Annotated in this window: 52 protein-coding genes and 3 tRNA genes (1 of these 55 running past the window's edge); 29 read left to right on the top strand and 26 right to left on the bottom strand. The window is 66.6% G+C overall.

The genetic code is table 11. The features are described from left to right. The first annotated feature begins 678 nt into the window (after positions 1–678). Entirely contained in the window at positions 679–2646 is a 1968-nt protein-coding gene (locus LE190_RS00005; RefSeq protein ID WP_225236799.1) for an AAA family ATPase, read from the top strand. Between the two features lie 69 nt (positions 2647–2715). Here the strand turns inward: LE190_RS00005 and LE190_RS00010 are convergent, their stop codons facing one another. Continuing rightward, positions 2716–4413 carry a cation:proton antiporter domain-containing protein gene (locus tag LE190_RS00010; protein WP_225236800.1) on the bottom strand — a complete coding sequence of 566 codons (1698 nt, stop codon included), beginning with the start codon at positions 4411–4413 and terminating at the stop codon, positions 2716–2718. A gap of 81 nt (positions 4414–4494) precedes the next feature. Next, positions 4495–5130 (bottom strand): TetR/AcrR family transcriptional regulator, encoded by a 636-nt coding sequence (locus LE190_RS00015; RefSeq protein WP_225236801.1) that lies wholly within the window; start codon positions 5128–5130, stop codon positions 4495–4497. Positions 5131–5241: 111 nt separating this feature from the next. Between LE190_RS00015 and LE190_RS00020 the strand changes: the two genes are divergently transcribed. The 6 genes from LE190_RS00020 (at position 5242) to LE190_RS00045 (ending at position 10676) form a co-directional block, all read left to right on the top strand. Then, a complete protein-coding gene (locus tag LE190_RS00020) occupies positions 5242–6426 on the top strand; it encodes a lipid-transfer protein (RefSeq protein ID WP_225236802.1) in 1185 nt (394 codons plus the stop codon). A 9-nt stretch (positions 6427–6435) separates the two neighbouring features. Beyond that, positions 6436–7590: an acyl-CoA dehydrogenase family protein gene (locus tag LE190_RS00025; RefSeq protein WP_225236803.1), complete on the top strand. Its 1155-nt coding sequence runs from the start codon at positions 6436–6438 to the stop codon at positions 7588–7590. Between the two features lie 16 nt (positions 7591–7606). After that, positions 7607–8770, top strand: a complete 1164-nt coding sequence (locus LE190_RS00030; RefSeq protein WP_225236804.1) for a CaiB/BaiF CoA transferase family protein — start codon at positions 7607–7609, stop codon at positions 8768–8770. Between the two features lie 45 nt (positions 8771–8815). Next, a complete protein-coding gene (locus LE190_RS00035) occupies positions 8816–10081 on the top strand; it encodes a DUF445 domain-containing protein (protein ID WP_225236805.1) in 1266 nt (421 codons plus the stop codon). Positions 10082–10113: 32 nt separating this feature from the next. Further along, on the top strand, positions 10114–10428 hold the full coding sequence (locus LE190_RS21800) for a putative signal transducing protein (protein WP_267875289.1): 315 nt from the start codon (positions 10114–10116) through the stop codon (positions 10426–10428). An 89-nt stretch (positions 10429–10517) separates the two neighbouring features. Then, positions 10518–10676, top strand: coding sequence for a hypothetical protein (locus LE190_RS00045; RefSeq protein WP_225236806.1), 159 nt, complete (start codon positions 10518–10520; stop codon positions 10674–10676). Between the two features lie 61 nt (positions 10677–10737). On the opposite strand, the gene LE190_RS00050 is transcribed toward LE190_RS00045, so the two are convergent. The 5 genes from LE190_RS00050 to LE190_RS00070 all read right to left on the bottom strand — a co-directional run bounded on the left by LE190_RS00050 (position 10738) and on the right by LE190_RS00070 (position 14940). Further along, positions 10738–10814, bottom strand: a tRNA-Met gene (locus LE190_RS00050). Positions 10815–10887: 73 nt separating this feature from the next. Then, positions 10888–10964, bottom strand: a tRNA-Met gene (locus LE190_RS00055). A gap of 82 nt (positions 10965–11046) precedes the next feature. Continuing rightward, positions 11047–12003 carry a tRNA (adenosine(37)-N6)-dimethylallyltransferase MiaA gene (miaA, locus tag LE190_RS00060; protein WP_225236807.1) on the bottom strand — a complete coding sequence of 319 codons (957 nt, stop codon included), beginning with the start codon at positions 12001–12003 and terminating at the stop codon, positions 11047–11049. Beyond that, positions 12003–13931 (bottom strand): DNA mismatch repair endonuclease MutL, encoded by a 1929-nt coding sequence (gene mutL / locus LE190_RS00065; RefSeq protein ID WP_225236808.1) that lies wholly within the window; start codon positions 13929–13931, stop codon positions 12003–12005. The genes miaA and mutL overlap by 1 nt, the downstream gene beginning before the upstream one ends. Before the next feature lie 88 nt (positions 13932–14019). Then, positions 14020–14940: a peptidylprolyl isomerase gene (locus tag LE190_RS00070; RefSeq protein WP_225236809.1), complete on the bottom strand. Its 921-nt coding sequence runs from the start codon at positions 14938–14940 to the stop codon at positions 14020–14022. Between the two features lie 149 nt (positions 14941–15089). On the opposite strand from LE190_RS00070, the gene LE190_RS00075 reads away from it, so the two are divergent. Together LE190_RS00075 and LE190_RS00080 are read left to right on the top strand one after the other, a co-directional pair. Further along, a complete protein-coding gene (locus tag LE190_RS00075) occupies positions 15090–15734 on the top strand; it encodes a VTT domain-containing protein (protein ID WP_225236810.1) in 645 nt (214 codons plus the stop codon). 159 nt (positions 15735–15893) lie between these two features. Next, complete coding sequence (locus tag LE190_RS00080) at positions 15894–16982, top strand: carbonic anhydrase (RefSeq protein ID WP_225236811.1); 1089 nt, start codon at positions 15894–15896, stop codon at positions 16980–16982. Between the two features lie 21 nt (positions 16983–17003). On the opposite strand, the gene LE190_RS00085 is transcribed toward LE190_RS00080, so the two are convergent. Genes LE190_RS00085 through tsaE form a run of 3 tightly spaced genes read right to left on the bottom strand, consistent with a single transcriptional unit; the run spans position 17004 to position 19676 of the window. Beyond that, positions 17004–17798 (bottom strand): D-hexose-6-phosphate mutarotase, encoded by a 795-nt coding sequence (locus tag LE190_RS00085; RefSeq protein WP_225236812.1) that lies wholly within the window; start codon positions 17796–17798, stop codon positions 17004–17006. Between the two features lie 13 nt (positions 17799–17811). Then, positions 17812–19227: an N-acetylmuramoyl-L-alanine amidase gene (locus LE190_RS00090; RefSeq protein WP_225236813.1), complete on the bottom strand. Its 1416-nt coding sequence runs from the start codon at positions 19225–19227 to the stop codon at positions 17812–17814. Beyond that, complete coding sequence (gene tsaE, locus LE190_RS00095; RefSeq protein ID WP_225236814.1) at positions 19191–19676, bottom strand: tRNA (adenosine(37)-N6)-threonylcarbamoyltransferase complex ATPase subunit type 1 TsaE; 486 nt, start codon at positions 19674–19676, stop codon at positions 19191–19193. The genes LE190_RS00090 and tsaE overlap by 37 nt, the downstream gene beginning before the upstream one ends. 52 nt (positions 19677–19728) lie before the next feature. Here tsaE and queG point away from each other — a divergent pair, with 52 nt between their 5' ends. Continuing rightward, positions 19729–20862, top strand: coding sequence for a tRNA epoxyqueuosine(34) reductase QueG (gene queG / locus LE190_RS00100; protein ID WP_225236815.1), 1134 nt, complete (start codon positions 19729–19731; stop codon positions 20860–20862). On the opposite strand, the gene LE190_RS00105 is transcribed toward queG, so the two are convergent. The 3 genes from LE190_RS00105 to LE190_RS00115 all read right to left on the bottom strand — a co-directional run bounded on the left by LE190_RS00105 (position 20833) and on the right by LE190_RS00115 (position 23969). Beyond that, positions 20833–21210 carry a DUF3052 family protein gene (locus tag LE190_RS00105; protein ID WP_225236816.1) on the bottom strand — a complete coding sequence of 126 codons (378 nt, stop codon included), beginning with the start codon at positions 21208–21210 and terminating at the stop codon, positions 20833–20835. The two genes, queG and LE190_RS00105, sit on opposite strands and share 30 nt — an antisense overlap. 132 nt (positions 21211–21342) lie before the next feature. Then, positions 21343–21933, bottom strand: coding sequence for a response regulator transcription factor (locus LE190_RS00110; protein ID WP_224947927.1), 591 nt, complete (start codon positions 21931–21933; stop codon positions 21343–21345). 47 nt (positions 21934–21980) lie between these two features. Beyond that, a complete protein-coding gene (locus LE190_RS00115) occupies positions 21981–23969 on the bottom strand; it encodes a two-component system sensor histidine kinase NtrB (protein ID WP_225236817.1) in 1989 nt (662 codons plus the stop codon). Positions 23970–24047: 78 nt separating this feature from the next. Between LE190_RS00115 and LE190_RS00120 the strand changes: the two genes are divergently transcribed. The 5 genes from LE190_RS00120 to LE190_RS00140 all read left to right on the top strand — a co-directional run bounded on the left by LE190_RS00120 (position 24048) and on the right by LE190_RS00140 (position 27387). Beyond that, positions 24048–25058, top strand: coding sequence for a TRAP transporter substrate-binding protein (locus LE190_RS00120; RefSeq protein ID WP_225236818.1), 1011 nt, complete (start codon positions 24048–24050; stop codon positions 25056–25058). A gap of 334 nt (positions 25059–25392) precedes the next feature. Next, positions 25393–25917 (top strand): methylated-DNA--[protein]-cysteine S-methyltransferase, encoded by a 525-nt coding sequence (locus LE190_RS00125; RefSeq protein ID WP_225236819.1) that lies wholly within the window; start codon positions 25393–25395, stop codon positions 25915–25917. After that, on the top strand, positions 25890–26795 hold the full coding sequence (gene xerD / locus LE190_RS00130; RefSeq protein ID WP_225236820.1) for a site-specific tyrosine recombinase XerD: 906 nt from the start codon (positions 25890–25892) through the stop codon (positions 26793–26795). The genes LE190_RS00125 and xerD overlap by 28 nt, the downstream gene beginning before the upstream one ends. 79 nt (positions 26796–26874) lie before the next feature. Beyond that, positions 26875–27048: a hypothetical protein gene (locus LE190_RS00135; protein ID WP_225236821.1), complete on the top strand. Its 174-nt coding sequence runs from the start codon at positions 26875–26877 to the stop codon at positions 27046–27048. A gap of 168 nt (positions 27049–27216) precedes the next feature. Continuing rightward, complete coding sequence (locus LE190_RS00140) at positions 27217–27387, top strand: hypothetical protein (protein WP_225236822.1); 171 nt, start codon at positions 27217–27219, stop codon at positions 27385–27387. On the opposite strand, the gene LE190_RS00145 is transcribed toward LE190_RS00140, so the two are convergent. Together LE190_RS00145 and LE190_RS00150 are read right to left on the bottom strand one after the other, a co-directional pair. Beyond that, complete coding sequence (locus tag LE190_RS00145; RefSeq protein ID WP_225236823.1) at positions 27384–27788, bottom strand: hypothetical protein; 405 nt, start codon at positions 27786–27788, stop codon at positions 27384–27386. The two genes, LE190_RS00140 and LE190_RS00145, sit on opposite strands and share 4 nt — an antisense overlap. Positions 27789–27881: 93 nt before the next feature. Further along, the gene (locus tag LE190_RS00150; protein WP_225236824.1) at positions 27882–28856 is read right to left on the bottom strand and encodes an endonuclease/exonuclease/phosphatase family protein; all 975 of its coding nucleotides are present in this window, start codon (positions 28854–28856) and stop codon (positions 27882–27884) included. Between the two features lie 38 nt (positions 28857–28894). Here LE190_RS00150 and LE190_RS00155 point away from each other — a divergent pair, with 38 nt between their 5' ends. The 3 genes from LE190_RS00155 (at position 28895) to LE190_RS00165 (ending at position 30892) form a co-directional block, all read left to right on the top strand. Continuing rightward, entirely contained in the window at positions 28895–29386 is a 492-nt protein-coding gene (locus tag LE190_RS00155; protein ID WP_225238017.1) for an aminoacyl-tRNA deacylase, read from the top strand. A gap of 94 nt (positions 29387–29480) precedes the next feature. Continuing rightward, positions 29481–30101 (top strand): glycerol-3-phosphate 1-O-acyltransferase PlsY, encoded by a 621-nt coding sequence (gene plsY / locus LE190_RS00160; protein WP_225236825.1) that lies wholly within the window; start codon positions 29481–29483, stop codon positions 30099–30101. 125 nt (positions 30102–30226) lie between these two features. Beyond that, the gene (locus LE190_RS00165; RefSeq protein ID WP_225236826.1) at positions 30227–30892 is read left to right on the top strand and encodes a DsbA family oxidoreductase; all 666 of its coding nucleotides are present in this window, start codon (positions 30227–30229) and stop codon (positions 30890–30892) included. Between the two features lie 15 nt (positions 30893–30907). Here the strand turns inward: LE190_RS00165 and LE190_RS00170 are convergent, their stop codons facing one another. The 3 genes from LE190_RS00170 to LE190_RS00180 all read right to left on the bottom strand — a co-directional run bounded on the left by LE190_RS00170 (position 30908) and on the right by LE190_RS00180 (position 34159). Further along, on the bottom strand, positions 30908–31753 hold the full coding sequence (locus LE190_RS00170; protein WP_225236827.1) for an endonuclease/exonuclease/phosphatase family protein: 846 nt from the start codon (positions 31751–31753) through the stop codon (positions 30908–30910). A 122-nt stretch (positions 31754–31875) separates the two neighbouring features. Next, the gene (gene tsaD / locus LE190_RS00175) at positions 31876–32916 is read right to left on the bottom strand and encodes a tRNA (adenosine(37)-N6)-threonylcarbamoyltransferase complex transferase subunit TsaD (RefSeq protein ID WP_225236828.1); all 1041 of its coding nucleotides are present in this window, start codon (positions 32914–32916) and stop codon (positions 31876–31878) included. A 184-nt stretch (positions 32917–33100) separates the two neighbouring features. Continuing rightward, a complete protein-coding gene (locus LE190_RS00180; RefSeq protein ID WP_225238018.1) occupies positions 33101–34159 on the bottom strand; it encodes a 3-deoxy-7-phosphoheptulonate synthase in 1059 nt (352 codons plus the stop codon). Between the two features lie 111 nt (positions 34160–34270). Between LE190_RS00180 and ybiB the strand changes: the two genes are divergently transcribed. From ybiB to LE190_RS00215, 7 genes are all read left to right on the top strand, one after another. Beyond that, positions 34271–35230 carry a DNA-binding protein YbiB gene (ybiB, locus tag LE190_RS00185; RefSeq protein WP_225236829.1) on the top strand — a complete coding sequence of 320 codons (960 nt, stop codon included), beginning with the start codon at positions 34271–34273 and terminating at the stop codon, positions 35228–35230. Positions 35231–35326: 96 nt separating this feature from the next. Beyond that, a complete protein-coding gene (locus LE190_RS00190; protein ID WP_225236830.1) occupies positions 35327–36544 on the top strand; it encodes a BaiN/RdsA family NAD(P)/FAD-dependent oxidoreductase in 1218 nt (405 codons plus the stop codon). 97 nt (positions 36545–36641) lie between these two features. Next, positions 36642–36854 (top strand): 30S ribosomal protein S21, encoded by a 213-nt coding sequence (rpsU, locus tag LE190_RS00195; RefSeq protein WP_005665410.1) that lies wholly within the window; start codon positions 36642–36644, stop codon positions 36852–36854. Between the two features lie 138 nt (positions 36855–36992). Beyond that, positions 36993–37442: a GatB/YqeY domain-containing protein gene (locus LE190_RS00200; RefSeq protein WP_225236831.1), complete on the top strand. Its 450-nt coding sequence runs from the start codon at positions 36993–36995 to the stop codon at positions 37440–37442. Positions 37443–37694: 252 nt separating this feature from the next. Further along, a complete protein-coding gene (gene dnaG / locus LE190_RS00205) occupies positions 37695–39491 on the top strand; it encodes a DNA primase (RefSeq protein ID WP_225236832.1) in 1797 nt (598 codons plus the stop codon). A gap of 301 nt (positions 39492–39792) precedes the next feature. Continuing rightward, complete coding sequence (rpoD, locus tag LE190_RS00210; RefSeq protein ID WP_439847451.1) at positions 39793–41985, top strand: RNA polymerase sigma factor RpoD; 2193 nt, start codon at positions 39793–39795, stop codon at positions 41983–41985. Between the two features lie 131 nt (positions 41986–42116). Beyond that, positions 42117–42195 (top strand) — tRNA-Ile (locus LE190_RS00215). A gap of 66 nt (positions 42196–42261) precedes the next feature. On the opposite strand, the gene LE190_RS00220 is transcribed toward LE190_RS00215, so the two are convergent. The 7 genes from LE190_RS00220 to LE190_RS00250 form a co-directional block, all read right to left on the bottom strand. Beyond that, a complete protein-coding gene (locus LE190_RS00220; protein ID WP_225236834.1) occupies positions 42262–46899 on the bottom strand; it encodes an Ig-like domain-containing protein in 4638 nt (1545 codons plus the stop codon). A gap of 311 nt (positions 46900–47210) precedes the next feature. Continuing rightward, positions 47211–47633 carry a response regulator gene (locus LE190_RS00225; protein WP_225236835.1) on the bottom strand — a complete coding sequence of 141 codons (423 nt, stop codon included), beginning with the start codon at positions 47631–47633 and terminating at the stop codon, positions 47211–47213. Then, a complete protein-coding gene (locus LE190_RS00230) occupies positions 47626–48129 on the bottom strand; it encodes a GAF domain-containing protein (RefSeq protein ID WP_225238019.1) in 504 nt (167 codons plus the stop codon). The genes LE190_RS00225 and LE190_RS00230 overlap by 8 nt, the downstream gene beginning before the upstream one ends. A gap of 71 nt (positions 48130–48200) precedes the next feature. Further along, on the bottom strand, positions 48201–48512 hold the full coding sequence (locus LE190_RS00235) for a prenyltransferase/squalene oxidase repeat-containing protein (RefSeq protein ID WP_225236836.1): 312 nt from the start codon (positions 48510–48512) through the stop codon (positions 48201–48203). A gap of 20 nt (positions 48513–48532) precedes the next feature. Next, on the bottom strand, positions 48533–49513 hold the full coding sequence (locus tag LE190_RS00240; protein WP_501039610.1) for an MBL fold metallo-hydrolase: 981 nt from the start codon (positions 49511–49513) through the stop codon (positions 48533–48535). A 13-nt stretch (positions 49514–49526) separates the two neighbouring features. After that, on the bottom strand, positions 49527–49895 hold the full coding sequence (locus LE190_RS00245) for a YbaN family protein (RefSeq protein WP_225236838.1): 369 nt from the start codon (positions 49893–49895) through the stop codon (positions 49527–49529). Between the two features lie 158 nt (positions 49896–50053). Continuing rightward, positions 50054–52303, bottom strand: coding sequence for a CHASE domain-containing protein (locus LE190_RS00250; RefSeq protein WP_225236839.1), 2250 nt, complete (start codon positions 52301–52303; stop codon positions 50054–50056). A gap of 240 nt (positions 52304–52543) precedes the next feature. On the opposite strand from LE190_RS00250, the gene LE190_RS00255 reads away from it, so the two are divergent. The 4 genes from LE190_RS00255 to LE190_RS00270 all read left to right on the top strand — a co-directional run bounded on the left by LE190_RS00255 (position 52544) and on the right by LE190_RS00270 (position 56234). After that, entirely contained in the window at positions 52544–52966 is a 423-nt protein-coding gene (locus LE190_RS00255; RefSeq protein WP_225236840.1) for a hypothetical protein, read from the top strand. Positions 52967–53025: 59 nt separating this feature from the next. Further along, positions 53026–53646 (top strand): LON peptidase substrate-binding domain-containing protein, encoded by a 621-nt coding sequence (locus LE190_RS00260; protein ID WP_225236841.1) that lies wholly within the window; start codon positions 53026–53028, stop codon positions 53644–53646. A gap of 16 nt (positions 53647–53662) precedes the next feature. Next, positions 53663–54415 (top strand): anti-sigma factor, encoded by a 753-nt coding sequence (locus tag LE190_RS00265; RefSeq protein ID WP_225236842.1) that lies wholly within the window; start codon positions 53663–53665, stop codon positions 54413–54415. Between the two features lie 265 nt (positions 54416–54680). Beyond that, positions 54681–56234 (top strand): DEAD/DEAH box helicase, encoded by a 1554-nt coding sequence (locus LE190_RS00270; protein ID WP_225236843.1) that lies wholly within the window; start codon positions 54681–54683, stop codon positions 56232–56234. A 56-nt stretch (positions 56235–56290) separates the two neighbouring features. Here LE190_RS00270 and LE190_RS00275 read toward each other — a convergent pair whose 3' ends face one another. Then, positions 56291–56495, bottom strand: partial view of a histidine kinase famiy protein gene (locus LE190_RS00275; RefSeq protein ID WP_307734635.1) — the end only. It continues 1487 nt past the right edge of the window; only the last 205 of its 1692 coding nucleotides appear in the window; the start codon falls outside the window, past its right edge; its stop codon occupies positions 56291–56293.

A 56495-nucleotide genomic window follows, 5' to 3' on the forward strand; every position in this document is an offset into this window, starting at 1 on the left:
GTGCATCCGCATTCGGCGCTCGGCTACAAATCGCCACGGATGTTTAGGAAAGAGCGACGCCGTCAGGCTCTGGAAACTGACGCTAAATAGGCATCAGGCTGTGTCCGGGAAAAGCGGGGCAAGATCAACACCATATGGGCCGAATGTCCAGCTCGGAACATGTCGCTTCGCATTCCTCTCATGTATTCAGTTTGATAAAAAACATGGTCGTGTGTATGTTTCTTTGAATTGTTGAGTTGCGTAATGAAGTCATCACAATGGGATCAGATGGATGCACGTTGCGGGCAGGCGGCGAACGCGAAGGTGTCGCAATTTTGCCTCAAATCAAGCTTCCCTTAATGTAATTCCATAGTCATTTTGAAATGCAGGATTAATAAGAGATTCGCGGATTTTTATCTATCTGATCACTTTTGCTGATAATCTGCCAATCCATTTCATTATCTGTTTTTCTACTATCGCCATAATCGGCATTTTTTTCTCCGTCCGGTATACACCGCGGTTTTTTTTAAGGGTATAGTCTCCTTATCCCATTGCCTTCGGGCATCAAAACAATATCAAACGCACACGTTTGAACCCCTGAGCGGCCGCCTGCGCCGCCGCCGATCCCGCGAGAGACACCGCCGGCACGGCAACCACGAAGCACTGCTGTCCGTCTCAAACTTAGCTAGAGATCAAACGATGCCCAATTTCGCCCAACTTCAAGTTGCCTTCAAGAATGCTTTCAAGAGCCTGTCCGTGCGGATCGCCCTGGCGGCGCTGCTGGGTGTGCTGGCGACGGTGGCAATCTGGAAGTCGACCGTGCCCCAGGACCCGAATCCGGTCGTGCAGTCGCAAAATATTGCCGAGATCACCGAACTGGCGGACAAGAAGGCCCGCCTCGAGTACCTCCTGATCGCCAAGCCGCTGTCGGAGTCACCGCGCTACGTCTACAAGTTCAAGGACGCGGACGCGATCCACGTGGTGAAAGTGCCGAGCACCTCGCACCTGTCGCTCGAACGCGAGGTGCTGTTGAAGAATGCGATCCCCTATTCGATCGCCAAGGACGACTACCTGGCCAGCCACAAGGCCGTGATGGACGAAGGCGAGACTTTCCTCGAGAAGACCGGCACTTTCCTCAAGAACTATGGTCTGCAGATCGGTCTCGTGCTGCTGGTACTCTACCTGCTGAAATTCGGCCTGCCAGGCATGAATGCCAGCGCCTCGATCATCACCCCGGACAAGCTCAAGGGCAGCATGGACGACCTGATCGGCATGGAAGACATCAAGCAGGAAGTGCTGCACCTGGAAGACATGATCCGCAACCGCGACGAATACCACTCGCACAACATCGACAAGCCCTTCAACGTGATGCTGACCGGCCCGGCCGGCACCGGCAAGACCAAGCTGGTCGGCTACCTGGCCAAGCGCCTCGACATGCCGCTGATCTCGGCCTCGGGTTCGGCGCTGGAATCGGGCTACGTGGGCGGCGGCTCGAAGGCGCTCAATGCGCTGTACAAGAAGGCCTGCGCCAAGGGCAAGTGCATCATCTTCCTCGATGAAGCGCAGAGCCTGTTCATGCCGCGCGGCCGCAGCGAGAAGAAATGGGAAGACGATACCGCCAACACCCTGCTGGGCCTGCTCGACGGCGTCAAGAGCGACAAGGGCCAGGGCGTGATCTGGGTGGTGGCGTCGAACTTCGATGACTCGAACACCGAGATGGACGAGGCGATGTTGCGCCGCTTCTCGGTGAAGATCAACTTCCGCCTGCCGAACAAGGCCGAGCGCAAGGAACTCCTGCGCAGCTTCCTGGCACGCAAAAAAGAAGGCCTGGTCGACTGGAGCGATACCAACCTGGACCAGGTCGCGGAAATCACCCAGAACCTGAGTCCGGCGCTGCTGGAGACCGTGGTCGAGCGCGCGTCGATGCTGTCGATCCAGGAAAAGGCGATCATCAACACCAATCTGCTGTTCCGTGCCTACGAGCGCGCCACCATCGGCCTGACCGACCGCGCCACCACGGCTGAAAAGACCAAGCAGCGCGAGCGCATCGCCCTGCACGAACTGGGCCACTTCTTCATGCAGATCGACCCGCACCTGCGCGCCGGCCTGAGCCTGGCCGAGGTCAAGGAAAAGTCGCACCTGCTGAAGATCTCGACCGAGGCCGTGTCGAAGATCGGCGCCCTCGGTTACGTGCTGCAGTCGGGCGAAGACATGTCGCTGCGCACGCTGGAAGAACTGGAGCGCGACGTGATCGGCCTGTACGGCGGCGTGGCGGCGGAAGAGCTGTTCTACGGCGCGCGCGGCATCTCGGTGGGTAGCCAAAACGACATCGAGAAGATCACCAAGATGCTGAACCTGATGGTGGGCCGCCTGTCGATGTATTCGCGCTCGAAGCTCGACTACTCGCAGCTGTCGAAGGAAACCGGTGGCGAGCACACCTTGCGCCTGGTAGAAGAAAAAGCGGACGAGCTGTACAGCTACACCCTGAACGCGATCCACGACTACAAGCTGGTGATCGAATCGCTGAAGGACACCCTGATGGAAGAATACGTGCTGTCGAAGGATGCCGTGTTCGCGCTGCTCGAAGAGCGTAGTGAACTGATCTACTCGCAACTGCATGGCCGCCACGCCAACCTGAAGCTGTGCGTGGAAGGGGCGGCCGCCTAGGCCGGATGCTTCCTGCTTGTTCTCCGACCCGCCGTGCGCAAGCCCGGCGGGTTTTTTTTCAGGCGCCGCTCAATGCGCGGCGACGCGTTGCTGGAGCGTGTCCATCACGTGCCGCGTCATGCTGGCCGCCAGTTCCTGTTCGCCGACGAAGACCTTGCCGCCCGTCTCCTGGCGCAGCAGGCTGGCCTCGCTCTCGTTATGGCTGCGCACCACCACCTGCACCGATGGGTTGAGCATGCGTGCGATTTCCACCATCCGGCGCACGTGGAAGGTGTCGGGGGTGGCGATCACGAGCAGGGCGGCGTGCGTGATGTGGGCCTGGATCAGCACCGCCGGCTCGGCCGCGTTGCCGGCCACCGCCGGGATGCCGCGTGTGCGCAGGCCTTCGACGATCTCGCGGTTCTGCTCCGCCACGACGAAGTGCACGCCGCGCGCGACCAGGTCGTCGGCGATGCGGCGGCCCACGCGGCCGAAGCCGACCAGCACCACCTGGCCGCTGAGCTTTTCGTGCGCCGTTTCCATCGGCAGCTCGGCCAGTGGGTCGACCGGGTGTTCCAGCCTGCGCGCCAGGTCCGGCTTGGAACGCAGCCATTTTTCCAGCGGCGTGGCGAGGGTGAACATCAGCGGGTTGACCGCGATCGAGATGATGGCGCCGGCCAGGATCAGGTTCTGTCCCAGCACCGGGAGCAGTTCCAGCTGCATGCCCAGCGCCGCCAGGATGAAGGAGAACTCGCCGATCTGCGCCAGCGATGCCGACACCGTGATCGCGGTATTGAGCGGGTAGCGCAGCGCCAGCACCAGCACGAAGGCGGCGATCGACTTGCCGAACAGGATGATCGCGACCACGCCCAGCACCTGCAGCGGATACTCGAGCAGCACCATCGGGTCGAACAGCATGCCGACCGAGACGAAGAACAGCACCGAGAATGCGTCGCGCAGCGGCAGCGATTCCTCGGCCGCGCGGTGGCTCAGTTCCGATTCGCGCAGCACCATGCCGGCGAAGAAGGCGCCCAGCGCGAAGGACACGCCGAAGAAGTGCGAGGACGCATAGGCGATGCCGACCGCCGCCGCGATCACGGATAGCGTGAACAGCTCGCGCGAGTTGGTCTTCGCGACCCGCCACAGGAACCACGGGAAGATCTTGCGGCCGACCACCAGCATGAAGGCGACGAAGGCGCCCACCTGCAGCAGGGTCTTGCCCAGCGCCGGCCACAATTCGGCGCCGGCGTCGCCCCGGCCGCCGAGCGGCCCGCTGAGTGCCGGCAGCATCACCAGCACCAGCACCATCACCAGGTCTTCGACCACCAGCCAGCCGACCGCGATGCGGCCGTTCAGGGAATCGAGCACGCCGCGCGCTTCCAGCGCCCGCAGCAGCACCACGGTACTGGCCACCGACAACGCCAGGCCGAACACCAGGCCGGCGCCCAGTCCCCAGCCCCACCAATGCGCCAGCCCCATGCCCATCAGCGTCGCCACCGCGATCTGCAGCAGCGCGCCGGGCAGGGCGATCTTCTTCACGTCGAGCAGGTCGCCCAGTGAAAAGTGCAGGCCGACGCCGAACATCAGCAGCATCACACCGATTTCCGCCAATTGGGAAGCCAGCTGCACGTCGGCGACGAAACCCGGTGTGGCCGGGCCGATCAGGACGCCGGCGGCGAGGTAGCCGACCAGCGCGGGCAGTTTCAAGCGTATGGCGAGCATGCCGAACAGGAGGCCGAAGCCCAGTGCGGCGGCAATGGTGGTGATCAGGCTGAGTTCATGGTGCATCCGTGCGGCCTCCGTGGCAGGTTGTTAACCCCACGAGTATACGCGACAGGCCGCCCCTGCCCGGAATTATTTACCGGCGGATCAAGGCACGGTCGCGAGCGTTAGCAGCACTTTGTGCACCGATGCACGCACGGACGCGAACTGCTCGGGACGCGCGCGGCGGTCCAGCCGGAACAGCATCAGGCCTTCGACCTGGGCCACGATCAGCACCGAGCGCCGCATGTACTCCTCGTCGTCGATGGCCGGGTTCAGGCCGCGCACCAGGCCGTAGATGGCCTTGCGTTCGCGCCCCACCATCTTGCCCATCAGGCTGGAGGCGAAGGGATGGCGCGAGGCCAGCGCCCAGATCTCGAAGAAGATCGCATGGGTCACCGGCTCGGTGATCTCGTCGAGGAACATGTCCACCGTGCTCAGGAAGCGCTCGACCTGGGGCCGGCCCGCCATCGCCACCGCGATCTGGTCCATCTTGGCCTGGAACTCGTCCATCGTGTACAGCAGCAGCGCTTCGAGCAGCTGCTCCTTGCTGCCATAGTAGTGCTGCACGTTCGACAGGCTCATGCCGGCGTCCTGGGCCACGCGCCGCATCGACAGCCCGGCATAGCCTTCGCTGGCCAGCAGGCGGCGCGCGGCGAGGAGGATATCGCGCGCCCGTCCCAGGCCCTTTTCGGTGGTGGTCGAAGGCTTGTAGCGCAGCGTGCTGTCGAGAGTGGGCATCATGGGGCGATTATCGCAGACACATGCAAAAATTAGTACAGTTGACCTATAATCGGCTGATTAGGTCGTGCGACCTAATCGTGCGCGGCCAGGGCAGGACGAAGACAGGAGACAGTGGTGAAACGAGTATATGTCAGCGGCGTCGGGATGATCCCGTTCGCCAAGCCGGGGGCCAGCAGCCCTTATCACGAGATGGGCGCCCAGGCCGCCCGCGCCGCGCTGGAAGACGCGGGCCTGGCGTATGACCTGGTCGAGCAGGCCTACGCCGGCTATGTGTATGGCGATTCGACCAGCGGCCAGAAGGCGCTGTACGCGGTGGGCATGAGCGGCATCCCGATCGTCAACGTCAACAACAACTGCTCGACCGGCTCGACCGCGCTGTTCCTGGGCCGCCAGGCGATCGCCAGCGGGGCCGCCGACTGCGTGCTGGTGCTGGGCTTCGAGCAGATGAGTCCCGGCGCGCTCGGCTCGGTGTTCACCGACCGCCCGACCCCGTTCGACGCCTTCGACGAAGTCACCGACCGCCTGGTCGGCAAGCCCGAGATTCCGCTGGCGCTGCGCTACTTCGGCGGGGCCGGCCTGGCCCACATGGAGAAATACGGCACCCCGTTGGAAGCGTTCGCCCGCATCCGCGCCAAGGCCAGCCGCCACGCCGTCAACAATCCGCTGGCGCTGTTTCGCAAGGAAGTCACGGCCCAGGACGTGCTGGATGCGCCGGCGATCTGGCCGGGCGTGATGACGCGCCTGATGGCCTGCCCGCCCACCTGCGGCGCGGCAGCAAGCCTGCTGGTATCGGAAGATTTCGCAAAGCGCCACGGACTGCGCCGCGACGTGCACATCGCCGCCCAGGCCATGACCACCGACACCTCGGCCACCTTCGCCTCCGGCGACATGATGCGCCTGGTCGGCTACGACATGAGCCGCGCCGCCGCGCAGAAGGTCTATGAGCAGTCCGGCCTCGGCCCGCAAGACCTGGACGTGGTCGAACTGCACGACTGCTTCGCGCACAACGAGCTGATTACCTATGAGGCCCTGGGCCTGTGCCCGGAAGGCGGCGCCGACAAGTTCATCCTCGACGGCGATAACACCTATGGCGGCAAGGTGGTCACGAATCCGTCCGGCGGCCTGCTGTCGAAGGGCCATCCGCTGGGCGCCACCGGCCTGGCCCAGTGCTACGAGCTGACCCACCAGCTGCGCGGCACGGCCGATGCGCGCCAGGTGGCGGGCGCGCGGGTCGCGCTGCAGCACAACCTGGGCCTGGGCGGCGCCTGCGTGGTCACCATGTACCGCAACGGATAAGGGCTGCAGATGGATACCTTCGTCGATTCCCCATCCCCCTGGATGAATGAAGAACTGCGGTCCTTCCGCGACGCGGTGCGCCGCTTCGTGGCGGGCGAGATCACGCCGCACCAGGACCGGTGGCGCGCGCAGCAGCACGTCGACCGCGACCTGTGGCGCAAGGCCGGCGCGATGGGCTTGCTGCTGGCCGACATCCCCGAAGAATACGGCGGTGCGGGCGGCAGCTTCGCCCACATGGCGGTGGTGTTCGGGGAGCTGTCCTACGGCGGCGACACCGCCTTCGGCATCCACGTGCACGCCATCGTCGCCCACTACCTGCTGAACCAGGGTACCGAGGAGCAGAAGCGGAAATACCTGCCGCGCCTGGCCAGCGGCGAGATGATCGCGGCGATCGCCATGAGCGAACCGGGCGCCGGTTCCGACCTGAAGGGCATCCGTACCACGGCCGTGCGCACGCCCGATGGCTACCGCGTGAGCGGCTCCAAGACCTTCATCTCGAACGGCTACCTGGCCGACCTGGTCCTGGTGGTGGCCAAGACCGACCCGGCCGCCGGCGCCAGGGGCGTGTCCCTGCTGCTGCTGGAAACCAGGGACAACCCCGGCTTTCGCGTCGGGCGCATCCTGGAGAAGGTGGGCCAGAAGGGCCAGGACACCTGCGAGCTGTTCTTCGACGAGGCCCATGTACCGCTCGACAATGTGCTGGGCGGGGAGGAGGGCCGCGGCTTCGCCCACCTGATGACCGAGCTGCCGTATGAGCGCACGATCCTCGGCGTATGCGGCGTGGCCGCCATCGAGCGTGCGCTGGCGCTCACCGTCGCGCACACGCGCGAGCGCAAGGCCTTCGGCCAGGCGCTCATCGAGATGCAGAACACCCGCTTCGTGCTGGCCGAGATCAAGACCGAGGCGACGGTGGCGCGCATCTTCATGGACCGCTGCGTCGAAGACATGATGGCCGGGCGCATGGACACCGTGCGCGCCTCGATGGCCAAGTACTGGATCTCGGACCTGCAGTGCAAGGTGGTGGACCAGTGCGTGCAGCTGTTCGGCGGCTACGGCTACATGCTGGAATATCCGATCGCCCAGATGTACGTGGACGCGCGCGTGCAGCGCATCTATGGCGGCGCCAACGAGATCATGAAAGAGATCATTGCGCGTTCGCTCTAGCGCAGGAAAGGCAGGCATGGCACAGGCGAAGACGGGACCGCTGGCGGGCGTGCGGGTGGTCGAGATGGTGGGCATTGGGCCGTGTCCGTTCGCGGCGATGATGCTGGCCGACATGGGCGCGGACGTGATCCGCATCGACCGCAAGGGCAAGCCCGGCGAAGACAATCCCTATCCGGTACTGGGTACCCGCCACGACGTGATGGCACGCGGACGCCGTTCGCTGTGCCTGGACCTGAAGAAGGAATCCGGACGCCAGGCCGCGCTGCAGCTGCTGGAAGGCGCCGACGTGCTGCTCGAGGGCTTTCGTCCGGGCGTGATGGAGCGCCTGGGCCTGGGGCCGGATGCCTGCCTGGAACGCAATCCAAAACTGGTCTATGGCCGCATCACCGGCTGGGGCCAGGACGGGCCGCTGGCGCAGGCGGCCGGCCACGACATCAACTATGTGGCCTTGTCCGGCATGCTGCACGCGACCGGACGCGCCGGCAGTCCACCGCCGCCGCCGCTGAACCTGGTGGGCGACTTCGGCGGCGGCGGCATGATGCTGGCCTTCGGCGTCGTCTGCGCGGTGCTGGAGGCGCGCGCGTCCGGCCGGGGCCAGGTGGTGGACGCCGCCATGACCGACGGCGCGGCGCTGCTAGGGGCCATGATGTACGGCCTGCGCGGTTTCGGGGCCTGGAGCGACGCGCGCGAAGCCAACCTGCTCGATGGCGGCGCGCCCTTCTACGACACCTACGCCTGCAGCGACGGCAAGTTCATCTCGATCGGGGCGATCGAGCCGCAGTTCTTCGCCACCCTCCTGCGGCTCACCGGCCAGGACGATCCGCTCTTCACCCGGCGCTGGAACCGGGCCAACTGGCCCGAACTGAAGCGGCGCCTGGCGGCGCTGTTCGCGACGCGCAGCCGCGAGCAGTGGTGCCGCCTGCTCGAGGGCAGCGACGTCTGTTTCGCGCCCGTCCTCGACCTGGAAGAAGCGCCGCGCCACCCGCACAACGCGGCCCGGCGCACGTTTGTAGAGATCGACGGCGTGACCCAGCCGGCGCCGGCGCCGCGCTTCAGCCGTACGGCGCCGGCCACCCCGCGCGCGCCCAGCAGCCCGGGGGCGGACAGCGTGGCGATCCTGCTTGAATGGGGCTTCACGGCCGAGTCAATCGAAGCGCTGAGGGCGCGCGAAGTCATATAGCATTCGGTGGCAGGCGGCATGGCCGCCATCCTGTTCCCGGAGCCCATGACGAAAGCCACCGAACTGCGCCAGTCGAAACTGCTTGCCCTCGCGTTCTTCGCGGGCGCGGCACTGCTGTTCGTGCTGACCCTGTTCCTGCCGCAGAACTGGTGGACCGGCCTGCTGCGCGCGTTTTCCGAAGCCGCCATGGTGGGCGCCCTGGCCGACTGGTTCGCGGTGGTGGCGCTGTTCAGGCGCGTGCCGATCCCGATCGTCTCGCGCCATACCGAGATCATCCCGAAGAACAAGGAGCGCATCGCCGACAACCTGGCGCGCTTCGTGCACGAAAAATTCCTCGACACCGAATCGATCGTGCGGCTGATCCAGCGCCACGACCCCGCGCAGAAGGTGGCCGACTGGCTGGTGCAGCCGGCCAATACCGCGCTGCTGGGCCAGCAGCTGGTGCGGGTGGGCGGCTGGATGCTCGACTTCATCGAGGATAGCGCGGTGCAGGGCCTGATCCGGCGCGCCGTGCACGCCATGGTCAACAGCGTGGACCTGTCGACATCGGCCGGCACCATCCTGGAAAGCCTGACCCGCGACGGGCGCCACCAGGAGCTGCTCGACGAAGGCATCACCCAGCTGGCGCGCCTGCTCGACAACCAGGATACCCAGGCCACGATCTCGCAGGGCATCGTTGACTGGCTGCGCGAAGACTATGCCTTCATCGAGCGCATGCTGCCGTCGGAACTCATCGGCCGCAAGGGTGCCGACCTGGCGGTGCGGCTCGCCTCCGGCATCCTGAACAAGGTGGCGGCCGACCCGCGCCACCCGCTGCGCCAGCGCTTCGACGTGTTCACCGCCGAGTTCATCGAACGCCTGAAGGGCGACCCGGCCTTTGCCGCGAAGGCGGACGAGATCAAGGCCTACCTACTGGGCGACGAGACCCTGAACGGCTACCTGGCCACGCTGTGGGACGAGCTGAAGGACTGGGTCAGGCGCGACCTGCACAGCGAGGACTCGGCCCTGCGCCGGCGCCTGGTGGCCACCGGCGCCTGGATCGGCCAGGTGCTGGCCGAGGACCCGCAGCTGCGCGCCTCGCTCAACGAGAGCCTGGAAGCGGCCGCGCGCGGCGCCGCGCCCGAATTCGCGGGCTTCCTCACGCGCCACATCGCCGATACGGTGAAGCAGTGGGACGACCGCGAGATGTCGGAACAAATCGAACTCAACATCGGCAAGGACTTGCAGTACATTCGCATCAACGGCACGCTGGTCGGTGGCCTGATCGGGGTCACGCTGTATCTGCTGTCGCAGGCGCCGGCGCTGTTTTGACCGAATGGTAAAACTTTCTGGAAGAGGGCGGCATGGAACAACTCGCACTGAACGCCTGGCTGGCGGCGAACCCGGAGGTCGAGCAGATCCCGGGCCGCGACCTGTTCATCATCGCCCGCTACCTGGTGCCGATGGAGGCGAACCTGGCCCAGGGCTGCCTGGTCGCGGCCGGCATCCCCGCGGTGCTGGCCGACGCCCACCTGATGCAGGCCGACCTGCTGCTGGCGCCCGCACTCGGCGGGGTGCGCATCCTGGTGCCGCAGGAATACCTGCAGCAGGCCGCCAGCGTGCTGGCCAGCCTGGCGCGCGGCGACTTCGCGCTGGACGAGTCGTTTACGGATGAGTAGAACGGCGGCTTGCGTGAACTGGCGAACGTTACGGGGAGCCGGCGCGGCGTAGCCTGATGCTGTCACTGACCATTGCAAGGAGACGCATCATGCCGCAAGGGGATAAATCGTCCTATACGGACAAGCAGAAGCGCCAGGTCCAGCACATCGAGCAGGGCTATGAAAAGAAAGGTGTGCCGAAGAAGGAAGCCGAACGGCGCGCCTGGGCGACCGAGAACAAGATCTCGGGTGGCGGCAAGAAGCATTGAGCCAGCCAGCCCCGCAAACGCACAACGGCCCGGTTCGCGAGAACCGGGCCGTTGCCGAATCTGGTGGTGATAGGTGGACTTGAACCACCGACCCCAGCATTATGAGTGCTGTGCTCTAACCAGCTGAGCTATATCACCGAAAAAATCACCGCCAGGCGGTAAAGCAAAATGGCTTGACCCTGGCGAGTCAAGCCATCCGCTTGGAATTCTGTGGTGGTGATAGGTGGACTTGAACCACCGACCCCAGCATTATGAGTGCTGTGCTCTAACCAGCTGAGCTATATCACCGCAACGGCAGGCATTATCGGGGGCGCCGCCCTGCCTGTCAAGGCTGGACGCGCTTCCGGGGCGCAAAAATTTCGTGCCAATGTCATTTTTCCAACCTGCCCAGCCTGTTCATCAGCTCGCCGGTCGGGTCCGTACCAAGGCAGTCTACCACGATCCGCTCCGGCATCGCGCGCAGCCAGGTGAGCTGGCGCTTGGCCAGCTGGCGGGTGGCGATGATGCCCAGCTCGCGCAGTTCGGCGCGGTCGATCTTGCCGTCCAGGTAGTCCCAGGTCTGGCGGTAGCCGACGCAGCGGATCGAGGGCAGGCTGGGCGACAGGTCGCCGCGCGCGCGCAGGCGCGCCACTTCCGCCACCAGGCCTGCGTCGTCGCGCTCGCCCAGCATGACGTCGAAGCGCTGCGCGATGCGCGCGTGCAGCACGGCGCGGTCCGAGGGCTCCAGCGCGAACGACACCAGATCGAAGGGCAGCTCGGGCTTCTCGCGCTTGCCCAGCAGTTCGGACATCGGCTTGCCGGTCAGCGCGATGATCTCCAGCGCGCGGTTGATGCGCTGGGCGTCGTTGGGCTTCAGGCGCTCGGCGGTCACCGGGTCGAACGTCGCTAGTCGCGCATGCATGCCAGGCCACCCGATGCTGGCCGCTTCCGCATCGAGCTGGGCGCGCACGGCCGGGTCGGCGGTCGGCAGGTCGTCCAGGCTGTCGGTGAGGCCCTTGAAATACATCATGGTGCCGCCCACCAGCAGCGGCAGCGCGCCGCGCGCGCCGATCTCGCCCACTAGGCGGATCGCATCCTCGCGGAACTGCATCACCGAATAGCTCTCCAGCGGATCGATGATGTCGATCAGGTGGTGCGGCACGCTCGCCAGTTCCTGCGCGCTCGGCTTGGCCGTGCCGATGTCCATGCCGCGGTAGACCAGGGCCGAGTCGACCGAGATGATCTCGACCGGGCGGGTCTGCGCGATCGCCAGCGCGGCCGCGGTCTTGCCGGACGCGGTCGGGCCCATGATGGCCACGGCCACCGGTTTCTTGCTGTTCATCGTCATTACTGGCCGCGCAGGAAGAGTTTGTCGAGCGCGGCGATCTCGAGCTGCACCCAGGTCGGACGGCCGTGGTTGCACTGGTCGGAGCGCTCCGTGATTTCCATTTGCCGCAGCAGCGCGTTCATCTCCTGGGTCGAGAGGATGCGGTTGGCGCGCACCGCCGTGTGGCAGGCGAGGGTGCCGAGCAGCTCGTTGCGGCGCTCGATCAGCACGCGCGAGCCGCCGTATTCGCGCACGTCGCGCAGCACGTCGCGCGCCAGCGTCTGGGCATCGGCGTTCTTCAGCAGCACCGGCACGGTGCGCACCGCCAGCGTCGTCGGCGACAGGGCGGCAATGTCGAAGCCGAGCGCCTTCAGGGTCTCGGCGTGGTCCTGGGCGGTCGCCACCTCGACCGCGTCGGCGTAGAAGGTCACGGGAATCAGGAGCTGCTGCACCTGCAGTTCCTCGCCTTCGGCGCGCGCGTCGAGCGCGTTCTTGATCTGCTCGTACAGGATGCGTTCGTGGGCCGCGTGCATGTCCACCAGCACCAGGCCGCGGGTGTTCTGGGCCAGGATGTAGATGCCGTGCAGCTGGGCCAGGGCGAAGCCGAGCGGGAAGTCCTCGTTCGACAGCGGGCGCTCGCCGCTGGCAAGCGGCAGGCCGGCCGGCGCCTCGGCCTTCGCCGCTGCGCCGCCGGCGAACAGGGCACCGTAGGACTCCAGGCGCTGGGCCACGCCCCCGCCTTGGCTCGCAGGGGACTGCTGGGGACGCGGGTCGTCCCAGCGGCTGCCCGGTGCGAACGGAGAAGGCGAGAAGCTCGGCGCCAGCTGCGCGCCGAAGGAAGTCTGCTCGTGCGGGCGCGGCGCCCACACCGGCGTGCCGGTCGGCTTGATGTCGGCGGCCGAGACCGGCGCCGGCGCGCTGCCGTGCGCCGTGGCCGAGGTCTGCGCCAGGGTGCGCTGCACCGCGTGGAACACGAACTGGTGCACGGCGCGGCTGTCGCGGAAGCGCACTTCGATCTTCGACGGGTGGACGTTGACGTCGACCAGCGCCGGGTCGAGTTCGAGCGACAGCACGTAGCAGGGGAAGCGGTCGCCGTGCAGCACGTCCTGGTAGGCCGCGCGCACCGCGTGCACCAGCAGCTTGTCGCGCACGAAACGCCCGTTCACGTAGAAGAACTGGCCGTCGGCGCGCGCCTTGGAGGCCGTCGGCAGGCCGACGTAGCCGTGCAGGCGCAAGGGGCCGGCCGCCTCGTCCAGCGCCAGGCGCGCCTCGGCGAACTCGCTGCCCAGGATCTGGCCGCTGCGCCTGGCCGCTTCGCTCACGTTCCAGTGGTCGATGGTGCGGCCATTGTGCGTCAGGCTGAACGCGACGTCCGGGCGCGACAGCGCGATGCGGCGCACGACTTCCGCGCAGTGGCCGTATTCGGTCTGCTCGGACTTCAGGAACTTGCGCCGCGCCGGGGTGTTGAAGTACAGGTCCTGCACGTCGATGGTGGTGCCGAAGGTGCCGGAAGAGGGCGCGACAAGACCCTCGTGCGAGCCGACGATCTCCCAGGCGTGGGGCGCGTCCGGCGTGCGCGAGGTAATGCGCACCGCGGCCACCGACGCGATCGAGGCCAGCGCCTCGCCGCGAAAGCCCAGGGTGCCGACGTGCTCCAGGTCGTGCAGCGAGGCTATTTTTGAGGTGGCATGGCGCGCCAGCGCCAGCGGCAGCTGCTCGGGCGCGATGCCGCGGCCGTTGTCGGTGATGGCGATGCGCTTGACGCCGCCTTCTTCCAGGCGCACGGTGATCTGGGTCGCGCCCGCGTCGAGCGCGTTTTCCAGCAGTTCCTTCACCACGGCCGAGGGCCGCTCGACCACTTCGCCGGCGGCGATCTGGGAGATGAGCTGGTCGGGCAGTTGCTGGATCGGGCGCTGCACGGTAGCTGGGGGTGGGACGGGCGCGTTCATCGCCAGATTATATCCCGGCGCGCCTGTTCAAGGTGTTGGGTAGCGCTGCAGGCACGGTTTGAACACGTGGGCGGACAAGCCGCCCACCCTACCGTTCGCGCACCGGGATCGGGGCATTGCACAGGTCGATCTTGCCCGTGGCGACCTTGTTCCATGGCCCGCCGCGGTTGCGCTGGGCTTCCACCACGGCCTGGTAGGTGGCGCTGTCGGTGCGCATCACTTCGAAGCGGCTGCGCTCGGCTTCGGGTAGGTCGGCCGCCAGGCGCACCTGTTTGATCGGCATGCGCTGCTCGGGTTTCTCGTAGAAGCCGGCGGCGCCAAGGCCACGCGGCTGGGCCGACAGCAGCGGCATGCCGGACACGACGCGGCCGACCACGGTGATGTTGCGGTCGAGCTGGCGCGGCGAGTGGCCGGTGACCACGTACAGCTGCGAACCGTTGCCGGAGTCGGCCTCGTTGCCGCGCGCCACGCCGATCATCGCATAGCAGTGCACCAGCCAGGCCTGGCCGCTCTTCGGATCGCGCGCGGCCGGGAAGCCGCCCGCATGGCCGACCTCGGGCGCGTAGACGTCGCCGTCCTTGAGCGGCGTGAAGGCCCCGGCCGACTTCATCGGCGCGGTGAACTCCGCCTTCACGGTTTTGGCGGCCTTGTAGGCCCTGGGCTGCTCCTCGTTGGCGTCGCCCCACTGCACCACGAAGCCGTCCTGCGAGCGGATGATCGCCAGGCCATCGAAGTACTGTTCCCGCACCAGGGCGCGGATGTTGGCGGCCGTGGCCGGGGCGAAGGCCGGCGCCAGCTCGATGACCACGCGGCCGGTCGGCAAGTCCATGTACAGCGTGTTGTCCGGATCGAGCGGGCGCCAGTCGCCCGGCTTGGAAGCCTTGACCACGTCGGCCACCGAGGGCTTGGGCGGCAGTTCCTTGAGCGCCGGGGCGGCGGCGCCGGCGGCGCCGGTGGCAAGGACCAGCATGGCGCTGGCAAGGCGGTGGACGATCGGCGAAACGGTCATGCGGTCTCCAGGATGAGGTAGCGGTGGGTCGATTGTGCGGGAATGTGGTCGGAAGGTAAAGACATCGGTGGCGCGGCATGCCGTGCTGTCCTGGCGGCCGGGCGGGGCGGCTGGAAATGGTATGATGCGCGGCTACCTCTAGGAAGATTATGGATCTGATGCAGTTGTTCGACATGCTCCTGCATGTCGATAAGACGCTGGGCACGCTCCTGGCCCAGTACGGAACCTATGTATACATCGTGCTGTTCGCGATCGTGTTCTGCGAGACCGGACTGGTCCTGTTCTTCTTCCTTCCTGGCGACACCCTGCTGTTCATTGCCGGCGCCTTCTGCGCCACCGGCGAGATGAACTATGCGCTCTTGATGACGCTGCTGGTCACGGCGGCGGTGACGGGCAATACCGTCAACTATTACGTCGGGCGCGCCATCGGCCACCGGGTCTTCACGCATAATTACCGGTGGCTCAACAAGGACGCCTTGCGCCGCACCCACGACTTCTTTGAAAAGCACGGCGGCAAGACGATCATCGTGGCGCGTTTCGTGCCGGTGGTGCGCAGCTTCGCGCCGCTGGTGGCGGGCGTGTCCGACATGAGTTTTACCCGCTTCCAGCTGTTCAACGTCACCGGCGCGCTGCTGTGGGTGGCCAGCCTGGTCACGGCCGGTTACCTGTTCGGCAATGTCCCCGTGGTGAAGGAACACCTGACCGAAATCGTCCTGGTCGGCATTTCCGCGGCCATGGTGCCGCTGGCGATCGCGGGGCTGGTCAAGTTCGGCCGCAGGATGCTGAGCCGCTGAGCCACCGGTCCGCCGGTCCGTCCGCGGCCCAGGCCCGGCAGGGAAAGACCTTGCCATCCTTGCAGCGCCCTGATTTTTCAGGGCGTTTTTGCTTTAGCGCACTCAAGTTTTGACGGTAAATTGCCGATAAGCATTAGGACAGACACTCCCCGGATTCTCATGCGCCACCTCATCGCCCTGTTCGCTTGCAGCCTCGTCATGGCTTCGGCAAGCGCGAGCGAAGCTGCTCCACAAGCCAGGCCCGACGGCAAGTCGGCCGACGTCAAAGCCATCCTCGAAGGCAAGGTCAAGATCGGCGCGGCCAAGCCCGACGTGAAGGCCCTGGTGGCGGCGGCCGACGCCCGTACCGTTGCTGCCGCCACACCTGCGCCGGCCCCGGCCCGCACTGCGCCGGCCGCCAGCGAGGAGCAGGCGGAAGTCGACCTGTCGGTGCGCATCGCCGAGCGCCTGGCCCAGCTGCGCGAACAGCAGGCCGCGCGTACTGCCGCGGCCGCGCGCGCGCGCAAGGCCGCGGAAGCCAAGCGCCGCAAGGAAGCCGAGGCCGCCATCGCCGTCGCCAGCCAGCCGAAGAACGGCACCCACTGGTCCTACGAGGGCGAGTACGGTCCGGCCAACTGGGCCAACATTAATGCGAACTGGGCCAAGTGCAGCACCGGCAAGCGGCAGTCGCCGATCGACCTGCGCGACGGCATCAAGGTCGAACTCGAGCAGATCGCCTTCGACTACCACCCGAGTTCGTTCAGCGAGATCGACAACGGACACACCATCCAGGTGACGGTCGGCGGCGGCAACTTCCTCACGGTCGGCAACATGACCTACGAGCTGCAGCAGTTCCACTTCCACCGCCCGTCGGAAGAGCGCATCAACGGCAAGGGCAGCGAGATGGTGATCCACTTCGTGCACCGCAGCTACGAAGGCAAGCTCCTGGTGCTGGCCGTGCTGCTCGAGCGCGGCAAGGCCAATCCGATGATCCAGACCGTATGGAACAACCTGCCGCTGGAAAAGCAGCAGGCCGTGTCGCCCTCGATCGTGATCGATCCGAACGAGGCGCTGCCGGAGAAGCGCGACTATTTCACCTACATGGGTTCGCTGACCACGCCGCCCTGTACCGAAGACGTGCTGTGGATCGTCATGAAGCAGCCGATGCAGGCGTCGCCCGCCCAGATGGCGCTGTTCTCGCGCCTGTATCCCTACAATGCGCGGCCGGTCCAGGCGGGCAACGGCAGGATCATCAAGGAATCGAACTGAGGGAGCGGACCGGCTGCGCTGTCAGCTGATCCGGTAAGTACCGGTCCAGGTCTGCCCGGCATCCAGGGTCAGCGGATCGAGCAGCGCCGGCTCGACGCAGACGAAGCGCTGGTACTCGTCGTTTTCCAGGTCGGGCAGGGCAGCCGCATCGACCGCGCCCGGGTTCCACACCACGGCGTCGGTGAAGCCGGCCTGCTCCAGCAACAGGCTGTGCGCGCCGGTGGCCAGCTGGGCGCGTCCGCCCACGTGCGGATAGACGGCGTCGAGCTTGTCGAGAATCGAGATCTCGTCCGAGGAGATGCCCTCGATGCGCACCGCGCACACGTCCGGTACCAGGTGGTAAGTATGCAGCGCGGCCGAGAACGGGAAGTGCGCGGCGCCGAGATTGCGCACGGTGAGCGCCATCTGCAGTGTGTTGGCGCGCAGCGCCACCCGCAGCGACAGTGCGAAGGTATGCGGCCAGGCGTCGGCCACGGTGCTCGGCAGGTCGCCCGCGGCCAGGTCGAACACGGCCCAGGCGGTGTCGCCATCCAGCCCGCTGTCTTCCAGGCGCCAGGTGCTCACGCGCGCAAAACCGTGGCGTATGCCGCGGCCGCGTTCGGCGAACTGGGGGAAGATCACCGGCACGCCGCCGCGGATGGCGCGGCTGCCATCGAGCGCCGAACGGCTGCTGAGGAACAGGCGCTCGGCGCCGTCGGCGCCCTTCCACGAGACCAGGTGGGCGCCATACAGGGTCACGGTGGCCTCGGCGCCGTCCGGCGCCTGGATGCGGATCGCGGGCAGTTGGCCGCAGGTGGTATGGGTGGCGAGGGTCATGGTGTCGTCGCAGTCAGGTCTGGCGGCTCTTGGCCATCGGCGGGTTGTCGGCGAAGTAGCGCTTGATGCCCTTGGTGATGGCCTCGGCCAGCTGGTTCTGGTAGCCGTCGTCGCGCAGCCTGGCTTCTTCCTCCGGGTTCGAGATGAAGGCAGTTTCCACCAGAATCGAGGGAATGTCAGGCGCTTTCAGCACGGCGAAGCCGGCCTGCTCGACGGCGGCCTTGTGCAGGCGGTTGATGCCGCCGATCTCGGTGAGTACCGCCTTGCCGACCTTCAGGCTGTCGTTGATCTGGGCCGTGGTGGACAGGTCGAACAGCACGCTGGCGATTTGCTTGTCCTGCACCGCGAAGTTGGCGCCGCCGATCAGGTCGGCCTTGTTCTGGTCGTTCGCCAGCCAGCGCGCCGCGCTCGAGCTGGCGCCTTTTTCCGACAGCACGAACACCGAGGAGCCGCGCGCCGTCGGCGAGATCCAGGCGTCGGCATGGATCGACACGAACAGGTCGGCCTGCACCTTGCGCGCCTTCTGCACGCGCTGGCCGAGCGGCACGAAATAGTCGCCGTCGCGGGTCAGCATCACGCGCGTGTTGGGCAGCTGTTCCAGCTTGGCCTTGAGGCGCTTGGCCACCGCCAGCACGATGTCCTTCTCGCGGCTGCCGTTGGCGCCGATCGCGCCCGGGTCTTCGCCGCCGTGGCCGGGGTCGAGCGCGATGGTCACCATGCGCACCACCTTCGGCGCCGGCGCCTTGGCCCCGCGCGCGGGCGTCGGCTGCACGGCCTGGGGCGGCGGCGTGCCGTCCAGGGCCGACATCTCGGATTCGAGCTTGGCGATCGCATCGGGGCCGACGCCGGTCTGGGCCGGCGGCGTGGCCGGCAGGGGCGAGGCCGGGTTGGCGCCGCCGGCGGCGGCGGCCGTGTCGCCGGTGCTCCATTCTCCCTTTTCGATCAGGGCCGCGATCGGGTCCACCGGCTGGGTCGGGTAGAGGTCGAAGATCAGGCGGTGCCGGTAGCCAGCCACCGGCGCCAGCGTAAACACCTGGGGCTTGACCGCTTCCTTCAGGTCGAACACGAGGCGCACCACGTTCGGCCGGTTCTGGCCGACCCGCACCTGCTTGATGTAGGGGTCGTTCGGCTCGACCTTCGCGACCAGGCTTTTCAAGGTGTCGTTCAGGGCCAGGCCGTTGATGTCCACCACCAGGCGCGGCGGATCGGGCACGAGGAAATGCTCGGTCGCCAGAATACTGTCGTTTTCCAGCGTGACGCGGGTGTAGTCGGGCGCGGGCCAGACCCGCACGGCCAGGATCTGGGCGGCGCTGGCGGGCAGCGGCGCAACCACGGACAGCAGCAGCGTGCCGCCGGCCTTGAGGAGGGTGCGGCGGCGAGGCGAACGGGCGCTCAGGGAGGCGGAGGATAGGCGAGACGGTCGAGGCATAGCAGGCCTGGTTGAGACAACGCCTGCAATTCTACCTCACGCCCGAGACCGCTGACATTGAGCAAGACCCGTACGTCGGGCGGGGGCAACACCGGCGCGCCCTTTTCCGGCCATTCGACGATGCAGACATTCTGCCCGTCGAAATCCTCGCGAAAGCCGGCGTCGAGAAATTCCTCGGGGCTGGACATGCGGTACAGGTCGTAGTGGATGACCTGCCCCGGCTGGCCGTCGATCTGCACCCGGTAGGGTTCGGACAGGGTATAGGTCGGGCTCTTGACGGTGCCGCGGTGGCCGGCGGCCTGGATCAGGGCGCGCGTGAGCGCCGTCTTGCCGGCACCGAGGTCGCCGTGCAGGTAGATTACCAGGCCGGGCCGCAGCGCGCGGGCAAGCGCCGCGCCGAGGGCGGCGGTGGCGGATTCGTCTGCCAGGTAGGCTTTGAAAGGCTGCATCGAATAAAATAACGGGTTAGGCGGCACCTTGGGCCGCATCGTTCCATTTGCCATGCCAACACCTTCTCCCGACCTGCACGCACTTGCCCGCACCATCAAGACCTGGGGCGCGGAACTCGGTTTCGCCGAGCTGCGCATCGCCGACGTCGACCTGGCGCATGCGGAAGCCGGACTGCAGGCCTGGCTGGACGCCGGTTGCCATGGCGAGATGGATTATATGGCAAGCCACGGCATGAAGCGTGCCCGCCCCGGCGAACTGGTGCCGGGCACGGTGCGCGCCATCGTCGCGCGCATGGACTACCTGCCCCGGGACCGGGGTGAACACTGGCGCGACGAGGAAAGCGCGCGCCAGCTGGAGCCGGGTGCCGCCGTGGTTTCGGTGTATGCGCGCGGCCGCGACTACCACAAGGTGCTGCGCAACCGCCTGCAGGCGCTGGCCGAGCGCGTGAAGGCGCTGGTGGGCGAACTGGGCTACCGCGTGTTCACGGATTCGGCGCCGGTGATGGAATTGCCGCTGGCGGAAAAAGCCGGCCTCGGCTGGCGCGGCAAGCACACGCTGCTGCTCTCGCGCACGGCCGGCTCCACCTTCTTCATCGGCGAGATCCTGGTCGACCTGCCGTTACCTAGCGATCCGCCCACCGGCGCCCATTGCGGCGGGTGCCAGGCCTGCATCACGGTCTGCCCAACCCAGGCCATCCTGGGACCGGGGCGGCTCGATGCGCGGCGCTGCATTTCCTATCTCACCATCGAACTCAAGGGCAGCATTCCCGAGGAGTTGCGACCGCTGATCGGCAACCGCATCTACGGCTGCGACGACTGCCAGCTGGCCTGCCCGTGGAACAAGTTCGCGCAGCGCGCGCAACTGCCCGATTTCGACGAGCGCAACGGCCTGGGCGGCGCCAGCCTGGCCACGCTGTTCGGGTGGGAAGAAGAGGAATTCAACCGCCGCATGGAAGGCAGTCCGATCCGTCGCATCGGCCACGAGCGCTGGCTGCGCAACCTGGCGGTCGGGCTGGGCAATGCCGCCGCCAGCCCGGCGGGGAAGGGCGATGCCGCGATCGTGGCGGCGCTGCGCGCGCGCGCCGGTCATTCTTCGCCCCTGGTGCGCGAGCACGTGGCCTGGGCACTGGCGCGCCATGGGCTGGCGCCCGCTGGGTCACTCGATGCGCTTGAGGCGCAGGCCTGACCAGTCGCCGTCGATCGAGATCATCGCCACCGCCGTGATGCCGTTTTCCTTGGCATAGGCGTTGATCGAATCGCGGTTGATGTCGGTGGCCTTCGATGCGGTCTGCTTCAGGTAGGCGATCCACAGCGAACCCTTGTCTCCCAGCCGCTCCTTGGCGATCGGCAGGTAGTGCTCGAGTTCCTTGCGGTTGAGCACGAACATCAGAATCACGTCGAAGGGCCCGTCGCCTTCCTGCACGATCTGCTGCGGCATCTGCGCCGTGGCGCCGGGATTGGCCTGGCCGTTGAGGATCAGCATCGATTTCGCCGTCCGCAGGAACATCTTGTCTGCAACTGTCTTTTCGCTCATGAGAATTCCCAAAATGCAATTGCACCGTCGCCGCAACGGAGACAGGCGCGGCGGGTTCCGGTCCATTCTACAAGGCTTCCGGCAAATGGCAGGGACGCTTGCCTGACACAATGGAGTGCCTGGCCGCGCACCCTACTTGAGCAGGCCGGCCAGTTCCACGGCGGTCTTGACCCGCATCTTGTCGAAGATGTGCGCGCGGTGCACCTCGACCGTGCGCATGCTGATGCCGAGCTTGTCCGCCACCACCTTGTTCATCATCCCGGCCAGGATCAGGTCCAGCACTTCGCGCTCGCGCGCCGACAGGGTGGCCAGGCGCGCCTGCACCAGCGCCGCTTCGCGCGCCCTGCGCGAGGCGGCCAGCGCCTCTTCGACCCGGTCCATCAGGACGTTGTCGTTGAAGGGCTTCTCGAAGAAATCGAAGGCGCCGCGCTTGAGCGAGTCGACGGCCATCGGCACGTCGCCGTGACCGGTGAGGAAAATCACGGGAAGGCGCGCGCTCAGGCCGTTTTTTACCAGCTGGTCAAATACCGCGATGCCATTCATGTCGGGCATGCGCACGTCCAGCAGCACGCAGTCGCCCTGCGGATCCGGTTCGCCGGCGGCGGCGATGGCATCCAGGAAGGCCTGGCCGCCGGCATGGCCGCGCGCCTCCAGGCCGCGCGATTGCGCCAGCCAGGCGAGGGCGTCGCGAATGACATCTTCGTCGTCGACGATGTGCAGCATGGGGCGGGTCTCCGTGTCGTGGTCGCGGCAAGCGCCGCAGGGGGATTTTAGCCCAGCGCCCCGCCCGCCGCTTGCACCGGCAGCGCGAAGCTGAACACGGTGCCGCCGCCCGGATTAGGCGCGTGGCTCAGGGTGCCGCCATGGAATTCGATCGCCGTGCGGCAGATCGACAGCCCCATGCCCATGCCGTCGAGCTTGGTCGAATAGAAGGGCGAGAACAGGCCGGCCGCCACTTCCGGCGCGATGCCGTGGCCGCGGTCGATCACCGACACCGTCACCATGCCGTCGGCGTGGGCGGCGGCGATGCGCAGCACGCGCTGCGCCAGCGGGGTGTCATGCATGGCCTCGACCGCGTTGCGGGTCAGGTTGAGCAGCACCTGCTCCAGCATCAGGCGGTCCGCCTCCACCCTGGGCAGGCCGGGCGGCAGTTCCACGCGCAGCGCCACCCCGGCCTGGCGCGCCTGCAGTTCGACCAGCGCGCGCACCCCCTCGACCACGTCCTGGATCGTCACCGGTTCGCGGCGCGGCTCGCGCTTCTTGACGAACTCGTGCACGCTGCGGATGATCTGGCCGGCGCGCTGGGCCTGCTGGCGCGCCTGTTCCAGCGCATGGCGCAGCCTGCCGGTGTTCACCGGTTCGCCGGCCTGGGTGCTGCGTTCGAGCACGTTGAGGGCACCGGCCGTATAGCTCGAGATCGCCGCCAGCGGCTGGTTCAGCTCGTGCGCCAGCATCGAGGACATCTCGCCCATGGTGGCCAGGCGCGCGCTGGTTTCCAGTTTTTCCTGCTGCTGGCGGTTGAGTTCCTCGGCGCGCTTGCGGTCGGTGATGTCCTGGATCGAGCTCATCCAGCCGGTCTGGCGCCCGTCGGCATCGACCAGCGGCGCCTCGTACACCAGCACCGGCACCCGCTGGCCGTCGGGGCGCTGGAACACGGTCTCGAACTGGGGCACGACCGTGCCCGACAGCACGCTCTGGAAGCGCTCCTCGTATTCAGAAAGCACTTCCGGCGCCCAGTAGGGCATCGGCGGCTTGCGTCCCACCAGCTGCTCGGCCGGTACCCCGACGATCTCGCAGAAGGCCCGGTTCACATAGGTGACGCGGCCCTCCAGGTCGCGCGCGCGCAGGCCGGTGATCAAGGAGTTTTCCATCGCCGTGCGGAAGGCCATCTGCTGGCGCAACGCGCTCTCTGCCGCCAGCGTGCGCGAGATGTGGCGCCACAGGGTGGCCAGGCTCAGCACCAGGCCGAGGGCCAGCACGATCACCGAGCCCACCAGCAGGTTCGGCAGCAGCTGGGGGGCGCGCTTGACGCTGTCGGTGGACAGCACCACCAGCGCGCCCGGCAGGTCCAGCTCGCGGCGGTGGGTGTACACGCCGCGCCCCGGTCCGCCGGCCGCGCGCCTTGCCACCGCATGGTCGTCGCGGTCGAGCAGGGTCAGGGCATTGTCCTGGGCAAACCACCAGGGCACGGTTTCGTCGAGCAGCACCTGCAGGCTGTAGGTGGCGACCAGGCTGCCGGCCGGCTTGCCGTTCGCATACAGGGGCAAATAGTAGTCGAGCAGGCCGGGCGTGGCGGCCGAGGCGCCATACGGCTCGCTGTAGCGGCCGCTGCGGGTGGCGCCCGCGACCTGGGCCGCGAGCAGGGTCGCGGCGGGCAGGGCGGCGGGGGGCGCGGCCCCGTGGGTCTCGCGCAGCGCGCCGTCCGGTCCGTACCAGCTGACGCGCACCAGTTCGTGGCCGTTGCTGAACATCTGCCGCAGGCGCGCCTGCAGGGCTTCCGGCGCGGGCGGGCGCGCCACCAGGTCGGCCGCCAGCGCGCCCAGCGCTTCCTCGCTACGCGCCAGCTCGAAGCGCAGGGTCTGCTCGACCCACAGCGTATCTGCAATCAATTGCTCCTGACGCTCGGTGGCTTCCATCTGGCGCGCCTGCCAGGGCAGCCAGATCAGCACCGCCAGGAACAGCAGCACCAGCAGTACCGGCACCAGCCAGCGCGAGGAGCGCGCGCGCTGCGCCGGCGGCTGGGTGAACGGAAATTTCATAAGACTCCGGTTTTCGTTACACTGTCGGGCCAAGGGAGACAGGATTGTTCCCACCCATCATATTCCGTTCCCACCCAGATGAAGCGCTGCACCTTCCCGATCCGCCTCCTTGCCGTCCTGCTGCTGGCCGGCGCCGCCCATGGCGCCAGCGCGCAATCCCGGGCGCCGATCGTGATCAAGTTCAGCCACGTGGTGGCGCCGGACACGCCGAAGGGCCGCGCGGCCGAGCGCTTCCGCCAGCTGGCCGAGGAGATGACGGGCGGCCGGGTGCGGGTGGAAGTCTACCCCAACAGCCAGCTCTACAAGGACCGCGAGGAACTCGAGGCCCTGCAGTTGGGCGCGGTGCAGATGCTGGCGCCTTCGCTGGCCAAGTTCGCGCCGCTGGGCGTGCGGGAATTCGAAGCGTTTGATCTGCCCTATATCTTTCCTTCCAAGGCCGCCCTGTACCGGGTGACTGAAGGGCGCATCGGGCGCGAGCTGCTGCGCCGGCTGGAGCCGAAGGGCATCACCGGCCTGGCATACTGGGACAATGGCTTCAAGATCATGTCTGCCAACCAGCCGCTGCTGGCGCCGGCCGACTTCCGCGGCCTGCGCATGCGCATCCAGGCCTCCCGGGTGCTCGATGCGCAGATGCGCGCGCTCGGCGCCCAGCCGCTCGCGCTGGCATTCTCGGACACGGCCCCCGCCCTGCGCGACGGCGTGGTGCAAGGCACCGAGAACACACCCTCGAACATGTACACCCAGGGCATGCACGCCTACCAGCGCCACCTGACGGTGTCGAACCATGGCTACCTCGGGTATGCGGTGATTGTCAACAAGAAATTCTGGGATGGCCTGCCGCGCGGGCTGCGCCGGACCCTGGAACGGGCCATGCAGGAGGCCACCGCCTACGAGAAAGCCATTGCCCAGCGCACCAACGACGAGGCGCTGGAAAAGATCCGCCAGGCGGGCAGCACCACCATCCACCGGCTCAGTGCGCAGCAGCAGGCGGCGTGGCGGCGCGCCATGCAGCCCGTGTATACACAGATGGACGCGCGCATCGGGCGCGACGTGGTACGTGCGATCCGGCGCGAAGCGGAGGCCGACTAGGCGCTTGTCTTCCTGCACTTTCCACCGGCATAAAATATCGGTGCTGTGGTCAAAAAGATACGCGAGACCCCGGCGCTTGCGTTATGATGGGGACCCTGCCGCACCCGGATGGTGCGTGCGCGTACAGAACATGCCGTTTTTGGGGAGTGTAGATAACATCACGGTAGTCCATACCGGAGACAAATCGAGGAGACGCACGTTTTACAGAAGCCGTTGGCACCGCTAAATGGCCGGGAACGTGACCCATATTGAAGCGCACCGCGGTGCGCTTTTTTTTCGTCCGCCGCCGTCGCCGGGACTGGCGACGCGCCATGCGAGCGGTTAAGATGCGGGGATGAAGACCGACCAGGCAAGCACTCTGTTCAACGCGATCGTTCCCGCGGCATTCGGCGCGATCGGCATCCGCAGCGCCGACGGCCGCCTGCGCGAACTGGTCTACCTGCCGCCCGCGTTCGCGGAAAAAGCCGCCGACTGCGCGGCGGCCGAGCTGGCTGCGCGCCAGGTCGCCCACTACCTGGCGGATCCGGACTTCCGCTTCGACCTGCCGCTGTACGAGGCCGGCACCGCCTTCCAGCGCCGGGTATGGGAAGCGATCGGCGCCATCCCGCGCGGCAGCGTCAAGACCTACGGCCAACTGGCCAAGCTGATCGGCTCGGCCCCGCGCGCGGTGGGCCAGGCCTGCGGCGCCAATCCTTTCCCCCTGATCAATCCCTGCCACCGCGTGACCGCTGCGGGCGGCCTGGGCGGCTTCTCCAACCAGGACGACGAGAACGGCTTCCACCTGTCCGTCAAGCGCTGGCTGCTGCGCCACGAAGGCGCCACCGCATCGCCATGGCAGCAGCAAGCGATCTGGGACTGATCGACGAGTTCTGCGACACCCTCTGGCTGGAGCAGGGGCTGGCCAGGAATTCGCTCGATGCCTACCGCCGCGACCTGAAACTGTTCGCCGGCTGGCTGGCCGCCAGGCGGCCGGGGCGCAGCGGCCTGCTGGCGGTGCAGCCGGAAGACATTGCCGCCTATTTCGCCGAGCGCCACGCCGATACACGGCCGAGCTCGGCCAACCGGCGGCTGTCGGTGCTCAAGCGCTTCTACGGCCTGGCCCTGCGCCGCAGCCAGATCGACCAGGACCCCTGTCTCAAGATGGCCTCCGCGCGCCAGCCGCTGCGCTTCGTGCATACGCTGAGCGAGGCCCAGGTGGAGGCGCTGCTGGCCGCGCCGGACGTCTCCACCCCGCTCGGCCTGCGCGAACGCACCATGCTCGAGCTGATGTATGCGAGCGGCTTGCGGGTGTCGGAACTGGTGGCGCTCAAGCTGGTCGAAGTCAGCCTCAACGACGGCGTGCTGCGCATTACCGGCAAGGGCAGCAAGACCCGCCTGGTCCCTTTCGGACAGGAAGCGCGCCTGTGGCTGGAGCGCTACCTGAAGGATGCGCGCGGCATCATCCTCAACGGCCAGGTCGACGACGCCCTGTTCGTCACCGGACGGGGCGGTGCGATGACGCGCCAGATGTTCTGGATCCTGATCAAGAAACACGCGCAAAAGGCCGGCATCCAGGGGCCGCTGTCGCCACACACGCTGCGCCACGCGTTCGCGACCCATCTACTGAATCACGGCGCCGACCTGCGCGTGGTACAACTGTTGCTGGGACACGCGGACATTTCCACGACCCAGATCTACACGCATGTTGCGCGCGAACGCCTGAAGCACCTGCACGCCCAGCATCACCCGCGTGGTTAAGGCAAGCCGCGGCGCCGGCAGTCGGCCATAATGGCGCAGCACAGGGTAGCACCATCCCATCCACAGCAACGAGGTGAACATGGCACGAACCAATTTCCAATACGAAAAGCGGCAACGCGAGCTCGAGAAGAAGCGCAAGGCGGAAGAAAAAGCCCGGCGCAAGCAGGAAGCCAAGCGCGAGACGCCCGAGGGCGGGCTGGACGAAGAGGCCGGCACCGGCCAGGACGAGCCGGTCCCGCAGGACGCCGCCTGAGGCAGGCGCCGGCGGGCCGGCCGGAATGCTTCGCGCGCGGGCTCCGTCCTGGAAGCAGGGTGGAGCTCCTTGCGCATGTTGTTAACATAAGGATCGCGCGCCGGCCGCGCCAGCCGGATGCGACGGGCGGCATGGCGGCAGGCCTGGAATGCGCTGGAGCGCGACGAAATGCGGGGTGCGATCGTCGGCGCCACGCTGGCCAGGCTGCCCTGGGGCGAAGGAGAGGGCGGGGGCTACGACGGCATCTGGTTCCGGCGCGACGGCCATGATCGCTGGCAGGGCGAACTGCCGGCACTGCGCAAGCGCCGCTGCCGCCATGATGGCGGTGGCCGGGCCTAGAGCCGTACCGGCACCGGCCAGTCCGCTGCCACCAGCCGCGCGATGCGCCTGGCCATCCAGCGCGCCAGTCCCACCTGCACCAGCGGCACCAGCGGGACGAACAGGAGCATGGCGGGGAAGGGCAGCGACATGCCGAGCACGAGCGGGGCCAGCGCGTAGGCCAGGACCAGCATGCCCAGCAGGACGAGCACGAGCAGGATGAAGGCGGCGCTGGTGCCGACTGCCCAGTTGGCCTTGTTGACGATTTCCAGTTGCAGTCCGGGGGGCAGGGCCGCCATGTCGCGGTTGCGGTAGATGGGCGGCACCGGCACGCCGGACGGATCGGTGACCCCGAACCTGCTGGCGCGGGCCTGGTCGAGCAGTTCCTCGGCAATACGGCTGATGGCGGCCTTCGATAACATCTGCTTCTCCGTCACGGACTGGAACAGCAGTGTAGCGAAGCAGACTGCGCAGTAATGCGCGAAATGTCACGATCGGTGGGAAATCCCGCCTTTTCAGTCCAGCCTTCCGCTGGAAGCCACCGCCTGCGGATACAGGCGCAGGCGCGCCAGCACCTGGCCGTGGTCCGAGGCCTCCGGCAGGCCCAGGTCGAGGTGGTCGTTGAGGTAGACCACGTCCGCCACCTCGCCGATCGCATCGGGCAGCACCGGGTTGAATTCCTGCGACACCAGGATGTGGTCGATGGTCGAGTGCCGGCTCTCGTGGACGATCGAGAAGCCGACATTGCGCAGCTTATCCTGGTGCATGTGCAGGCGCGCCGCATCGAACATGCGTTCGCCCAGCGGCGCGCCTTCGCCCAGCACGATCTCGGTGGTGACCGAATCGGCGACATCGTTGAAGTCTCCCAGCACGATGCGCGGACGCTGTTTGTCGCGCGCCATGTCGGTGAGCAGCACGCGCAGCGCGGTCGCCTCGGTGCCGCGCCGGATCAGCGAGCGCAGGCAGGCCAGCGCGTACAGGTTCGGGTCTTCGCCGGTGTCGCTGCTGCGGTAGTCGGGGCGGCGCGATTTCAGGTGCACGACGATGACATCCACCACGATGCCCGGCGCCAGTTCGACTTCCGCATGCAGCGGCGCGCGCGTGAAGCGGTCCGGATCGCGGCTGCCGGGCGGCATCGCCACGTTCTCGGGAAACATCGACAGCGCACGGCCATGGCTCAGCACCGGCAGGCGCGAGACCAGGGCCACGCTCGGGGTCAGGCGCGGCGCTTCCGGGTCGGGGTCGAAGCCCAGGTGCACGGCGTCGCGGTAGCGGCGGGTGCGGGCCAGCACGTCGCGCAAGGTGGCTTGGGAAAAGATCTCCTGAAAACCGATGACGTCGGCATTGAGCAGGTCGACCTGGCGCGCCGTCCATTCCAGCTTGGCGTCGTATTCCTCGGGCGTGCAGGGCGCGAGGTTCTCGTAGCAGCGCATGCCGGGTGGGGCCAGGTTGAAGGTATTGAAGGTGGCAAAGCGAATTTCTTGCTGCATAATAGAAACCCCTTATGTTCGTCTTTAGCGTACCACGCATGGCCAAGAAAGAGCACGTTTCTGAGACCCCCGCGACCCAGTTCCTGCGCAAGCATGGCGTGGTCTTCAGCGAGCATCCCTACGAGTATGAAGAGCATGGCGGCACCGCCGTGTCCTCGCTCGCACTCGGGGTGCCCGAGCACGATGTCGTCAAGACCCTGGTGATGCAGGACGAGGCGGCCAGGCCCCTGATCGTGCTGATGCACGGCGACTGCAAGGTCTCGACCAAGAACCTGGCGCGCGCGATTCCCTGCAAGTCGGTGGAACCGTGCAAGCCGGACGTGGCGCAGCGCCATTCGGGCTATTTGGTTGGCGGCACCTCGCCCTTCGGCATTCGCAAGGCGATGCCGGTCTATGTGGAAGCCTCGGTGCTGGCCCTGGACAAGATCTATATCAATGGCGGCCGTCGCGGCTACCTGGTGGGGATCGCGCCCGCCGTGCTGACCGAGGTGCTCGGTGCGCGGCCGGTGCAGTGCGCCCTTGCCGAGTAATGTCCGCCACATGCGAATTGCCAAAATGCATCGGCGCTGTGTATAGTCCGAGCGCCCGGCCTCCATACCGACCAGAACAACGCCTGAGAGAGACATGAACACCCTGATCGCCACCATCGCCGCCTACCTGGTCGGCTCGATTTCCTTCGCCGTCGTGATGAGCCGCGCCTTCGGCCTGTCCGACCCGCGCACCTATGGGTCGAAGAACCCGGGCGCGACCAATGTGCTGCGCAGCGGCAGCAAGAAGGCCGCGATCGCGACCCTGGTCGGCGACGCCGCCAAGGGCTGGCTGGCGGTCTGGCTGGCGGTCCACTTCGGGCCGCAGTTCGGCCTGGAAGAGGGCGGCATTGCGCTGGTCGCCATCGCCGTCTTCCTGGGCCACCTGTGGCCGGTGTTCTTCAGGTTCGTGGGTGGCAAGGGCGTGGCGACCGCGCTCGGCGTGCTGCTCGGGATTAACGTCTGGCTGGGGCTGGCGACGCTGGCCACCTGGCTGATCGTGGCCTATGCCTTCCGCTATTCCTCGCTGGCGGCGCTGGTGGCTGCCGTGTTCGCTCCCTTCTATTATGGACTGCTGTTCGGCGCCGACGAGATCCTGTTCGCGGTGGCGGCGATGAGCATCCTGCTGCTCTACCGCCATGGCAACAACATCGCCAACCTGATGGCCGGCAAGGAATCGAAGATCGGCAGCAAGGCGGCCGCGGCCAAGAAGAAGTAGGCGCAGCAGGCCAACAACGATGCGCGCCACGGCAGGCGGCGCATCGCGTTACCATATCGCCACCGGGCACCGTGGTGCCGCAATCACGAGAGCGTGAACAGCGCGAACAGGAAAGGTGGCAGCTCATGAGCAAGCATTTCAGAATCGATTTCGTATCGGACGTCTCGTGCCCCTGGTGCGCGATCGGCCTCAGCTCGCTCGAGCTGGCGCTGGCGCGCGTCAAGGGCGAGCTCGAGGCCGACCTGCACTTCCAGCCCTTCGAGCTGAACCCGGACATGGGGCCGGACGGCCAGGACATCGTCGAGCACATCACCGAGAAATATGGGGCGACCATCGAGCAGCAGGCCAACAGCCGCGAAATGATCCGCCAGCGCGGGCGCGATGTCGGCTTCACCTTCGACATGGAAAGACGCGGGCGCATCTACAACACCTTCGACGCCCACCGCCTGCTGTCCTGGGCCGAGGAAGAAGGGCGCCAGCGCGACCTCAAGATGGCCTTGTTCGAAGCGTATTTCACCAACTGCGAAGATCCCAGCAAGCACGAGGTGCTGCTGCGCGCCGCCGAGCGCGCGGGCCTGGACCGGGAGCGCGCCGCCGCCATCCTGGGCAGCGACGCGTATGCCGACGAGGTGCGTGAGCGCGAGCAGTTCTTCCAGCGCGCCGGCATCCATTCGGTACCGGCCGTCATCATCAACCAGCGCCACCTGATCTCGGGCGGCCAGCCGCCGGAAGTGTTCGAGCGGGCGCTGCGCGACATCGCGGCGCAGCCCGAGGCGCCCGCGCAGCAGTAGTTCCCGGCGAGGGGCTCAGCGCAGTTCCAGCAGCACCGGCTGGTGGTCCGAGGCGGCCGTCTCGGACTGCACCTCGACCGTCGCCACGCGCGGCGCCAGGTCTTCGGTGACGAAGAAATGGTCGTAGCATTCCGGCCGCTCGGGCCAGGGATAGCCGTGCAGGCCGGTGGTCGGCGCGCGCGCCACGCTCCCGTGCGCGACCCGCCAGGCGTCGAGGAAGGCCGGTGCGTTTTCCTCGAAAGGCGCCAGCAGTGCACGGTAGTGCTCGTCGTCCGGCACCAGCTTGAAGTCGCCGCACAGGATGGCGGAGGCCGGGCGGAAGCCCAGCTGGTAGGGTGCATCCAGGTTCGGGTCGGGCTGGAAGATGCGTGCCCGCGCGCAGGCTTCCGCATGCAGCTCGCGGATGCGGCGCACCTGGGCCATGCGCTGCAGCGGCGAGTAGTATTCGAGCTGGGTGGTCATCAGGCGCAGCTTGCCGCTGGGTGCGTCGATCACGGTTTCCAGCATCCCGCGCGGCATGCCGGCCGGATGGCCGGGATCGGCCGGCCAGGGCAGCAGGTGGCGGTGCACCTGGGAGATGCGGTATTTCGAGAGGATCAGGTTGCCGAACAGGCGCGGCGAGTTGTTCTTGTAGAGTTCACTCGGAGCATGCTCCATCATGTGGTAGCCGCCGAACGCGCCGCCCAGCTGCTTGAACTGGTTGGCGCTGGCGCTGCCATCGAGTTCCGGATGGTTCGCCGCCACTTCCTGCAAGCACACGACGTCCGGGTTCAGGCGGCGCAGGACGTCGATGATCGCGTGGATGCGGATCCGTCCATCCTTGCCGCAACCCCAGTGAATATTCCAACTTACAACACGCATTGCATCCGCTCCTTCGTACTCAACCGCCGGAGTTTGCCACCGTTTGGCAAGCGGCGGTCACACGGTAGGATCGATGTCAGGCTTGCAAGTTCAATGCGCCAGGCATGGATGCATGCGTGGTTTCAAGCGGCTTCCAGCTCGTCCAGCGGCCAGCGCGGACGCACGTTGAACGCATAGTCGCGCTGCGCCAACTCCGGGTTGCGCTCGAGGCGCATGGCGCCGGCGAAGGCGATCATGGCACCGTTGTCGGTGCAGAATTCCAGTTCCGGATAGTACACCTTGAAGCGGCGCCGGGCGGCGGCCGCGTTCAGGGATGCACGCAACTGGCGGTTTGCGCCGACGCCGCCGGCGATCACCAGGCGCGTGAGGCCGGTGTGCTTCAGCGCGTTCACGCACTTGGCGGTGAGCACCTCGACGATGGCGTCGACGAAGCCGCGCGCGATGTTGGCCTTGTCCTGCTCGCAGATGTTGGCTACCACCTGCTCTTCGTGGTTCCTGACCACGGTGAGCACGGCCGTCTTCAGGCCCGAGAAGCTGAAATTGAAATCCTTCGAGTGCAGCATCGGGCGCGGCAGGGTATACGCGGCGGGGTCGCCGAACTCGGCCAGGCGCGAGATGGCGGGACCGCCCGGGTAGCCCAGGCCCAGCAGCTTGGCCGACTTGTCGAAGGCTTCGCCGGCGGCGTCGTCGAGCGTCTCGCCGAGCAGGGTATAGCGGCCGACGCCATCCACCCGCATCAGCTGGGTGTGGCCGCCCGAGACCAGCAGGGCGAGGAAGGGAAAGTCCGGACGCTCGCTGGCCAGCAGCGGGGAAAGCAGGTGACCCTCGAGGTGGTGTACGCCCAGCACCGGCTTGTCGAGCGCCAGCGCGAGCGAGCAGGCGACCGAGGAGCCGACCAGCAGCGCGCCGGCCAGGCCCGGGCCCTGGGTGTAGGCGACGGCGTCGATCGCATCCATCGGGATGGCGGCGCGCTTCAGCACCTCGTCCAGCAGTGGCAGGGCGCGGCGGATGTGGTCGCGCGAGGCGAGTTCCGGCACCACGCCGCCGTACTCTTCGTGCATGGCCACCTGCGAGTGCAGGGCATGGGACAGCAGGCCGCGCTCGGTGTCGTACAGAGCCAGGCCGGTTTCATCGCAGGAGGATTCGACGCCGAGGACAATCATGGGGGGAAGAGAGAGGTAGAGCGGAATCCGCCATTGTACCGTAGGGTGGGCGGATTCTCCGCCCACGCGGTGATCGCTAACGGATCCGGTTTCGTGCCGGATGATCTTGCTGATAACGATGACCGCGTGGGCGGGAAGACCCGCCCACCCTACGCCACGTCACGCATGGCCGATGCGGCGAAGCTTACGGCCGCTGCAACAGCTCCCGGTGCGCCGCCCGCAACATCTGCGCCGTTTCTTCCCACCCGATGCAGCCATCGGTCACCGAGCAGCCATACTTCAGCTGCGACAGATCCGCCGGGATCTCCTGCGCGCCGCTGACGATGTTCGATTCGATCATCACCCCCACCAGCGAGCGGTTGCCATGCCGGATCTGCTGGATCACGTCCGACATCACCAGGGGTTGCAGGTCAGGCTTCTTGTAGCTGTTCGCATGCGAACAGTCCACCACCAGATTGGCCGGCAGGCCCGCCTTCTTCAGCGCTCCTTCGGCGATCGCCACCGAGACCGAATCGTAGTTCGGCCGCCCGCCGCCGCCGCGCAGCACCACGTGACCGTAGGCGTTGCCGCTGGTGCGCACGATCGCGACATTGCCCTGGCCGTTGATGCCGAGGAAGGCATGCGGCTTGGACGAGGACAGCACCGCATTGACCGCGATGCTCACGTCCCCGTCGGTGCCGTTCTTGAAGCCGACGGGGGTCGACAGGCCGGACGACATCTCGCGGTGGGTCTGCGACTCGGTGGTGCGCGCGCCGATCGCGGTCCAGGCGATCAGGTCGCCCAGGTACTGTGGCGAGATCGGGTCCAGCGCCTCGGTGGCGGTGGGCAGGCCCAGCTCGCATACGTCGAGCAGGAAGCGGCGCGCGCGCTCCATGCCGACGTCGACCCGGAACGAGTCGTCCATGAACGGGTCGTTGATATAGCCCTTCCAGCCGGTGGTCGTGCGCGGCTTCTCGAAATACACGCGCATTACCAGCACCATCGTGTCGGCCACTTCCGCCTGCAGCGCCTTGAGCCGGCGTGCATAGTCCAGCCCGGCTTCGGGATCGTGGATCGAGCAGGGTCCGACCACGACGAACAGGCGCTTGTCCTTGCGGTCGAGGATGTTGCGCAGCGTTTCGCGCCCGGCCATCACGGTGGCAAAGGCGCGCTCGCTCAGCGGCAGGGTGGCGTGGAGTTCGGTCGGCGTCGGCATCTGCGCGAACGAACTGACGTTGGTATTTTCAATGGCAGGCGTGTTGATCATGATGCTGTGATTTCTGGAGGGAACAAGCAGTGTAGTCCGAAAATGCTGCATCTGCACAAAGTCCGCCGATCGCGCACGCCCGGCACGGCGACGTTGTATGCTTGCGTCATGGACAAGCACACCGAAGCATTTGCCGCAGCCCCCTTCATCAAGGAAATCGGACGCGGCGTGAAAGGCGCGCGCAGCATGGCGCGCGACGATGCCCGCGCCCTGTATGCGGCCATGCTTGAAGGGCGGGTCTCCGACCTGGAGCTGGGCGCCATCCTGCTGGCGATGCGCATCAAGGGCGAGTCGGTGGAGGAGCTGGCCGGCTTCATGGATGCGGCGGAGCACTCGTTCGCGCCGCTGCCGGCGCCGCCCGGCCCGTTCGCGCCGGTCCTGATCCCGAGCTACAACGGCGCCCGCAAGCTGGCCAACCTGACGCCGCTGCTGGCCCTGCTGCTGGCGCGCGAAGGGGTGCCGGTGCTGGTGCATGGCGTGCGCAGCGACCCGGGCCGCATCACCACGGCCGAGATCCTGGCCGAGCTGGGCCTGGCCGAAGCCGGTTCCAGCGCCGAGGTGCTGGACGCCGCGGCCAGGGGGCGCCCCGCCTTCATGCCGATCGAGCGCCTGGCGCCGCAACTGGCGCGCATGCTGTCGCTGCGCCGCATCCTGGGCGTGCGCAATTCCACCCATACCCTGGTCAAGATCCTGCAACCGTTCGAGGGGCCGGCGCTGCGCCTGGTGTCCTATACCCATCCCGAGTACCTGGAAACCCTGGGCGCGTATTTCACGACGGCGGCCCCGCCCGCGCGCGGCGACGCCTTCCTGATGCGCGGCACCGAGGGCGAGACCGTCGCCCATCCGCACCGCGCGCCGCGCATCGACTGGTTTCATGCAGGCCAGCGCAGCGTGCTGGCCGAGCGCGAGGCGCCGACCGACCTGCTGGCCGAGGTGCCGGACGCGCGCGATGCCGCCACCACCGCCGCCTGGATCGCCGCCGCCCTGCGCGGCGAGGTGCCGGTGCCGGCCCCGATCGTGGCCCAGGTGGCGCATTGCGTGCAGGTGGCGCGCGCATTGCGCGGGTGAAGCTTGCCATGAGCCCGCCGCGCTAGCCGGCAACTTCATTCCCGGGCGCCAAGCGTATACAATGGCCGGTTTGGCGATTCGCGGACACGGCAGGGCATGGCAAAACAATACGACGTAGCAGTGATCGGCGCAGGCGCCGCCGGCATGATGTGCGCAGCGGTCGCGGCCCAGCGCGGCAAGCGCGTGGTGCTGCTCGACCACGCCACCCGGCTGGCCGAGAAGATCCGCATCTCCGGCGGCGGGCGCTGCAATTTCACCAACCTCAACGCCGGCCCGGCCAACTTCCTGTCGCAGAATCCGCACTTCTGCCGCAGCGCGCTGTCGCGCTACACGCCCCAGGATTTCCTTGGCCTCGTCAAGAAGCACCGTATCGCGTACCACGAGAAGCACAAGGGCCAGCTGTTCTGCGACGATTCATCCGAGCAGATCATCGGCATGCTGCGCGCCGAATGCGCCGCCGGCGACGTCGCCTGGCGCATGCCGTGCAAGGTCGGCGACATCGAGAAAACCGCAACGGGTTTTCGCATCGTGGCCGAAGGTGGGGACATCGACTGCGCGAGCGTGGTCGTGGCCACCGGCGGCCTGTCGATCCCGAAGATCGGCGCTACCGACCTCGGCTACCGCATCGCCCGGCAGTTCGACTTGCAGGTGGTCGAGCCGCGCCCGGGCCTGGTGCCATTGACCTTCGACGGGCCCAGCTGGGAAGCCTTTGCGCCGCTGGCCGGCATCGCGCTCGAAGTCGAGGTGAGCACGGGCGACCCCAAGGCGAAGGGCAAGGCCAGGGCCCAGCGCGGCCATTTCCGTGAAGACCTGCTGTTCACCCACCGCGGGCTGTCCGGACCGGCGATCCTGCAGATCTCGAGCTACTGGCAGCCGGGCACGCCGATCGTGCTGGACCTGTTGCCGGACATGGACATGGCCGAGGAATTGATCGCCTCCAAGAACACGGTCAAGAAACAGCTGGGCAATGTGCTGGCCCAGTGGCTGCCGGCGCGCCTGGCCGAGGGCCTGCTGCGCGCCAATGGCTTCGCGCCGGATGCGCGCCTGGCCGACATGGCCGATGCGAAACTGCGCAAGCTGGGCGACGCCATCAACCGCTGGGGCATTACCCCGACCGGTTCGGAAGGCTATAAGAAGGCCGAGGTGACGCTGGGCGGCGTGGACACGCGCGAGCTGTCGCAGCAGAGCATGATGGCGAACAAGGTGCCGGGCCTGTACTTCATCGGCGAGACGGTGGACGTGACCGGCTGGCTGGGCGGCTACAACTTCCAGTGGGCCTGGGCGTCGGGCTATGCGGCCGGGCAAAGTGTGTAGGCTGTGGCAATTGCGGAACACCTTGCTAAAAGCTTCCACTGATCCGGAAATGATGCTACACTTTCGTTCTTCCTAAATCCAACGGTTTCATTTTTACATGACCACTATCCGCCTTAAAGAAAACGAGCCGTTCGAAGTCGCTATGCGTCGCTTCAAGCGCACTATCGAAAAAACCGGTCTGCTGACCGAACTGCGCGCTCGCGAGTTCTACGAGAAGCCGACTGCAGAGCGCAAGCGCAAGCTGGCCGCCGCAGTGAAGCGTCACTACAAGCGCATCCGCAGCCAGCAGCTGCCGAAGAAGCTGTACTAATCCGACTGCATCTCGGCTTGGTCCGGTGACAGGATTGTCCCGGCGAGCCGCTGAGCGTCCGCAAGCCCGCTCCGGTTTTACCGCGGCGGGTTTTGTCGTTCATACCTTTATCATTTACCTCTACCGGACGGAGAATCCATGAGCCTGAAAGCACAACTTACCGAGGACATGAAGGCCGCGATGCGCGCCAAGGAAAGCGCCCGCCTGGCCACGATCCGCCTGATCCTGGCCGACATCAAGCGCAAGGAAGTCGACGAGCAGATCGAGCTGGACGATACCCAGACCCTGGCCATCGTCGAGAAGATGATCAAGCAGCGCAAGGATTCGATCACCCAGTTCGAAGCCGGCGGCCGCGTCGACCTGGCCGAGATCGAGAAGGGCGAGCTGGCGATCCTGTCGGCCTATATGCCGGCCGGGCTGTCGGACGAGGAAATCGCGGCCGAAGTGACTGCGGCCGTGGCCGCCACTGGCGCTGCCGGTCCGCAGGATATGGGCAAGGTGATGGGCGTGCTCAAGCCGAAGCTGGCGGGGCGTGCGGACATGACCGTGGTGTCGGGGCTGGTCAAGAAGGCGCTCAGCGGCAGCTGATCGGATTCGCCCGGGCCGCCTGACCGCGTGGGCAAGAACTTGCCGACCCTACAAAGGCGGTTACGTAGGGTGGGCGGGGTAACTCCGGGCAATGCCCGGAATGACGAACGGCCACGCGGTCAGGCAGCTTGCAAGCGGCCGCGCCGTGCGTCCCTACAAGCGACCTCATCCAAACGGATGCCTTGTCATAAATCAATTTGCAGGCACCGCTGCGGTATAGTCTGAGTTGAGACAAACACTGAGTACCTCCTAGTGATTCCGCAATCCTTCATTACCGATTTGCTCAACCGTGTCGACATCGTCGACATTGTCGGCCGCTACGTCCAGCTGAAAAAGGGCGGCGCCAACTACATGGGCCTGTGCCCGTTCCACAACGAAAAATCCCCCAGCTTCACGGTCAGCCCGACCAAGCAGTTCTACCACTGCTTCGGCTGCGGCGCCCACGGCACGGCGATCGGCTTCCTGATCGAATACTCCGGCATGGGCTTCGTCGATGCCGTCAAGGACCTGGCGCAGAACGTCGGCATGGTGGTGCCGGACAACGACGACAAGATCCCGCCCCAGCAGCGCGCCGCCCAGCAGGCCCAGTCGCTGGCCATGACGGATGCGTTGACCCAGGCCTGCGCCTACTACCGCGCCCAGCTGCGCGAAGCGCCGAACGCCATCGCCTACCTGAAGAAGCGCGGCCTGACCGGCGAAGTGGCGGCCCGTTTCGGCATGGGCTACGCCCCGTCCGGCTGGGACAACCTGCGTTCGGTCTTCCCCGACTACGACGCGCTGGCCCTGGTCGAATCCGGCCTCGTGATCGACAAGGTCGACGAGGACGGCAACAACAAGAAGCGCTACGACCGTTTCCGCGAGCGCATCATGTTCCCGATCCGTAATACCAAGGGCCAGGTGATCGGCTTCGGCGGCCGCGTGCTCGACAGCGGCGAACCGAAATACCTGAACTCGCCGGAAACCCCGCTGTTCCAGAAAGGCCTGGAACTGTACGGCCTGTTCGAGGCAAGGCAAAGCATCCGCGATGCCGGCTACGTGCTGGTGACGGAAGGGTATATGGACGTCGTTGCCCTGGCCCAGCTCGGTTTCCCGCAGGCCGTGGCAACGCTCGGCACCGCCTGCACCAGCACCCACGTGCAAAAGCTGCTGCGCCAGACCGACAACGTGATCTTCAGCTTCGACGGCGACAAGGCCGGGCGCCGCGCCGCGCGCCGCGCGCTGGAAGCCTGCCTGCCGCAAGTAAGCGACAACAAGACCATCAAGTTCCTGTTCCTGCCCCAGGAGCACGATCCGGACAGCTTCGTGCGCGAACGCGGCTTTGAAGCCTTCGAGCAGGAAATCCAGGATGCGATGCCGCTGTCGCAATTCCTGCTGCGCGAGGTCACGCTTGAACACGATCTCGGCACGCCGGAGGGCAGGGCGCACGCCCAGTTCGAGGCCAAGCCGCTGCTGCAGGCGATGGCGCCATCCGCGCTGCGCCTGCAGATCGTGCGCGGCCTGGCCAGCCTGACCGAATCGACGCCGGCCGAGATCGAATCGCTGTTCGAACTGTCCAAGCCGGTGTCCGTGGTGCGCCGGGCTCCGCCGCGCCAGGGACGTCCGAAACCGGTAGGGCTGGAGCTGCAGATGCTGCGCATCCTGGTCTCGCACCCGCCGCTGGCGCTGCTGCTCGACGACGCGGCCCAGGCCTCGTTCGACCACTTCGGCCAGGAAGCAGCCGATGCCCTGCGCCACCTGGTGCAGATGGCCCAGGCCCTGGGAGAATTTGGCAGCTTCGCCGCCCTGTCCCAGCAGCTCAAGGAAGTGACGGGAGAATACGACAGTTTAATTGCAGAAATTGCTTCGGAACCGGAGACGGACCTTGAGGCAGATCGTATCTGGCTGTTAAGCGCTGTGCGCCAAATCAAGATGGACGCGTTAAAACAAGAACTTAACCAGTTGTTTTCTTCCGGGCTGACCCCAGATCAGGTAAGTACTCGCTATCGCGAAATCGTTGCCCAGCAGGACCTCCTGGCCCGGGAAGCAGCTGCGGAAATGACATCCCGCTAAACAATCACAATCTGATGCCGACGGCCACAAATGTGGCCATTTGTGCAACTTGGAAAAATAGGGGTGCGTGCTATAATAAAACGCTAACTATTGCAACTGTTGAAACCATTTTTCGTTTCAATCGGCGCGTGGAGTTTCAGTTAGCGAGGCAACATTGCTTTGCCTGCAGGGTGATGTAAAGTAACAAAAAACTTTATCTTTAACCATCGTAAAGTTAGTCGTTGTGACTTCGAAAGCGCCTGTGCCAACCAAGAAACCCGAAACCAAAGTGGCTGCAAAGACCACCAGAGCGTCCGCCAAGGTGGACAAAGGCCAAGACCAGGCCGAGGTTCGTACGGCGAGCCCGGCACCGGTCAATGCGACGACCGATGCGGCCGCACTGGCCGCGATCGACACGTCCGGTTATGTCCTGCCTACCGTCAAGGTCCCTGGACGCCGTGGCCGCAAGCCCAAGGAATTCACGCCCGAGAACGATGAAATCGCCGCCCTGAACGCGGTCGAGCGCGCCGAACTGAAGGCTGCGGACAAGGCCAAGGCCAAGGACCGCAAGGCCAAGGAAAAAGCGCTGCTGAAAGACGCGTTCTCTTCGGACACCGAAGCGAGCGAGGAAGAGCTCGAGATCCGCCGCAACAAGCTCAAGGCCCTGATCAAGTCGGGCAAGGAGCGCGGCTTCCTGACCTATTCCGAGATCAACGACCACCTGCCGGAGAATATCGTCGATCCGGAAGCGATCGAAGGCATCATCGGCACCTTCAACGACATGGGCATCGCCGTCTACGAGCATGCCCCTGACGCGGAAACCCTGCTGCTGTCCGACGCGGTTCCGAACGTCACCAGCGACGACGAAGCCGAGGCGGCCGCCGAGGCGGCGCTGTCGACCGTCGACTCCGACTTCGGCCGCACCACCGACCCGGTGCGCATGTACATGCGCGAGATGGGTTCGGTCGAGCTGCTCACCCGCGAAGGCGAGATCGAGATCGCCAAGCGTATCGAAGACGGTCTGAAGGACATGATCCAGGCGATTTCCGCCTGCCCGGTGACGATCGCCGAGATCATCGACGCGGCCAACAAGATCGAGAAGGACGAGATCAAGATCGACGAGATCGTCGATGGCATGGTCGATCCGGAAGAAGAGGAGCAGACTTCGCCAAGCGCAGTCGCTCCAACCTCGACCGAGGACGAGGACGAGGACGAAGACGAAGAGGAAGAAGCCGAGGAAGAGGAAGAGGATACCTCGAGCGCTTCCGGCGCCGCCGGCTACTCGGCCGAGCAGCTCGAAGCCCTGAAGCAGGCCGCCCTCGGAAAGTTCGGCAACATCGCCGACCAGTTCGAAAAGATGCGCAAGGCCTTCGAGAAGGACGGCTACAACAGCAAGGCCTACGTCAAGGCGCAGGACGCGATCTCGAACGAGCTGCTGGGCATCCGCTTCACGGCCAAGGTGGTCGAGAAGCTGTGCGACACCCTGCGCGGCCAGGTCGACGAAGTGCGCCACATCGAGAAGCAGATCCTGGACGTGGCCGTGAACCGCTGCGGCATGCCGCGCGCCCACTTCATCAAGGTCTTCCCGGGCAACGAAACGAACCTCGACTGGGTCGATGGCGAAGTCGATGCGGGCCACGCCTATAGCGCCATCCTGGGCCGCAACATCCCGACCATCAAGGAACTGCAGCAACGCCTGATCGACCTGCAAGCGAGGGTCGTCCTGCCGCTGCCGGACCTGCGCAACATCAACCGGCAGATGGCCGCCGGCGAGATGAAGGCGCGCAAGGCCAAGCGCGAGATGACCGAGGCTAACCTGCGCCTGGTGATCTCGATCGCCAAGAAGTATACGAACCGCGGCCTGCAGTTCCTCGACCTGATCCAGGAAGGCAATATCGGCCTGATGAAGGCGGTGGACAAGTTCGAATACCGCCGCGGCTATAAATTCTCGACCTATGCGACCTGGTGGATTCGCCAGGCCATCACCCGCTCGATCGCGGACCAGGCGCGCACCATCCGTATTCCGGTGCACATGATCGAAACGATCAACAAGATGAACCGGATCTCGCGCCAGATCCTGCAGGAGACCGGGGCGGAACCGGATCCGGCCACCCTCGCCATCAAGATGGAGATGCCGGAAGATAAGATTCGCAAGATCATGAAGATCGCGAAGGAACCGATTTCGATGGAGACGCCGATCGGTGACGACGACGATTCGCACCTGGGCGATTTCATCGAGGACAACAACACGCTGGCGCCGTCGGATGCGGCCCTGCATGCCTCGATGCGCGGGGTGGTGAAGGACGTGTTGGATTCCTTGACGCCACGCGAAGCCAAGGTGTTGCGGATGCGCTTCGGGATCGAGATGTCGACCGACCACACGCTGGAAGAGGTGGGCAAGCAGTTCGACGTGACCCGCGAGCGGATTCGCCAGATCGAGGCGAAGGCGCTGCGCAAGCTGCGGCATCCGTCGCGCTCGGACAAGCTGAAGAGCTTCCTCGAGGGCAGCAGCTGATTTGCCCATGCTTGTCAGCTAAGCCTTGACGGCGCTGCACTAAACGCAATATCCTCTCGCCACTCTGCTTCAGCGGTACCGCGCTGCTGGAGCAGATGGCGAGATTCTTTCTAGCCATTGTCCCGATTTCTGGGCCTCTAGCTCATGCCTGGTTAGAGCAGCGGACTCATAATCCGTTGGTGCCCGGTTCGACTCCGGGGAGGCCTACCAGTACAAACATGTACGCTGACTGTTCCAACAAGGACTTGCCCCACATGGCGCAAGTCCTGTTTGTTGTCACATCGGACCAAACACCAAGGCCGCGGCTAATCCGTCAACGCTCTGCACACCGACCAGCACGACCGATCCACCCGGCATGCTGATGAGCAGATCGTTACCGGTGTCCGTTACATACTTGGCAATGAAGTCGTTCGCGTTCATGGTGGCGAGCATATTCGTGAAGAACAGCTTGTCGCCCTCCGCGAGCTTGAAGTCGGTGATCCGGTCATTGCCGGACTGTGCTTCGAACACGAACTTGTCGGCTCCGGCGCCGCCTGTCACGATGTCGTTGCCCTTGCCGCCAAACAGGAAGTCGCCATCGGTACCTCCGTCGAGCCTGTCGTCGCCACTGTCACCATACAGGTAGTCGATGCCGGCGCCGCCGGACAGCATGTCGTCGCCATTCCCACCGTACAGCGCGTCGCTGCCGCCGTGGCCGGACAGCGTATCGTTGCCGTTACCGCCCTGGAGCACGTCTTCCGCATTGGTATTGGTGTCGCCCGACAGCGTATCGTTGCCATTGCCTCCATTCAGGTTTTTCCCCTTGTCGTTGGTCGAGCCGGTGACGGTAAGCGTGACCGAATTGGTGCTACTCATGCCGCCTGCGTCCGTGGCCGTATAGACAAAGGTGGCCTTCATTTTTTGACCGGTCACCATCCAGTCCAGTTCCGCAGGTGGCGTCAGCGTGACAGTGCTGCCGTCGGCCGAAACAGTGGCCTTGACGGTGAGGCTGCTCAGGTTGACGACCGCGCGCGTGACCGGGTTGATCAGCTGCGTGGATGTGCTGCCTTCGTCCCAGGACAATACCGCCGAGCTCGTGTTCAGGGTCAGGGTGTGTGTATCGCCGGCGTCCGGGTCGGTGACGACATTACTTGCCTGGAAGCTGATCGGCGCGTTCTCGACGGTGCACAGGGGAACGACATTCGCGGTGGGGCCTTCGTTGACGTTGGTGACACCGAGGCTGACCGTCTGTATGGTCCTGTTGCCCGCGGCATCGGTCGCCCGCACGCCGAACTGGTAGGTATTCTTGGCCTCGAAATCGGGATTGTCCTTCAGGGTCACGGCGCCGGTCGCGCTGATGTCGAACCTGCCTGCATCGGCTCCTTCCAGGCTGAAGGTGAACGCGTGGGCATCCGTTGCCTGCGCTTGATACACCAGTTGGTTAGCGCCGGTGTTTTCGGCCACGCTCGCGCTCGCGCCGGAACTGAATAGCGGACCAGAGCGGTCGAGCGTGAAGCTGATCGATTCCGACTTGCTGTTGTGTGCGCCGTCGGTATCGGTCACCATGACGGTGTAGTCGCCGTCGGCCAGAGCGGCAGCGTCGTAGTTGCCCACTTGCGTGCCATTGACCGTGATGACGCGCGTGGCATCCATGTCGGGGCCGTTGAACGTCAGGCGCGCGTCATTGGTCAGCATGTCATTTGGCGCGCCGCTGTTGGTTGTCAGCGCCAAGGTTGGTGCGTTCAGTGTCGTATCGAGCGTGAAGCTGAGCAAAGTCGTCCTGGTGTTGCCGGCAGTGTCGGTGTCGGTCACGGTAACGGTATGCGCGCCGTCTTGCAGGGCGCTAGCATCGTAGTGGTCCACCGTGTTGCCGTTGACCTTGATGACGCGAACGGCATCGTTGTCCGGCTCGTTGAAGACCAAGCGTGCGTCATTGGTGAGGCCGTCACCTGAGGCGCCACTGTCGGCTGCGAGCGACAACGTCGGTGCGGTCAGGCTCCTGTCGAGCGTGAAGCTGAGCGAGGCGGTCTTGGTGTTGCCGGCGGCGTCCGTATCGGTCACGGTGACCGTATGTGAGCCATCTTCCAGCATGCTCGGATTGTATGCGTTCACCGCGTTGCCGTTGACCTTGATGACGCGAACGGCATCGTTGTCTGGAGTGTTGAAGACCAAGTTGGCGTCGTTGGTGAGGCCGTCACCGGGGGCGCCGCTGTCTGCCGCGAGCGCCACGGTCGGTGCGGACAGGCTCCTGTCGAGTGTGAAGCTGAGCGAGGTGGTCTTGGTATTGCCGGCAGCGTCCGTATCGGTCACGGTGACCGTATGCGCGCCATCGTCCAGGGTGGCAGGATTGTAGCCGTTCACCGTATTGCCATTGACTTTGATGACGCGAACGGCATCGTTGTCCGGCTCGTTGAAGACCAGACTTGCGTCGTTGGTGAGGCCGTCATCGGAGGCGCCACTGTCGGCCGCGAGCGCCACGGTCGGCGCGGTCAGGCTCCTGTCGAGCGTGAAGCTGAGCGAGGCGGTTTTGGTGTTGCCGGCAGCGTCCGTATCGGTCACGGTAACGATATTCGCACCCTCCTGCAGGGTGGCAGGATTGTATGCGTTCACCGTGTCGCCATTGACCTTGATGACGCGAACGGCATCGTTGTCCGGCTCGTTAAAGACCAGGCTGGCATCGTTGGTGAGGCCGTCACCCGGGGCACCACTGTCAGCCGCGAGTGCCACGGTCGGCGCGGTCAGGCTCCTGTCGAGCGTGAAGCTGAGCGAGGCGGTCTTGGTGTTGCCGGCGGCGTCCGTATCGGTCACGGTGACGGTATGCGCGCCATCCTCCAGGATGGCAGGATTGTATGCGTCCACCGTGTTGCCGTTGACCGTGATGACGCGAACGGCATCGTTGTCTGGAGCGTTGAAGACCAGGCTGGCATCGTTGGTCAGCAAATCATCCCCCGCCCCGCTGTTGGTCGCCAACATCAGGGTGGGTGCGCTCAGGCTCGTATCGACGGTGAGTGCCTGCGGCGCCGACGCCGCGCTGCTGTTGCCGGCGCGGTCGATGCTTCTTGCGGTGAAGCTGTAGCTGCCATCGGCCAGTTCCGCCGACGTGAAGGTATAGACGCCGCTTCCTGCCGCGGTCTGGGCCGCGGTGCCGACCATGACATTGCCCAGGTAGACCTCGACCCTGGTATCCGCTTCGGCGTTGATGGTGAGCGTCGGCCTCCTGTCACTGGTCAGGGTATCGGCACCCGAGCCGCTGCTGTCGGAGAAGCCGGTGATGCCCGGCGCTGCCGGCGGCGTCGCATCGATCGTGACGCTGAGCGTATTGGTCGGCGCGGTATTGCCCGCAATATCGGCAACGCGGGCGCGGAACAGGTAGCTGCCGTCGGCCAGGCCGGACTGCGCGGCCGAGGTGACACTGAACGCGCCGCCATTGCGCGAGACTTCGTACACGACGTTCGAGCCGGCTTCATTGCCCGCCAGCGTCAGGTTGAAAGCCGTATCGTTCGTGATGCCGTCGCCAGTGATGCCAGAATCGTTCAGGTTGCCAAAGGCGAGGGTGCCGGCCACTGCCGCGGTATCGAGTACATAGGCCTGGGACCGGACCGGACCGGCATTGCCTGCCAGGTCCTCGACCTTCAGTTGCATCGTATTGCTGCCTGCAAGGACAATGCCCGACAGCGAGAACGCGTTCTGGCCGATGACATTGGTAGCCGTCTGCCAGGTGGCGCCATTGTCGAGCGAGATCCTGACGACGTCGCCTGCGGCCGTCGGAGCACTCAGCGTACCGGTAATCGTCTGTGCCGGCGTGTTCGTGATGAAGTCGCCGGGCACGCCGGCGTCGCTGCTGAATCTCACCGTGGCAACCGTCGTGGCGGGCGCCGAAGTGTCCAGCGTATAGGCCCGTTCAGCGATCTTGTTATTGCCGTTCACGCCGCTCCAGAACTGGATCGTCTTGCCGGTCCCGGCAGCCAGCGTCACGTTGACCGAGAAGCTGCCGCTGCCCGAGTCCGCCGTATAGTCGACGTTCGCCAGGGTCCTGGTGTTGCCGGTCCCGTCGGTAGAAACATAGATCGTGGGCGTTGCGGCGTTCTGGGTCGAGGCGGTGAAATGGCCCGTGATCGTCTGGCTGGCGGTATTGGTCACGGCATCGGTGGAGGAGCGGCCCGTATCCGCCGACAGGGTGAAGTCGGTGATGCCGCTTGCGGTATCGAGTACCCTGTCGTACGCGGCGATATTCAGCGCCTCCGTTTCGATCTCGCCCGTACTTGCCTCCAGTGTCCAGTCGCCACCTGCCGCGCTGCCGCCGGTCAGGTTGGTCGATGCGGCCACGTCCACGCCGGTGGCCGAAGCCAGGGCCGCGATGAATTGCTGGCCGACGCTGCCGCTGGCGACGTCGCAGCCGTACAGCAGCAGGTCGGCACCGGCGCCCAGATGGCTGCCGATGGCGGCGAGCTGCGCCCCGTAGGTGGCCAGGGTGGCGGCGTTCAGGACCGTTGAGCCGAGCTGGACTTCGCCAGGTGCGCCATGCGATACCACGTCGACGCCGGCCAGGTCGGTGATGATGTCGATCGCGCCGACCTGGCCGGTATTGGCGGCCAGGAAATCATGGATCTGCGCGACGCCATCGCGCTCGGCGTCGAGCAGGACCACGGTCACATTCGGGGGCATGCCGGCAATGATGATCTCGATGCCGCTCACACCCGGGTCGATGAAGGCGACGCGCGGCGTGAACAGCCCGGTCACGCCGCTGCTCGGCGTGACGACGTTGATCGACTCGGCTTCATCGGCGTGCCCGGCGAGCCAGTCCTGGATCTGCGTGCCGTGTGGCGTGGTGTCGTCGAGCAGGATGACATGGACGCTTTGCGCGTCATAGTGGCTTGCGAGATCGGCGTAGTTGGAATAGGCGGTGTCGATGAAAACGGTGCGCGTGATGGCCATGGTGGAATCCCCTGTCGGTTGGACGTCTGTTGTCGTGATGGCGGGCTACGAAGAGACAGCGGATGTCCAGGCTTCGAGAAGCGGGCCGATCTGCGAGCCAGTGTAGGTATCGTCCGACAGCGAGTCATGAGACAGTCCGCCTATCTGTTCTAGTACTTTTGTACTATTCGGACGGAGAGGGCGGGGCGCGAGGCCTGCGAACCCGCATGGCGCTACTGCGCAATGGGCGGCACGATGGCCATTGAGTTGGGATGCTGACGGGCGTTCGCGCTGTTGTTCCGGCCCAACTCGGCAGCGCAGGCCAGCGCCGCTTATGCGGGGACAGTCTTGTCCCACTGCGCCTTCATTTTCTCGACCGTGTCGATCACATCCCGGACCCGGAACGGTTTGATGAGAATCCGGCTGATCCCGCACGCCCCCAGCACCTGCAACAACTCCGTATTGCACGACTCCACCAGCACCGCGATCGGCATCGAGGCTGCGCACGCACACCCGCCCGAGCGGATCTGCTGGATCAGGGTCAGGCCCCGGTACCCGTCCTCCGGCAAGGGCCATTCCACCGCGATCACCGCGGCGTCGAAACGGCGCCGGCTGCTCATCTGGTGCCCCGTCTGGTAAGTGGCCGCCTCCGTCACCTCGGCCGTGCCAAGGCTGCGCAAGGTCAGCGCCACGGTGCGCCGCAGCAGGTTGTTCGGCTCCACCAGCAGGATGTCGAAGCCTTCCACGCTATGCATCGGTGGTGGCCTCCGGCGCCGTCAGGGCCAGCACGGTCAGGTCGCGCAGGCTGCTCAGGATGGCCTGCCCGACCGTGTCGAGCGTGCGTGGCCGGGTGTCGATCAGGCACAGGGTGCCGATCGCCAGGCCGTCGCGGCAGACCAGCGGCGCGCCCGCGTAGAAGCGGATGTGCGGCGGGCCCGACACCAGCGGATTGTCGTGGAAGCGCGCGTCGAGCAGGGCGTCCGGCACCAGCAGGATCTGCCCGCTGTGCAGCGCATGGGCGCAGAAGGAAATGTCGCGCGGCGTCTCGCAGGCCGCCAGGCCGACGCGCGCCTTGAACCATTGGCGTTCGCTGTCCACCAGGCTGATCAGGCAGATCGGCACCTCGAATTCGCTGGCCGCGAAGGCGACGATCTTGTCCAGCCGCTCCTCGGGCGGGGTGTCGAGCAGCAGCAGGGCATGGAGCAGCGCAAGGCGTTGCTGCTCATTGTCGGGAAGGGACGGCTTGATCATCGGCGGCACGGTAGGTTCTTTATATGCCGCAACAATAACCGATGTTGACGCGGCTCGACAGTGGGACGGGATCAGGATCCGCCGCCCGCCTTGCGGCTGTTCAGCCAGTCGCGCCCGCCCGCGTCCAGGGCCCGTGTGATCACGTCCGCCGGCAGGCTGTACACCGTGGCCCAGGTGGCGCGTCCATCCACGCTATTCGATGGAAAGCTCTCGGTCTCGATCGGCCAGTGGTACTTGCGCTTGAGCGCGCGCACGATGGCGGCCAGGGTGATGCGGCCGCGCAGCGGTTCGCTGCCTGCCTGGTCTTCGTTCGACAACAGCACGGCCAGCACGGCGCCGCGCGCGGTGTTCGGTCCGGGGAATACAGGGGTCTTCTTGGGCATGCCCCGATTGTAGCCCGGGCCTAGGGCAGCGCGCGCAGGCTGCCGTCCCGCGCGAGCGCATAACCGGCCAGGTCGCGCGCCAGCGCCAGCGTGCCGGTGTAGTGTGCACGCGCTTCGCGCTCGATGTCGTCCAGGCCGGGGGCGCCGCCGTGGTCCTTGTCCTCGGCGCGGTCCTGGTAGCGCGGGCTGAAATGGGTCAGGATCAGGTTCGGCACCCCGGCCTCCTGCGCCATGCGCGCCACCATCGCGGCCGAGCTGTGCTGCGGGCCGGGGCCGACCTTGCGCAGCACCTCCTCGGTATAGGTGGCCTCGTGCACCAGCAGGTCCGCGCTGGCGGCTTCCTGCGCCAGCAGTGCCGGCCGGTCGTTGTCCCCGGCGATGATGAGCTTGCGCGGGCGGCGCGGCGCCAGCAGGTAGTCCCCGGCCGTCACCGCGCGGCCATCCGGCAGCAGTACGTCGCGGCCTTGCTGGATCTCGCCCCAGGCCGGCCCGGACGGGATGCCGCCGGCGCGCAGCTTGCCGATGTCGAGCCTGCGTTCGACGGTCGCCTCGGTGAAGCTGTAGCCGTAGCAGGCGATCCGGTGCGAGAGCGCCGTGGCGCGCACCCGCATATCGGGCAGGACCTCCACGTGCGGCAGGTCTTCCAGCGCCACCCACACGATCGGATAGGGAAGCGTGAGCTGGCTTGCCTGCATGATGCACTCGATCATGCCGCGCAGCGGTGGCGGTCCGACGATCGTCATCGGCTCGGTGCGGCCCAGCATGCCGGCGCTGGCCAGCAGGCCGGGCAGCCCGTAGCAGTGGTCGCCGTGCAGGTGGGTGATGAAGATCGCGCGCAGGCTCACCGGCGACAGCCGGGTGCGCAGCAGGCGGTGCTGGGTACCTTCGGCGCAATCGACCAACACCCAGTGCTTCGCGCCTTCGCTGCGCAGGGCGGTTGCCGTCATGTTGCGGCTCCGGGTCGGGGTGCCGGAGGAAGTGCCGAGGAACTGGATTTCCATTGCGGGGTAGCAGTCAGGGGGCGCGGCGCCGGGTCGGCACGAAGCGCCACAGGTAGAGGCTGACGCCGGCGCCCAGCACGGCCAGCATGGCCGGCAGCGCCATGCCGCCCACGCGCCCCATCGCCAGCAGCAGCGAGGTCCACAGCATGACGGTGGCGAGGATCTTGGCGCCCAGCGGAATGCCGAGCCCAGCCTCGAAATCGCGCAGGTAGGGGCCGAGCACGCGGTGCGACAGCAGCCAGCGGTGCAGGCGCTCGGAGCCGCGCGCGAAGCACCACGATGCCAGCAGCAGGAAGGGCGTGGTGGGCAGCAGGGGCAGGAACAGGCCCAGGATGCCCAGGGCCAGCGCCAGCACGCCCGCCAGGTTGTAGAGCGGTTTCATGGGTTCACTCTAGCATGCAGGAGCAGGCAGGAGAAGGCAGGGGACGGCAAGGGAAGGGCGGGCGAGGCCTGCGCAACGGTGAAATAATAATTTAAAAATAACAATAAAATGAAAGAATATTTCATGATGCGCTGCGAGCGCACCTGCCGGCCAGCTGCTCAGTGCAGGGCCGCCGCCGGCGCCGGCGCCGGCGCCGATGCCACATGGCGCGGCAGGTAGATCGTCACCGTCGTGCCCTGGCCGGGCGCGCTGGCCAGGCGGATGTCGCCGCCGCTCTGGCGCGCGAAGCCGTGCGCCATCGACAGGCCCAGGCCCGTGCCCTTGCCCTCCGGCTTGGTGGTGAAGAAGGGCTCGAAGGCGCGCTCCATCACGTCCTGCGGCATGCCGTGGCCGTGGTCGGCCACCGCCACCGTCACGTAGTCGCCGGGCGCCAGGTCGGCGTCGCCCTCCACGTGCACGTTGCCGAGCGTGAGCACGATGCGCCCATTGCCGTCCATCGCGTCGCGCGCGTTGATCACCAGGTTGAGCAGCACGTGTTCGAGCTGGTTCGGGTCCACCAGGGTTGGCCACAGGTCGGGCGGCACCCGCTTTTCCAGGGTGATGTGGTCGCCCGCCGCGCGCTGCACCAGGCTGTCCATGCGTTCCAGCAGGGCGTCCACCTGCACTTCCAGCGGATGCAGGGGCTGGCGGCGCGCGAAGGCCAGCAGCTGGCTGGCCAGCTTGGCGCCGCGCTCGACCGCGTCGAGGATGCTGAGCAGGCGCTTGCGCTGGCTGGCGTCGGTGCGCAGGATCAGCTGCACGTTGGCGCTGATGATGTGCAGGATGTTGTTGAAGTCATGCGCCACGCCGCCGGTCAGTTTGCCCACCGCCTCCAGCTTCTGGGCGCGCGCCAGGGCCTGGCGCGCTTCGATCAGGCCCTGCTGGCGCTGCTGCTCGCGCGCTTCCGCTTCCTTGCGCTGGGTAATGTCGCGCACGAAGGCGGTGGCGCCGAAGCCCTCGCCGACGGGCAGCCGCGCCACCGTCACCTCGGCCGGGATGCGGCGGCCCGCGCGGTCGAGCACCCGCAGTTCGGTCGGCGCGCCCAGCATCGCGCAGCCGCCGCCGCGCGCGTAGGCCGCGAAGGCGGCGCGGAAGGCGGCGCGGGCCGGTTCCGGCAACAGTTCGGCGGCGTCGCGGCCGATGGCCTGGGCCGCGCTCCAGCCGAACAGCTGGCTGGCGCCGGCGTTCCAGTCGGTGATCCGGCCGCCGGCATCGACGGCGACGAAGGCGTCGGGCGCGTTTTCCAGGATCACCTGGATGCGCTTCTGCTCGGCGGCGATCTGGTCGTGCGACTGGCGCAGCTCGAGCGTCATGGCCTGCGCCAGCTGCAGCGCCCGGCGCCGCTCGCTGGCCAGCAGCCACACCACCACGCTCAGCATCAAGCCGAGGCCGAGGCCGGTGATCGCCACCAGGCGCGGACGGGTACTGTCCAGGCTGGCCTCGAGGGCCGCGCTGGAGCGCATGCTGATGGTCCAGGCGCGCCCGCCCGGCAGCACCTGGGCGCTGGCGCTCAGCCGGGCCCGATGGCCGGAAGCGTTCGGCGAGCGGTACAGCAGGCTGCTGTCGCCGGCCGGCTCGCCGTCGTGGATCTCGATGTCGAGGTCGGTGGAATGGGCGCCGCCCAGCCCCCGCATCAGGTCGTCCATGCGGAAGGGCGCGTATACCCAGCCGACGATCGCCGCGCGGCGCTGCTCGACGGTGCCGGCCAGCTGGCCGGCCCGGTACACCGGCAGGTACATCAGGGCGCCGGCCTGCGGGCGGCCGGCACCGCCCGTAGCGTCTTCCTGCACCAGCACCACCTTGCCGCTCAGGGCGGCCTGTCCGCTGTCGCGCGCGCGTTCCATCGCGGCGCGGCGCACCGGCTCGCTGTACATGTCGTAGCCGAAAGCGCGCAGGTTGCGTCCGCCAAAGGGCTCGATGTGGGTGATCGCGGTATAGGTGGCGCGCGCGTCCGTGGGGCGGATCCGGTACTCGGGAAAGCCCTGGCGCCGCATGGCGGCCTCGTGCGCGGCGAGGCCGCCGGCCGGCACGATGGTGGCGATGCCGAGCGCCTCCATGCCGGGGAATGCTTCGTCCAGGCGCAGCAGCCGGTAGTAGCGCTCCCACGCGGCCTGGTCGAGTTCGACCGATCCGCGCAGGAAGCCGCGCGCCCCGCGCAGCACCTGTTCATAGACCGCCATCCGGCGGCCGATGCTGAACACCATGTCGCGGGTGCGGTAGTCGAAGGTCTCGCGCAGCTGGCGCTCGGCGGTGCGCTGGGCGCTGGTCCAGGCGGCGAAGGTCGCCACCGCCGTTACCAGGAACACCAGCATCGCCAGCAGCAGCGGCAAATGCCCGGAACCGGGCAGGGGAATGCGGCTGCTGGGCACGGCAGGAGGCTGGGACTGCGGCATCGCTTGGAACGCGCGGGGGCGTGATGGGCCAGGTTGATCGGAAACGCGCGGAAAGACGGTAGGATACGTGTCCTGGCTGTGTCAGGGCGCACGCCACTTTGCGCGTTTGGCAATAGTATTATCTCTCATAATTATTTCAATGCAATTTCATGATGTGTTAGCACGCTTGCTTGCAGGCGTACGGGCGCCGTACCGCGCATGAGACCGACTCCTGCGATGGGATCCTTGCTGCGGCTGCACTGGCCACTGGCGCTGCCGGGCGGCGTGCTGGCGCTGGGCCTGCTATGGGGCATGCTGGCGCCGCTGCGCGGGGGCAGCCATGAACTGCCGCTGGAGCTGGGCACGGCGCACGCCCCGCACACGCTGCGCCTGACCCTGGGCGTGCAGGATGTGCTGTTGCTGCGCAATGCCGGCCGCGTGCCGCTGGTATGCGGGCCGGTCCAGCTGGCGCCGGGCGCCGACATGCGCCTGCCGGTGGAGGCACCGGGCGAGCAGCGCATGTCCTGTCCGGCGCTGCCCGGCGGCAGCCTGCTGCTGCGCGTGGTGCCGATGCCCGACCCGGGCTGGGACCGGCTGCGCTGGCGGCTGGACAGCCTGTCGGAGGCGATCCGGACCCTGCCGGTGCGGCGTCCGGAATAGCGGGATCTTCGGCGCCAATCGTGCTGCCATCCCGCCTGCGATTCTGTCATCATGGGATCATGTCGACGATTTCCTTGCCCTTGTTCCCGCTCAGTACGGTGTTGTTTCCGGACGGGGTGCTGCCGCTGCAGGTGTTCGAGGTCCGCTACCTCGACATGATCAGCCGCTGCCTGACGGAAGACCTGCCCTTCGGGGTGGTGCTGCTGACCCAGGGGCATGAGGTGCGCCAGCCGGAGGGCGAGCCGGAGCGCTTCGCCGCCGCCGGCACCATCGCTTCCGTCACCGAAACCACCACCGCCTCGCCTGGCCTGCTGCAGGTGCTGTGCCGTGGCGGTGCGCGCTTCACGGTCGTGACCGCCGATCAGCGCCTGAACGGCCTGTGGATGGCCGAGGCCGAACTGGTCGAGGGCGACCAGGCGGTCAAGGTGCCGTCCGAACTGCAGGGCGCCGCCGACGCGCTCGACCGCGTGCTGTCCTCGCTGCACGACGTGCCGCGCCACCGCTGGCCGGTGCAGCCGCCATTCCGCCTCGACGATTGCGGCTGGGTGGCGAACCGCTGGTGCGAACTGCTGCCGCTGCCGAACCAGCAGAAGCACCAGATGCTCATGCTCGACAATCCCGTGATCCGCCTGGAACTGCTGCATGACGTGCTGGACGAACATGGACTGATCACTTCCTAGCCTTGCGTGTGCCGGAATGACTTTCTCGGACGACCTCCTGATAGCGTACATCAACGGCGAGCTCGCCGCGCCGGCCCGCGTGGCGGTCGAGCGCGCCCTGCAGGCCGACCCGGTGCTCGGCGCCCGCATCGCCCAGCTGCGGCGCGAAGGCGGCCGGCGCATCCACATCCTGAACGTGTCGGCGAACGGCCACGACGGACGCCAGCAGCGCGCGCCGCCGCCCGGTGGCGCCAAGGTGGTGCACCTCGATGCCGTACGGCCGGGGCGCGCCATGGGGCCGCCGCCGCAGCCGCGTACCGGGCCGCCGGCCTGGACGCTGCGCCACTGGCTGGCACTCGGCGCGGCGCTGCTGTCGGGGGCTGGCGCCGGCATCCTCGGCTGGCAGGCGCTGCGGCCCGATCCCGGCCTGGTCATGCTGGAAGCGGGCGACGGCGCCCTGGTGGCGCGCGGCCGCCTGCTCGACGCGCTCGGCAACCAGCTGGCCAACCCCGGTCCGTCCGAGACCGGGGTGCGCATCGGCATCAGCTTTGTGGCCCGGGACGGCGGCTATTGCCGCAGCTTCGTGGTCCATACCACCGCCGGCCTGGCCTGCCGCAAGGGCGGACGCTGGACGATTCCGGTGCTGGTCCAGCCGCATGCCGGCGCCGCCTGGCTCGACGGCAGCAGCCTGCCGCCCGCGGTGCAGGCGGCGATCGATGCCCGCATCGCCGGCGCCGCCCTCGATCCGGCCGCCGAGCGCGCGGCCCAGCAGCGCGGATGGATGCCCTGAGCGGGCCGGCCTTTGCCCGGCATGCGCGGTACCGAAACAGGACCTTATATACAGGGGGGGCGATTTCAGGTATCGTGTAGCCCGCTAAAGTGCCTCTACGTCCGCCCAGCCGTGCCCCCCGGGGCTTGCGGCGCCTTCGCGGACATCGCGGTCCGGTCGCCGGTCCGCCGTCCCATCTGGAAGCTTCCAGCGCAGCCGATCCGGGCCGTGCAGGCGTGCCCGCAGGCGGTGCCGTAGAGCTAACGAAATACTGTCCAACAAGAATATGTCTGATATCCAGAATACGCCCGCCAGCGCGGGCTCGGCCGACGAGGCCGACATCACCCTGGCGGCGCCCGTCGAGCAGGTCAAGGCCGACGAAGCGCCGACCGTGCGCTTCGCCGACCTCGGCCTGGCGCCGGAAATCCTGCGCGCGCTGACCGACCAGGGTTACGAGCACCCGACCCCGATCCAGGCCAAGGCGATCCCGCTGGTGCTGCAGGGCCGCGACGTCATGGGCGCGGCCCAGACCGGTACCGGCAAGACCGCCGGTTTCTCGCTGCCGATCATCCAGCTCCTGATGGCGCATGCCAACAGCAGCATGTCGCCGGCGCGCCACCCGGTGCGCGCGCTCGTGCTGACCCCGACCCGCGAGCTGGCGGTGCAGGTGGCCGACAACGTCGCCGCCTACGCCAAGCGCACGCCGCTGCGTTCCACCGTCGTGTTCGGCGGCATGGACATGAAGGGGCAGACCACCATCCTCAAGGGTGGCGTCGAGATCGTCATCGCCACGCCGGGCCGCCTGCTCGACCACGTCGAGCAGAAGAACGTCAACCTGTCGCAGGTGCAGATGCTGGTCATGGACGAAGCCGACCGCATGCTCGACATGGGCTTCCTGCCCGACCTGCAGCGCATCATCAACCTGCTGCCGAAGCAGCGCCAGAACCTGATGTTCTCGGCCACCTTCTCGCCCGAGATCAAGAAGCTGGCGAACAGCTTCCTGAACAACCCGGTGCTGATCGAAGTGGCGCGCAGCAATGCCACGGCCGACAGGGTCACGCAGGTCGTGTACAAGGTCGACGAGGAGCTCAAGCGCGACGTGGTCGAGCACATCATCCGCGAGCGCAACCTGAAGCAGGTGATCGTGTTCTCGAACACCAAGATCGGCGCCTCGCGCCTGTCGCGCCACCTGGAGCAGAAGGGCATCAAGGCCTCCGCCATCCACGGCGACAAGACCCAGCAGGAACGCATGGCAGCCCTCGACGCCTTCAAGGGAGGCGCGATCGAGGTGCTGGTCGCCACCGACGTGGCCGCGCGCGGCCTCGACATCTCGGACCTGCCCTGCGTGATCAATTACGACCTGCCCTACAACGCCGAAGACTATGTGCACCGCATTGGCCGCACCGGCCGCGCCGGCGCCTCGGGCGACGCGCTGTCGGTGTACTCGGACAAGGACGAGCGCCTGCTGGCCGACATCGAGAAACTGATCAAGCAGACCATCAAGCGCGGCGAACTGCCGGGCTTCGTGGCGCCGTCGAGCCGTCCGCACGGGGCGCGCGAAGGTGGCCGCGAAGGTGGACGCGAAAGCGGCCGCGACTTCGCTCGCGACGGCGAACGCCGTGGCCGCCGCGAGGATGCCCCGGCGCGCACCGACCGTGCGCCACGCAGCGGCGGCTATGGCCCGACGCCACGCCGCGAAAAGGTCGATCCGTGGTTCCTCAAGCCCTACGAGCCGTCCAGCGCGGCGCGCAAGGAAACCGTCACGCCGACGCCGGCGGCCAAGCCGGGCAAGCAGAAGCTGGCTTTCCTGCTGGGCGGCGGTCCGCGCAACAACCCCTGAGGCGCTTGCAGGGGCGCAGGGTGGGCAATGCCGCTCGGGCAGCTGCTATCTGACCCTTAAGCCGCCCTGGGCGGGTGCAGGGCCGCCTGCACCCGCTCCAGCAGATCCTGGTGCTGGTAGGGCTTGGCCAGCACATCCAGCGAGCGGTCGCGCGCCCCGCGCGCCGGCAGCTCGTCCATGTAGCCGGTGGTCACCAGCACCGGCATCCCGGGCTGTGCCGCGTGCACCTGCTCGATCAGTTCCAGCCCATTCATCCCGCCC

The organism is Massilia hydrophila (assembly GCF_020208145.1).
Classification (GTDB): domain Bacteria; phylum Pseudomonadota; class Gammaproteobacteria; order Burkholderiales; family Burkholderiaceae_D; genus Telluria; species Telluria hydrophila.

Bases quoted from the DNA above. Each gene is read 5' to 3' on its own strand.
- LE190_RS00005 (WP_225236799.1), top strand. From the start codon at position 679: ATGCCCAATTTCGCCCAACTTCAAGTTGCCTTCAAGAATGCTTTCAAG.
- LE190_RS00010 (WP_225236800.1), bottom strand. From the start codon at position 4,413: ATGCACCATGAACTCAGCCTGATCACCACCATTGCCGCCGCACTGGGC.
- LE190_RS00015 (WP_225236801.1), bottom strand. From the start codon at position 5,130: ATGATGCCCACTCTCGACAGCACGCTGCGCTACAAGCCTTCGACCACC.
- LE190_RS00025 (WP_225236803.1), top strand. From the start codon at position 6,436: ATGGATACCTTCGTCGATTCCCCATCCCCCTGGATGAATGAAGAACTG.
- LE190_RS00030 (WP_225236804.1), top strand. From the start codon at position 7,607: ATGGCACAGGCGAAGACGGGACCGCTGGCGGGCGTGCGGGTGGTCGAG.
- LE190_RS00035 (WP_225236805.1), top strand. From the start codon at position 8,816: ATGACGAAAGCCACCGAACTGCGCCAGTCGAAACTGCTTGCCCTCGCG.
- LE190_RS21800 (WP_267875289.1), top strand. From the start codon at position 10,114: ATGGAACAACTCGCACTGAACGCCTGGCTGGCGGCGAACCCGGAGGTC.
- LE190_RS00045 (WP_225236806.1), top strand. From the start codon at position 10,518: ATGCCGCAAGGGGATAAATCGTCCTATACGGACAAGCAGAAGCGCCAG.
- miaA (WP_225236807.1), bottom strand. From the start codon at position 12,003: ATGACGATGAACAGCAAGAAACCGGTGGCCGTGGCCATCATGGGCCCG.
- mutL (WP_225236808.1), bottom strand. From the start codon at position 13,931: ATGAACGCGCCCGTCCCACCCCCAGCTACCGTGCAGCGCCCGATCCAG.
- LE190_RS00070 (WP_225236809.1), bottom strand. From the start codon at position 14,940: ATGACCGTTTCGCCGATCGTCCACCGCCTTGCCAGCGCCATGCTGGTC.
- LE190_RS00075 (WP_225236810.1), top strand. From the start codon at position 15,090: ATGGATCTGATGCAGTTGTTCGACATGCTCCTGCATGTCGATAAGACG.
- LE190_RS00080 (WP_225236811.1), top strand. From the start codon at position 15,894: ATGCGCCACCTCATCGCCCTGTTCGCTTGCAGCCTCGTCATGGCTTCG.
- LE190_RS00085 (WP_225236812.1), bottom strand. From the start codon at position 17,798: ATGACCCTCGCCACCCATACCACCTGCGGCCAACTGCCCGCGATCCGC.
- LE190_RS00090 (WP_225236813.1), bottom strand. From the start codon at position 19,227: ATGCCTCGACCGTCTCGCCTATCCTCCGCCTCCCTGAGCGCCCGTTCG.
- tsaE (WP_225236814.1), bottom strand. From the start codon at position 19,676: ATGCAGCCTTTCAAAGCCTACCTGGCAGACGAATCCGCCACCGCCGCC.
- queG (WP_225236815.1), top strand. From the start codon at position 19,729: ATGCCAACACCTTCTCCCGACCTGCACGCACTTGCCCGCACCATCAAG.
- LE190_RS00105 (WP_225236816.1), bottom strand. From the start codon at position 21,210: ATGAGCGAAAAGACAGTTGCAGACAAGATGTTCCTGCGGACGGCGAAA.
- LE190_RS00110 (WP_224947927.1), bottom strand. From the start codon at position 21,933: ATGCTGCACATCGTCGACGACGAAGATGTCATTCGCGACGCCCTCGCC.
- LE190_RS00115 (WP_225236817.1), bottom strand. From the start codon at position 23,969: ATGAAATTTCCGTTCACCCAGCCGCCGGCGCAGCGCGCGCGCTCCTCG.
- LE190_RS00120 (WP_225236818.1), top strand. From the start codon at position 24,048: ATGAAGCGCTGCACCTTCCCGATCCGCCTCCTTGCCGTCCTGCTGCTG.
- LE190_RS00125 (WP_225236819.1), top strand. From the start codon at position 25,393: ATGAAGACCGACCAGGCAAGCACTCTGTTCAACGCGATCGTTCCCGCG.
- xerD (WP_225236820.1), top strand. From the start codon at position 25,890: ATGGCAGCAGCAAGCGATCTGGGACTGATCGACGAGTTCTGCGACACC.
- LE190_RS00135 (WP_225236821.1), top strand. From the start codon at position 26,875: ATGGCACGAACCAATTTCCAATACGAAAAGCGGCAACGCGAGCTCGAG.
- LE190_RS00140 (WP_225236822.1), top strand. From the start codon at position 27,217: ATGCGGGGTGCGATCGTCGGCGCCACGCTGGCCAGGCTGCCCTGGGGC.
- LE190_RS00145 (WP_225236823.1), bottom strand. From the start codon at position 27,788: ATGTTATCGAAGGCCGCCATCAGCCGTATTGCCGAGGAACTGCTCGAC.
- LE190_RS00150 (WP_225236824.1), bottom strand. From the start codon at position 28,856: ATGCAGCAAGAAATTCGCTTTGCCACCTTCAATACCTTCAACCTGGCC.
- LE190_RS00155 (WP_225238017.1), top strand. From the start codon at position 28,895: ATGGCCAAGAAAGAGCACGTTTCTGAGACCCCCGCGACCCAGTTCCTG.
- plsY (WP_225236825.1), top strand. From the start codon at position 29,481: ATGAACACCCTGATCGCCACCATCGCCGCCTACCTGGTCGGCTCGATT.
- LE190_RS00165 (WP_225236826.1), top strand. From the start codon at position 30,227: ATGAGCAAGCATTTCAGAATCGATTTCGTATCGGACGTCTCGTGCCCC.
- LE190_RS00170 (WP_225236827.1), bottom strand. From the start codon at position 31,753: ATGCGTGTTGTAAGTTGGAATATTCACTGGGGTTGCGGCAAGGATGGA.
- tsaD (WP_225236828.1), bottom strand. From the start codon at position 32,916: ATGATTGTCCTCGGCGTCGAATCCTCCTGCGATGAAACCGGCCTGGCT.
- ybiB (WP_225236829.1), top strand. From the start codon at position 34,271: ATGGACAAGCACACCGAAGCATTTGCCGCAGCCCCCTTCATCAAGGAA.
- LE190_RS00190 (WP_225236830.1), top strand. From the start codon at position 35,327: ATGGCAAAACAATACGACGTAGCAGTGATCGGCGCAGGCGCCGCCGGC.
- rpsU (WP_005665410.1), top strand. From the start codon at position 36,642: ATGACCACTATCCGCCTTAAAGAAAACGAGCCGTTCGAAGTCGCTATG.
- LE190_RS00200 (WP_225236831.1), top strand. From the start codon at position 36,993: ATGAGCCTGAAAGCACAACTTACCGAGGACATGAAGGCCGCGATGCGC.
- LE190_RS00220 (WP_225236834.1), bottom strand. From the start codon at position 46,899: ATGGCCATCACGCGCACCGTTTTCATCGACACCGCCTATTCCAACTAC.
- LE190_RS00225 (WP_225236835.1), bottom strand. From the start codon at position 47,633: ATGCATAGCGTGGAAGGCTTCGACATCCTGCTGGTGGAGCCGAACAAC.
- LE190_RS00230 (WP_225238019.1), bottom strand. From the start codon at position 48,129: ATGATCAAGCCGTCCCTTCCCGACAATGAGCAGCAACGCCTTGCGCTG.
- LE190_RS00235 (WP_225236836.1), bottom strand. From the start codon at position 48,512: ATGCCCAAGAAGACCCCTGTATTCCCCGGACCGAACACCGCGCGCGGC.
- LE190_RS00240 (WP_501039610.1), bottom strand. From the start codon at position 49,513: ATGGAAATCCAGTTCCTCGGCACTTCCTCCGGCACCCCGACCCGGAGC.
- LE190_RS00245 (WP_225236838.1), bottom strand. From the start codon at position 49,895: ATGAAACCGCTCTACAACCTGGCGGGCGTGCTGGCGCTGGCCCTGGGC.
- LE190_RS00255 (WP_225236840.1), top strand. From the start codon at position 52,544: ATGGGATCCTTGCTGCGGCTGCACTGGCCACTGGCGCTGCCGGGCGGC.
- LE190_RS00260 (WP_225236841.1), top strand. From the start codon at position 53,026: ATGTCGACGATTTCCTTGCCCTTGTTCCCGCTCAGTACGGTGTTGTTT.
- LE190_RS00265 (WP_225236842.1), top strand. From the start codon at position 53,663: ATGACTTTCTCGGACGACCTCCTGATAGCGTACATCAACGGCGAGCTC.
- LE190_RS00270 (WP_225236843.1), top strand. From the start codon at position 54,681: ATGTCTGATATCCAGAATACGCCCGCCAGCGCGGGCTCGGCCGACGAG.